The 57671-nt window shown below is 58.1% G+C and carries 50 protein-coding genes and 2 tRNA genes (2 of these 52 cut by a window edge); 25 read left to right on the forward strand and 27 right to left on the reverse strand.

All coding sequences use genetic code 11. The features are described 5' to 3' along the window. The 6 genes from ACTQZK_RS04155 to ACTQZK_RS04180 all read right to left on the reverse strand — a co-directional run. A protein-coding gene (locus ACTQZK_RS04155; RefSeq protein WP_216529138.1) for a diaminopimelate decarboxylase family protein crosses the window boundary here: on the reverse strand, window positions 1–539 show its beginning. The gene continues 691 nt to the left of window position 1, outside the view; the window shows 539 of its 1230 coding nt (coding positions 1–539); the start codon lies at window positions 537–539; its stop codon lies off the left edge, out of view. After that, entirely contained in the window at window positions 536–2077 is a 1542-nt protein-coding gene (locus ACTQZK_RS04160) for an amino acid adenylation domain-containing protein (RefSeq protein ID WP_441898587.1), read from the reverse strand. Before ACTQZK_RS04160 ends, ACTQZK_RS04155 begins: the two co-directional genes overlap by 4 nt. Before the next feature lie 91 nt (window positions 2078–2168). Beyond that, window positions 2169–3074, reverse strand: coding sequence for an SGNH/GDSL hydrolase family protein (locus ACTQZK_RS04165; protein ID WP_441898589.1), 906 nt, complete (start codon window positions 3072–3074; stop codon window positions 2169–2171). 94 nt (window positions 3075–3168) lie between these two features. Beyond that, window positions 3169–4728: a sensor histidine kinase gene (locus ACTQZK_RS04170; RefSeq protein WP_231088173.1), complete on the reverse strand. Its 1560-nt coding sequence runs from the start codon at window positions 4726–4728 to the stop codon at window positions 3169–3171. Window positions 4729–4750: 22 nt separating this feature from the next. After that, window positions 4751–5455 carry a response regulator transcription factor gene (locus tag ACTQZK_RS04175; RefSeq protein ID WP_216529327.1) on the reverse strand — a complete coding sequence of 235 codons (705 nt, stop codon included), beginning with the start codon at window positions 5453–5455 and terminating at the stop codon, window positions 4751–4753. Between the two features lie 336 nt (window positions 5456–5791). Then, window positions 5792–5878: transfer RNA gene (locus ACTQZK_RS04180), tRNA-Leu, on the reverse strand. Window positions 5879–6195: 317 nt separating this feature from the next. Here ACTQZK_RS04180 and ACTQZK_RS04185 point away from each other — a divergent pair. After that, window positions 6196–7887, forward strand: coding sequence for a sensor domain-containing diguanylate cyclase (locus tag ACTQZK_RS04185; protein ID WP_441898592.1), 1692 nt, complete (start codon window positions 6196–6198; stop codon window positions 7885–7887). 13 nt (window positions 7888–7900) lie between these two features. Here the strand turns inward: ACTQZK_RS04185 and ACTQZK_RS04190 are convergent, their stop codons facing one another. Continuing rightward, on the reverse strand, window positions 7901–8677 hold the full coding sequence (locus tag ACTQZK_RS04190; protein ID WP_441898594.1) for a CPBP family intramembrane glutamic endopeptidase: 777 nt from the start codon (window positions 8675–8677) through the stop codon (window positions 7901–7903). A 172-nt stretch (window positions 8678–8849) separates the two neighbouring features. Here ACTQZK_RS04190 and ACTQZK_RS04195 point away from each other — a divergent pair, with 172 nt between their 5' ends. Then, the gene (locus ACTQZK_RS04195) at window positions 8850–9599 is read left to right on the forward strand and encodes a TraX family protein (RefSeq protein WP_418830745.1); all 750 of its coding nucleotides are present in this window, start codon (window positions 8850–8852) and stop codon (window positions 9597–9599) included. Between the two features lies 1 nt (window position 9600). On the opposite strand, the gene ACTQZK_RS04200 is transcribed toward ACTQZK_RS04195, so the two are convergent. Both ACTQZK_RS04200 and ACTQZK_RS04205 read right to left on the reverse strand, forming a co-directional pair. Further along, window positions 9601–11154, reverse strand: coding sequence for an LCP family glycopolymer transferase (locus ACTQZK_RS04200; RefSeq protein ID WP_441898596.1), 1554 nt, complete (start codon window positions 11152–11154; stop codon window positions 9601–9603). Window positions 11155–11265: 111 nt separating this feature from the next. After that, the gene (locus ACTQZK_RS04205) at window positions 11266–13518 is read right to left on the reverse strand and encodes a MurT ligase domain-containing protein (protein ID WP_441898598.1); all 2253 of its coding nucleotides are present in this window, start codon (window positions 13516–13518) and stop codon (window positions 11266–11268) included. A 323-nt stretch (window positions 13519–13841) separates the two neighbouring features. Here ACTQZK_RS04205 and ACTQZK_RS04210 point away from each other — a divergent pair, with 323 nt between their 5' ends. After that, a complete protein-coding gene (locus ACTQZK_RS04210; protein WP_418830741.1) occupies window positions 13842–15116 on the forward strand; it encodes an ArsB/NhaD family transporter in 1275 nt (424 codons plus the stop codon). Between the two features lie 79 nt (window positions 15117–15195). On the opposite strand, the gene ACTQZK_RS04215 is transcribed toward ACTQZK_RS04210, so the two are convergent. The 6 genes from ACTQZK_RS04215 to ACTQZK_RS04240 all read right to left on the reverse strand — a co-directional run bounded on the left by ACTQZK_RS04215 (window position 15196) and on the right by ACTQZK_RS04240 (window position 20841). Further along, entirely contained in the window at window positions 15196–15717 is a 522-nt protein-coding gene (locus ACTQZK_RS04215; RefSeq protein ID WP_216529322.1) for a GNAT family N-acetyltransferase, read from the reverse strand. Between the two features lie 86 nt (window positions 15718–15803). Beyond that, window positions 15804–16256, reverse strand: coding sequence for a bifunctional autolysin (locus ACTQZK_RS04220; protein WP_216529321.1), 453 nt, complete (start codon window positions 16254–16256; stop codon window positions 15804–15806). Beyond that, the gene (locus ACTQZK_RS04225; RefSeq protein ID WP_225749623.1) at window positions 16249–17826 is read right to left on the reverse strand and encodes a chemotaxis protein CheA; all 1578 of its coding nucleotides are present in this window, start codon (window positions 17824–17826) and stop codon (window positions 16249–16251) included. The genes ACTQZK_RS04220 and ACTQZK_RS04225 overlap by 8 nt, the downstream gene beginning before the upstream one ends. Beyond that, window positions 17823–18452, reverse strand: coding sequence for a GGDEF domain-containing protein (locus tag ACTQZK_RS04230; RefSeq protein ID WP_225749624.1), 630 nt, complete (start codon window positions 18450–18452; stop codon window positions 17823–17825). Before ACTQZK_RS04230 ends, ACTQZK_RS04225 begins: the two co-directional genes overlap by 4 nt. Continuing rightward, the gene (locus ACTQZK_RS04235) at window positions 18449–20026 is read right to left on the reverse strand and encodes a methyl-accepting chemotaxis protein (protein ID WP_225749625.1); all 1578 of its coding nucleotides are present in this window, start codon (window positions 20024–20026) and stop codon (window positions 18449–18451) included. Before ACTQZK_RS04235 ends, ACTQZK_RS04230 begins: the two co-directional genes overlap by 4 nt. Continuing rightward, complete coding sequence (locus tag ACTQZK_RS04240; protein WP_216529318.1) at window positions 20023–20841, reverse strand: CheR family methyltransferase; 819 nt, start codon at window positions 20839–20841, stop codon at window positions 20023–20025. Before ACTQZK_RS04240 ends, ACTQZK_RS04235 begins: the two co-directional genes overlap by 4 nt. A gap of 347 nt (window positions 20842–21188) precedes the next feature. Between ACTQZK_RS04240 and ACTQZK_RS04245 the strand changes: the two genes are divergently transcribed. Beyond that, window positions 21189–21950, forward strand: coding sequence for a class I SAM-dependent methyltransferase (locus tag ACTQZK_RS04245; protein ID WP_418830737.1), 762 nt, complete (start codon window positions 21189–21191; stop codon window positions 21948–21950). A 148-nt stretch (window positions 21951–22098) separates the two neighbouring features. Here the strand turns inward: ACTQZK_RS04245 and ACTQZK_RS04250 are convergent, their stop codons facing one another. Both ACTQZK_RS04250 and ACTQZK_RS04255 read right to left on the reverse strand, forming a co-directional pair. Next, window positions 22099–22497, reverse strand: coding sequence for a hypothetical protein (locus ACTQZK_RS04250; protein ID WP_216529316.1), 399 nt, complete (start codon window positions 22495–22497; stop codon window positions 22099–22101). Window positions 22498–22606: 109 nt separating this feature from the next. Next, window positions 22607–22682 (reverse strand) — tRNA-Thr (locus ACTQZK_RS04255). A gap of 227 nt (window positions 22683–22909) precedes the next feature. Between ACTQZK_RS04255 and ACTQZK_RS04260 the strand changes: the two genes are divergently transcribed. The 6 genes from ACTQZK_RS04260 to ACTQZK_RS04285 all read left to right on the forward strand — a co-directional run bounded on the left by ACTQZK_RS04260 (window position 22910) and on the right by ACTQZK_RS04285 (window position 28153). After that, window positions 22910–23377 carry a universal stress protein gene (locus ACTQZK_RS04260; RefSeq protein ID WP_114566716.1) on the forward strand — a complete coding sequence of 156 codons (468 nt, stop codon included), beginning with the start codon at window positions 22910–22912 and terminating at the stop codon, window positions 23375–23377. A 90-nt stretch (window positions 23378–23467) separates the two neighbouring features. Further along, a complete protein-coding gene (locus ACTQZK_RS04265; RefSeq protein WP_418830734.1) occupies window positions 23468–24169 on the forward strand; it encodes a response regulator transcription factor in 702 nt (233 codons plus the stop codon). Beyond that, window positions 24157–25809, forward strand: coding sequence for a sensor histidine kinase (locus ACTQZK_RS04270; RefSeq protein WP_418830733.1), 1653 nt, complete (start codon window positions 24157–24159; stop codon window positions 25807–25809). The genes ACTQZK_RS04265 and ACTQZK_RS04270 overlap by 13 nt, the downstream gene beginning before the upstream one ends. 94 nt (window positions 25810–25903) lie before the next feature. Then, entirely contained in the window at window positions 25904–26689 is a 786-nt protein-coding gene (locus ACTQZK_RS04275; protein WP_441898604.1) for a TVP38/TMEM64 family protein, read from the forward strand. A 163-nt stretch (window positions 26690–26852) separates the two neighbouring features. Next, complete coding sequence (locus ACTQZK_RS04280) at window positions 26853–27224, forward strand: demethoxyubiquinone hydroxylase family protein (RefSeq protein WP_114566720.1); 372 nt, start codon at window positions 26853–26855, stop codon at window positions 27222–27224. A gap of 116 nt (window positions 27225–27340) precedes the next feature. After that, the gene (locus ACTQZK_RS04285) at window positions 27341–28153 is read left to right on the forward strand and encodes a family 1 encapsulin nanocompartment shell protein (protein WP_225749631.1); all 813 of its coding nucleotides are present in this window, start codon (window positions 27341–27343) and stop codon (window positions 28151–28153) included. A 121-nt stretch (window positions 28154–28274) separates the two neighbouring features. Here ACTQZK_RS04285 and ACTQZK_RS04290 read toward each other — a convergent pair whose 3' ends face one another. Then, window positions 28275–29924 (reverse strand): FAD-dependent oxidoreductase, encoded by a 1650-nt coding sequence (locus tag ACTQZK_RS04290; protein ID WP_114566722.1) that lies wholly within the window; start codon window positions 29922–29924, stop codon window positions 28275–28277. 388 nt (window positions 29925–30312) lie between these two features. Here ACTQZK_RS04290 and ACTQZK_RS04295 point away from each other — a divergent pair, with 388 nt between their 5' ends. From ACTQZK_RS04295 to ACTQZK_RS04315, 5 genes are all read left to right on the forward strand, one after another. After that, window positions 30313–31770, forward strand: a complete 1458-nt coding sequence (locus ACTQZK_RS04295; RefSeq protein ID WP_114566723.1) for a helix-turn-helix transcriptional regulator — start codon at window positions 30313–30315, stop codon at window positions 31768–31770. Between the two features lie 389 nt (window positions 31771–32159). Beyond that, a complete protein-coding gene (locus tag ACTQZK_RS04300) occupies window positions 32160–33095 on the forward strand; it encodes a DMT family transporter (protein WP_441898607.1) in 936 nt (311 codons plus the stop codon). 426 nt (window positions 33096–33521) lie between these two features. After that, complete coding sequence (locus ACTQZK_RS04305) at window positions 33522–34376, forward strand: SpoVA/SpoVAEb family sporulation membrane protein (RefSeq protein ID WP_225749633.1); 855 nt, start codon at window positions 33522–33524, stop codon at window positions 34374–34376. A gap of 39 nt (window positions 34377–34415) precedes the next feature. Beyond that, window positions 34416–34745 (forward strand): hypothetical protein, encoded by a 330-nt coding sequence (locus ACTQZK_RS04310; protein ID WP_114566726.1) that lies wholly within the window; start codon window positions 34416–34418, stop codon window positions 34743–34745. Window positions 34746–35418: 673 nt separating this feature from the next. Further along, window positions 35419–36195, forward strand: a complete 777-nt coding sequence (locus ACTQZK_RS04315) for a hypothetical protein (RefSeq protein ID WP_114566727.1) — start codon at window positions 35419–35421, stop codon at window positions 36193–36195. Window positions 36196–36344: 149 nt separating this feature from the next. On the opposite strand, the gene ACTQZK_RS04320 is transcribed toward ACTQZK_RS04315, so the two are convergent. Together ACTQZK_RS04320 and tig are read right to left on the reverse strand one after the other, a co-directional pair. Beyond that, window positions 36345–36863 (reverse strand): FKBP-type peptidyl-prolyl cis-trans isomerase, encoded by a 519-nt coding sequence (locus ACTQZK_RS04320; RefSeq protein WP_114566728.1) that lies wholly within the window; start codon window positions 36861–36863, stop codon window positions 36345–36347. A 65-nt stretch (window positions 36864–36928) separates the two neighbouring features. Beyond that, complete coding sequence (tig, locus tag ACTQZK_RS04325) at window positions 36929–38338, reverse strand: trigger factor (protein WP_441898611.1); 1410 nt, start codon at window positions 38336–38338, stop codon at window positions 36929–36931. Between the two features lie 150 nt (window positions 38339–38488). Here tig and ACTQZK_RS04330 point away from each other — a divergent pair, with 150 nt between their 5' ends. Further along, window positions 38489–38905, forward strand: a complete 417-nt coding sequence (locus ACTQZK_RS04330) for a hypothetical protein (RefSeq protein WP_114566730.1) — start codon at window positions 38489–38491, stop codon at window positions 38903–38905. Between the two features lie 6 nt (window positions 38906–38911). Here the strand turns inward: ACTQZK_RS04330 and ACTQZK_RS04335 are convergent, their stop codons facing one another. Continuing rightward, window positions 38912–39187, reverse strand: coding sequence for a hypothetical protein (locus ACTQZK_RS04335; RefSeq protein WP_216529306.1), 276 nt, complete (start codon window positions 39185–39187; stop codon window positions 38912–38914). A 179-nt stretch (window positions 39188–39366) separates the two neighbouring features. Between ACTQZK_RS04335 and ACTQZK_RS04340 the strand changes: the two genes are divergently transcribed. Beyond that, window positions 39367–40647 (forward strand): radical SAM protein, encoded by a 1281-nt coding sequence (locus tag ACTQZK_RS04340; protein WP_225749635.1) that lies wholly within the window; start codon window positions 39367–39369, stop codon window positions 40645–40647. Window positions 40648–40746: 99 nt separating this feature from the next. Here the strand turns inward: ACTQZK_RS04340 and ACTQZK_RS04345 are convergent, their stop codons facing one another. From ACTQZK_RS04345 to ACTQZK_RS04365, 5 genes are all read right to left on the reverse strand, one after another. Next, complete coding sequence (locus ACTQZK_RS04345) at window positions 40747–41082, reverse strand: hypothetical protein (RefSeq protein ID WP_114566733.1); 336 nt, start codon at window positions 41080–41082, stop codon at window positions 40747–40749. 196 nt (window positions 41083–41278) lie between these two features. Continuing rightward, window positions 41279–41548, reverse strand: a complete 270-nt coding sequence (locus ACTQZK_RS04350; RefSeq protein ID WP_114566734.1) for a hypothetical protein — start codon at window positions 41546–41548, stop codon at window positions 41279–41281. 87 nt (window positions 41549–41635) lie between these two features. Continuing rightward, complete coding sequence (locus tag ACTQZK_RS04355; RefSeq protein WP_114566735.1) at window positions 41636–41995, reverse strand: oxidoreductase; 360 nt, start codon at window positions 41993–41995, stop codon at window positions 41636–41638. A 20-nt stretch (window positions 41996–42015) separates the two neighbouring features. Next, window positions 42016–44328, reverse strand: a complete 2313-nt coding sequence (locus tag ACTQZK_RS04360) for a molybdopterin-dependent oxidoreductase (RefSeq protein WP_216529304.1) — start codon at window positions 44326–44328, stop codon at window positions 42016–42018. 161 nt (window positions 44329–44489) lie between these two features. Further along, window positions 44490–44753 carry a hypothetical protein gene (locus ACTQZK_RS04365; RefSeq protein ID WP_114566737.1) on the reverse strand — a complete coding sequence of 88 codons (264 nt, stop codon included), beginning with the start codon at window positions 44751–44753 and terminating at the stop codon, window positions 44490–44492. 389 nt (window positions 44754–45142) lie between these two features. On the opposite strand from ACTQZK_RS04365, the gene ACTQZK_RS04370 reads away from it, so the two are divergent. Continuing rightward, entirely contained in the window at window positions 45143–45766 is a 624-nt protein-coding gene (locus ACTQZK_RS04370) for a hypothetical protein (protein WP_216529303.1), read from the forward strand. Window positions 45767–45966: 200 nt separating this feature from the next. Here ACTQZK_RS04370 and ACTQZK_RS04375 read toward each other — a convergent pair whose 3' ends face one another. Further along, a complete protein-coding gene (locus ACTQZK_RS04375) occupies window positions 45967–47652 on the reverse strand; it encodes an MFS transporter (RefSeq protein WP_216529302.1) in 1686 nt (561 codons plus the stop codon). Window positions 47653–48314: 662 nt separating this feature from the next. Here ACTQZK_RS04375 and ACTQZK_RS04380 point away from each other — a divergent pair. From ACTQZK_RS04380 to pknB, 7 genes are all read left to right on the forward strand, one after another. After that, window positions 48315–49826 carry a LuxR family transcriptional regulator gene (locus tag ACTQZK_RS04380; RefSeq protein ID WP_441898615.1) on the forward strand — a complete coding sequence of 504 codons (1512 nt, stop codon included), beginning with the start codon at window positions 48315–48317 and terminating at the stop codon, window positions 49824–49826. Further along, window positions 49766–50032, forward strand: a complete 267-nt coding sequence (locus ACTQZK_RS04385) for a response regulator transcription factor (RefSeq protein ID WP_441898617.1) — start codon at window positions 49766–49768, stop codon at window positions 50030–50032. Before ACTQZK_RS04380 ends, ACTQZK_RS04385 begins: the two co-directional genes overlap by 61 nt. A 326-nt stretch (window positions 50033–50358) precedes the next feature. Continuing rightward, window positions 50359–51546, forward strand: a complete 1188-nt coding sequence (locus ACTQZK_RS04390; protein WP_441898619.1) for an FhaA domain-containing protein — start codon at window positions 50359–50361, stop codon at window positions 51544–51546. Window positions 51547–51567: 21 nt separating this feature from the next. After that, window positions 51568–51981 carry an FHA domain-containing protein gene (locus ACTQZK_RS04395; protein WP_123193062.1) on the forward strand — a complete coding sequence of 138 codons (414 nt, stop codon included), beginning with the start codon at window positions 51568–51570 and terminating at the stop codon, window positions 51979–51981. Next, window positions 51981–53186: a Stp1/IreP family PP2C-type Ser/Thr phosphatase gene (locus ACTQZK_RS04400; RefSeq protein WP_216529300.1), complete on the forward strand. Its 1206-nt coding sequence runs from the start codon at window positions 51981–51983 to the stop codon at window positions 53184–53186. The genes ACTQZK_RS04395 and ACTQZK_RS04400 overlap by 1 nt, the downstream gene beginning before the upstream one ends. Next, entirely contained in the window at window positions 53183–55942 is a 2760-nt protein-coding gene (locus ACTQZK_RS04405; protein WP_441898621.1) for an FtsW/RodA/SpoVE family cell cycle protein, read from the forward strand. The genes ACTQZK_RS04400 and ACTQZK_RS04405 overlap by 4 nt, the downstream gene beginning before the upstream one ends. Window positions 55943–56029: 87 nt before the next feature. Beyond that, window positions 56030–57671, forward strand: partial view of a Stk1 family PASTA domain-containing Ser/Thr kinase gene (gene pknB / locus ACTQZK_RS04410; RefSeq protein ID WP_114567968.1) — the 5' portion only. 350 nt of this gene lie beyond the right edge of the window; 1642 of the gene's 1992 nt are visible here — the first part of the coding sequence; it begins with the start codon at window positions 56030–56032; its stop codon lies beyond the right edge, outside the window.

Here is a 57671-nt window from a genome sequence, read left to right on the forward strand (position 1 = left end):
AGCGACGTTTTCTGCGTGCCCGAGTAGTACTGAATACCCTGAATGCTAACGAACGGATCGTCTTTGCAGCTGTCAACCAGCTTTTTCAGCATGGTGGAATCTACGCCGAATTGGTTTCCACTACTCAACCTGAAAAGCACGTCCGTCTGCCTGCCGTATTCGTTGGCAAGTTCGACCAGGTCTTTCAACTGTTGGGGAGACTCGATCGTGAATCTATGGGGAATGCGGCCCGCTTGGAACAATTCGTCTAAGCAGCAACGATCCTTCCACAAGCCTGAAAGCACTACTTTTTCGAACGGCACGCCCGCACTTGCGCAAATGCGCAACTCGCCTGGCGAGCACGCTTCTATGCAATCCACCAGAAACGATGCTTCCCGAACGATGAAGGGGTTTGCTTTCATCGCATAGCAGATCTTGGCGTGGGAAGGAAGCAATGCTCGCAAATGGGCGATCCGGTCGTTAAGGGCCCGCTGGTCAAAGAGGTATACGGGCGTTGGACATACGTCGAGCGCCTCTCGCAACGTCGCGTCGTCGATCATCGGACAGCCCTCGCTCGCTTCGTTGGCTCGCCGTGCAATTCCAGGAGCATTGCACGGTCGACCTTTCCATTCTTGTTCAGAGGCATGTTCTCCACCTTCGCGACGCTTGCCGGTCTCATGAAAACGGGAAGCTTTGACAAGGCGCGCTTGGGAAGCTCCTTCTCGCAAGCCGACCCCTCGTAGAACACGCACAGCCGATTCTTCTTGGAATCGAAGGCGCATCGACACCTATCGACGTCGAAGAATCCCTCGAACACCTTGTCGATCTCTTCCAGTTCTATTCGATGCCCTTGGTATTTGACCTGATTGTCCTTACGCCCGCAAAAGACCAAGTCGCCCTCATTCGTGAGCATTGCATTATCTCCCGTGCGGTACACGCGCTCGCCATAGAGGGAATTGAGGGGGTTGGGCACGAACGCCTTTTCCGTCGCTTCGCGATTACCGATATAGCCCAATGCCAGCGAAGGGCCTCGCACGATGAGCTCGCCCTTCCGGCCCGATTCGACAATACGATGGCCTGCCTCGTCGACCACCATGACTTCGCAATGCCCAAACGCCTTCCCGAGGGGAAGCTCAGCGGTGTCGACGCGTGCGCGATCAACACGGCAGTACAAACAATTGCACGTAATTTCGGTCGGACCGTACAGGTTGACGAATTCGGCATTCGACAAGGACTCAAGCAGGGATTTTAAGTGCGCCCGCGGCATAACCTCGCCGCTGAACAGCACCTTTCGAACCGTCGAAAGCGAATTGCCGGCAATTGCCCGAAACGAGCTGACCATGCACAAAGCCGCAACCGCCCAAATCATCACGGTCACGCGTTGCTCGTCCAGAAACTCAACCAAAGCTTGCGGCCGCATGAACAAACGGCGCGGCACGATGACGAGCGTTGCACCCACCGCCAAGCTTCCGAAAATATCTTTAACGGACACGTCGAAGTCAAACGGCGCTTGGTTGGCGAACCGATCGCCGTTTTCAAATTTGAATTCCGATACGAATTCGTCAATGAAGCTGATAATGGCTCCGTGACTGACAACCACGCCCTTAGGGACGCCCGTCGACCCAGAGGTGAACAGAACGTATGCCGGATCGATCGAAAGCGACATCGGCTCAACCGCGTCACGTCGCTGCATCCCGGCGCGCAAGCTGTGCAGCGCCTCCAAAGAAACGGTTTCGCACGCATTCTCAAGCTGAAGGCCGCACAACGTTTCTTCGGTGGTTACCAGAAGCGGATTGCCCAATGCCCCGACAATGTGCGCAAGCCGCGCAGGGGGAACCGACGGATCAACCGGCACGTAATACCCGGATGCAAACAACGTCCCCAGCATGATGGCAAGCGTGTCGTAGCTTTTTTCAACCATGATGACCACGCCACGATTTGCCACGTCGTATTTGGCCAGCGCCGCGCCGTATGCTGCGCTATCGTCTTGCAGCTGCTTATAGGTATAGCTGCCGAACTCGTCGACAACCGCCGTACCGCCCGGTGTCCGCTGCGCGGCCTCGGCCAAATATTCCAGCACATTGCTCTTGAGTTTCATAAGAAACCTCTCTTACCGTATTTGCTTCATGTTCTACAGTAAGAGAGCAACCTTTTCGTTTTCTAAACACTTCCTAAAGGTTTCTTTGGATTTACCAATAACCCAGTTGAACACCTCGTTGGTACACCGCTTGCGCTTTCGCGTAGTATCCGTAGGAATTCAAATGGGTCCAGTCAGATCGCAGCTGCATGGATATGCAGCCAGCCGCAGCATCTTCCGCGTCTTCGTCGGTCGGCACAAGCCCCGCAGTCTCCAAACCATCTTCGATAAAAAATTGGCGCATGTTTATAAAATGGTCCCCGAATTCCGCAGCCAGCGCGGTTTCCCAGTCGGTTTGACGACCGCCCTCGCCCGGTTCAAAAGCCTCTTGCTTCCAATCGCCATACGAAGTCCCCGGATCGTCGGTATCGCCAATAATAATGAAATTCTCGCATCCAGAGTTTTTGATAATCGCACGATACTGCTCTATGAGCGTAGCATAATCGCCACCCCAACCGCCGTTGCTTCCAATTTCCAGCACCAAGATGGTTCCTGGATGCCGCTTTGCCAGCTCGACAACTTCTTCATCGACTACGATGCTCGCATCTTTGCGGTTTGCCTTAATGCCTCCCTGCATGATGCCAATCTCCTCAGACGTTGCACCTGACACGCCAAAATTGCAGGTGGTTATACCCGTCAGCTTTTGAAGCACCTCGGGATACGACAGATAGCTCGCATCAAAAACCCCACCGCCGGTTGTGATTACAGCCGAATCACGACCAGCACCCTCGGTCATGCTATCGCCCCAACAAACTATCTCTCTCGAGTCTTTTTCGTCGCTGCCTCCGGCCGCAACCAAAACGCGTTCTTTCGGGGCGTCGTATCGTACGTCTGCAAATTCGCTATCAACCGAATCGTTTTCAGCGTGATCCTCTTGGCTTGCGACACATCCCGACAACCCGACGCCAGCACAGAGCAAGGTGGTTAACGCAACGCAACATATCAGGGGTTTCTTCATAGCGCTCCTTAAAACAAAGACATGCAGCCTCCACTATGAGAAGCTATCCTTTGCCCAGGCTGAAGAGAGCCTTAAGATTTCTTAACGAAACATGCTATGCCAACGGAAGAGTTACGACTATCTCGGTTTTAAAACCAGTTTCCGGTTGGGGCGAAACGCCAATCGTTCCGCCCTGCAAATCGACGAAGCGCTTGGCGATAGAAAGCCCCAATCCCGTCCCCTTGCCCGATTCACGCGCATCATTGCTGGTAACGAACGGCTCAAATACCTGATCGCGCAAGGATTCGGGGATCCCTGTTCCGTCATCCGCCACAGCAATCACCGCCTCGCTTTCAGTGTGGTCGCACGTCAGCCGTACGGTAACCCCATCAGGATTGTGCACGCATGCGTTGTTTATCAGATTGCCAAACACGCGCGCCAAGAGCGAACTATCAGCATTCACCCAAATAGGATTGTCGGGAATCGACACATCAAGGCGACAGGAGCTCTGCTCAATAGTCGACAGCATTTCTATCGCTATGCGACGAACCACTTCGCAGACGTCCACCCGCGAAAGCTGGGGGTTGTACGAAGGATGGTTCGTTTTGGCATAAAGAAACAGCGAGTCAATCAGTCCGGCAGCCTCGTCTGACTTCTCCTTTATGGCCCTCAGGTACTCTTCCGCCTTTTCTGGAGGCACGCGCCCATCCTCAAAGGCCTGCGCATATCCCCTTATCACCGTCAAAGGCGTTTTCAAATCATGCGAAATATCTGCAACAATCCGCTGCTTGTCGTTCTGCGCGGCTTCAAGTTCGTCCATCAGCTCTATAAAGTTGTCGTACGTGGGCACTAACTCGGTCGGAACGCGATGCGCGCGGTCAGGGTTTTCGCCCCCTTCCTTGCAGGCGGTAATGGCAGCGTCCAGCGGCTTTGCCGCCCTGCGAATGATCCTTACCAGAACCGCAGCCGAAATGGCCGTAAGAACGATTGCAACAGGAATAGAAGAGAGCCAGATGATTCCATTTTGACCGATAAGCTCTTCGTACGTCGATTCGCTCACGTTCGAAGAAATAAAAACAAGGGTTCGCGGCTGATTATCGGCAGTGACGTACTCGTATTTTTCGATAGACTTATTAGCGCTGAATTCCCCGTTTATAAGGGACAGATCACGCGCGCTCAGCGATTCCCGGCCAGCAAACAAGTCGCCTTCGATGATCGTTCCGTCCAGCTTGCAGACACAAGAAGACAGCACTATCTTCGAAGTGCCGGTTCCGCTCATGCTGCACAAGTTTATTTCGTACACGGTACCGTGCTGAGCATCGGAACGCTGCAGAACCTCGTAGAAAACGCGGTCTTCTTCGCTTCCGTTAATGATTGCCAAATCGCTCGCATCGATTGATTTGGCAATATCGTCGTCACTGGCGTACAGGCGGTTCCCATCCTGGTCGAAAATCGCCATTTGAGCAGACGCAGGAACCGAACTCCTCAATTCGCTGAAAGAATCGTTTTCCAAAGCATCTCCGCTTCCCTCCAAGGCATCAATGGAAGGAAATGCGCTGCTAAGGCGAAAATCTGCGAAGTAGCCGACGGCCGAAAACAGACCCATAATCAGGATTGCGTAAATAAGCACAACCGCCATGCAGCGAAACGCCAGGCTGGAAAACAGCGACCTCATACCTCGCCCCACCGATGTCGCGTCAGCCTTCAAAACGATATCCCAATCCACGAACCGTAACGATATGCGTCGGGCTGTTAGGGTCATCTTCTATCTTCGATCGAATATTGGAAACGTGAACCATGATGCTGTCCTCGCCTCCGCCATACGATGAAGAACTGATCTGCTCGTATAATTGCGCCTTCGTATACACGCGACCAGGAGATGAAAACAGTTTGCTGAATATTTTTAATTCCGAAGCCGTGAAAGGAACCACGTTGCCGTTTTTTCGAACAATCAAAGACTCCTTATCAAACTCTATATTGCCAATGCGCACGACGGCATGGTTCAAGGAAGCATCGCCTGCGTCAGCCGCCGACAATACGTTGCAGCGTCTAAGAACCGCGCGAACATAAGCCAGTACCTCAATCGGGTCGAACGGTTTCGTGATATATCCATCAGCCCCTAAATCCAGGCCGAGCATTTTGTCGGTGGGCTGGCTGCGAGCCGAAATGATGACGATGGGAGCATCCGAAACCAAACGAGCTTCCTTTATAAAGTCGAACCCGTTCATTTCGGGCATCATCAAATCCACGAGGACAACCGACGGAAACGCGCTCTTCAGCAACTCGAGCCCCAACCTTCCATTGGCGGCAGTTTCAACCTGATAGTCGCTACCGCACAAGTAAAGGCTCAAGATTTCGACAATATCCGAATCGTCTTCAACTATGAGAACCGTTTCATTCATAACGAATCCTTTAGAAGAGTAGTGGAATACGCTGGTTCTTGCAGAGGGGGAACGACTTGCATTCATGCATCCGGAGCGTCATCCACCACTATCGCCTGGACAAAGAGACGCCACAACCAATACCATTGTGACCCTACAGATATTGAAAGAGCAAGAAATCTCGGAATTTTGCCATAATCTGCAGATTGCGCTTTGGAAAACCCTTGGAAACTAGTTAGAAAGCAATCAATCGGTGGCTTAGGGGATAGGGTGGTGCTAATGAGAAGCAGAAACTTCCCAGCAAGATCCGTGTTCACAACTAAAAGGCCCCTGGAACCAGGGGCCTTGCAATTCAAATGGTGCGGGCGAGAGGACTTGAACCTCCATGGGGTTGCCCCCATACGGACCTGAACCGTACGCGTCTGCCAATTCCGCCACGCCCGCACAAATCGTGCTTCTTCCGAAGCGGTTGAATATGTTACCGGATTCGCTTTGCAAACGCAAGAACAAATTTCCGCTATTTTCTACGCACTCTCAAACGCAGCTTTCACGCTCGCAGCAAGCCGAACCCGCCGGTCGCCCAGCACGCGCAAACGCCCACGGCAAGCCGTCAAAACCCACTTCCGAACAACGGGCTCGTCAGCTTCGCCTCGCACTCGCTATGCTACACTCGAAAACAAAACGATGCCTTCACCACCCATACCACGTGGCCCTCGCCTCGCAAGAAGCGAGGGCCTGCCGGCCGAAGGGGAACGACCGTCATGCACACCGTCCTAATCGCAAGTACGCTCGAAAGCGACCGTGAAGAGCTGGGGAGCCTGCTGACGCAAACATGCACCGTGCTGAAAGCATCTGACATCCTGGAAGCGTTCTCCCTTGTCAGAGGATCGAAACAGGGCATATCGGCCATCATTGCAGACAACGATTTCCCCCATCTTGCAAGCATGACCGGACCAAACGTTTTCGAAGGGCCCAGCGTAACCGACGGCATTCCGTTCTTCTTGATTGTAGACGACCACAACGAAGCGCCCTCCACCGAACGTATGCCGAACGCGTTGGACATCATCGTTCGACCCTTCAGCCCTTATGCATCTCGACGCATCATGAACGCCATCGAAATGAACCAAGCGCAGCGCAAGCTGCGATCGGCCTTGGCAAACGAGCGAAAAATCAAAGAAGAATACCACCACTTCCTGAAACGCATGCCGGGAGGGCTGTTCCGCTACCACGCCGACGGTGGCGAAGAATTCAGCTCGATCAGCGCCGGACTGCTTGAAATGACCGGTTACGAAACCGAGCAGGCATTTCGAGAGGCAACCGGAAATTCGTTCAGGGGATTCGTCCATCCCGAAGACCTCGAAGCCGTGGAAAAGTCCATAGCCGAACAGATGAAGTACGGCGACACCGATGTCGTCACCTACCGCATCAAGAAAAAAGACGGCAGCGTTCGCTGGATTGAGGATTGGGGACGCTTGGTGGTTGACGAGGACGGCGTTCGCTGGTTTTACGTGGCAACGCTCGACATCACCGACAAGATCACCTACCAAGAAGAACTCGAGAAAAGCAACGAGCGGCTCACCATCTTGGCAGAGCTCAACAACGATGTGCTCTTCGACGCGAACTGCCGCCTTAAGAAAACGGAGGTGTTCGGGGATTTCGAAAAACGGTTCGGGCGTCCCATGGCGTCGAGCGACTTCGACAAACTGGGCCCGCAGGGGCCGTCGTGCCAGGCCAACCACGGAGATTTCGAAATCTACCAGCACGCGTGCACGAACCACGCAGCAGCGCGCGTCGACGTTGATGTTGCCTTGCCCGACGCGCAAGGCAACCCCCTGTGGTGCCGATACCAATCCGTCGTCTTGCGAGACGAAAACGGAAAACCGTATCGCCATGTGGGAAGGCTTCTGGACACGCACGCCATGATGGTGCAGCAGCAGACGTACAGAGCGCTTGCGGAGCACGATGACCTAACCGGGGCAATTGCACGGCGCACGGCCATCGAGCGCATTCGAAAACACTGCGAGCAGCACAGCGAGACGTGCGCGCTCCTGTTCATCGACGTGGACGATTTCAAGGAAGTGAACGATCGATACGGACACCCCACGGGCGATCGCGTCCTGACGCACGTTGCCGCATTCCTAAAGGACGTCGCAGGCCCTAGCGCCGTCGTCGCGCGGTTCGGCGGCGACGAGTTCGCCGTGTTCGTACCGCATGCGCAAAACACGGCCGACCTCGATCGCCTGGTGGAGCGCATCAAAAGCGAAGCATTCGAAGGTTTTCACGACGAAGCCATAGAAAACCCGCTCGCATCGTTGTCGCTAGCTGTTGGCGTAGCTCGCAGCAACTGCTCGCAAACATGCGGCAACCCGATGTTCGAAGATCTGTACCGGCAAGCCGACAACGACTTGTACCGTGCGAAGCGCAACAAATGCTCGTGCGCCAGCCAAGACTGAGGGCGGGAAACCGCTACGAATCCGAGGCCGCCTTCGACGGCGCGCGAAAAGCCGACCACGCCGCTCGCGCCGGCGCGAGCAAAAGGATCGTGGTAGCCGCAAGCACGATCAGATCGTCAAAGCCGCCGGTCACGTAGACCGGCTGCATCCCCGTAGCAAGCATGATCGGGCCCAGATAAACCAGATCGAATGCAGCGTGAACCCAGGCTAGAAACCACAGGCTGCAGCCCTTCAGGTACAAAACGGCCATGAAGAAGCCGAACAGCCCCGCCTGCACCGGCTTGAGCACGGCCTGCGTCCACGCAACCGCGTCCCCAACGGCCAGCGCCTGTCCGAACGACACATGCAGCAGCCCGAACAAAACCGCCGAAACCACCGCAGCACGCAGCGGGGCCAAGCGCGTCAAGAACGCATCCAGGGCAAGAACCCTGAAAACACCCTCTTCGAACAAGCCGGTCATCAGGCATATCGGAAGAATGAAGGCAACGCGCACCGCGGCACCCGAATCAAAGAAACCAACCGGTTCGGAAAGCAGGCACAGCGCGATACCCGCGGCAAACCCTACCGCAAGCACGAAAACCACCCAACGGCCAAGGGAGCTGATCGTCTTGCAAGAACGCTGCAACGCCTTGGGACGACCAATCCTCACAAGCGCAAGCACCATGATCGACAGCGCAATCCCCTGCACAAGCGAAGACCCCAGCGTATCGCCCGGGAAGACTTGGAAGCACGTCACCGACAGCACGATTGCCGCAACAAACAAACCGGGAGCCCGAAACAAAGCGAGCACGGCCGAGGAACCCTCCCTCGGAGCCGAAGCCGAGGCCGAGGCCGAAACGGGCCGGTTCGCTTTCCCAGCCTCGTTTGACCCGCTTGAACCGTTTGAGCCGTCCTTTGCCTGCATCACGCAATTTCGCCCTTCATCCCGCAATCCCCCAGCCGTCCCAGTATACTGGAATCCTATGAACGAATCGCTCAATACAACCGATGAAGACACGCGTAGGGGCGTCTCGTCCTTCGCTTTGAAAATCGTAGCCATAGTCGGCATGACGGCCAACCACGCGTCCTACATGTTCTACCCCTACCTACCTGCCGAAGCGTTCTGCCTGCTGTTCGGTCTTGGTGGACTCGCCTTTCCCATCATGGCGTTTTTGCTGGTAGAAGGGTACCGACGCACATCGAGCGTACCTAAATACGCCCGGCGCCTGCTCGTGTTCGCCCTTATATCCCAAGTGCCTTACAACTTGTTTCTTGCAGGAAACCTCAACGTGCTGTTCACGCTGCTCATCGGGCTAGCCATGCTGCACCTTTACGACCGCCTGGAAAACCGAGCGGGTTTTTGGGCGATCGCGGCGGCGCTGACGGCGGCAAGCTCCCTATGTGACTGGGGCATTCTGGGGCCCGTCATGATCCTTATGATGAAGGTCCTTGAGGATCGGCGCCAGCGCGTCGTCTACCCGCTTTTGGTGCCCATACTGACAGAAGGAATCCCCGCGCTGGCGCGATACCTGGCAAGCGGCAACCTGGCCCTGCTGCCCTTCGCGCTGTATCCCCTGGTCGGATGCACGGCCACCATTCCGCTGCTGCTCTCATACAACGGAAAGCGCGGCTTGCCGATGAAGTGGTTCTTCTACGCGTACTACCCGCTGCACATCCTTGCGCTCGGCCTAGCGAAGGGACTGCTGCTCAACGACTGGACCTGGGGCCTGTAGGCTACTTCCAGTCGGCGCCCAGAACCACCAGGAAGTCAGCGTTGATAACGTACGACCCATCGTTGACCATGGCTTTGCCCACGCCAAGGGCATCGACGATCTCCTGGGCGCGATCCGCTTTCCCGCCCTGCTCGTACACGACGAGCGTTTGCGGATAATCGAAGCTGTCCGCGTTGCCCGACTCCACCTTGTAGCCCAGCGACTGAACGCGCTCGGCAGCCTGGGATCCCGCACCGGTTATGCCGTTCCCGTTGCGCACCGCAACGGTTCCCGAGCGCTTCTGCGAAGCGCCGCCGACGCTCAGATCGCCGCTCTCGTTCACAAGCTGCCCGCTGCCCGTGCTGGCCAAGATAGTGCCCGACGCCTCGTCGACAACGTCGCCCTCCGTAGGCGGAAGCCCCTGGTCAACGCGGGCCATCATAGCCTTCCACTGCTCGACGTTGTTGATTTCGTACCACACCCCGTCGATATAGCTGGACGTGGTCGGCTCCATGCCGGAATATATGTCGGTCGCCGGGTCAAGCCCCTGCATGGTTTGCGCTATGCCGATGATGTCCGTGATCTCAAGATCGGTGGTCACGTACTGGGAAAGGGCCTGCACGGTGCTTGCCATGGTGGCCACGTCGGCCGAGAGAATCTTCTTCGCAATAGCCCCCAGGACCAATCGCTGGTTCGCCGCGCGATACGAATCGCCGTCGCCGAACTCGTCGTACGCATGCCGCGAACGGCACAGGATCAGGGCTTGATCGCCGCTGAGCGTCTGCACGCCGGCATCCAAATGACCGCCGGCATCCTCGTCATCGATCTCCATGGGAACGTCCACCTCGACGCCGCCCAAAGCATCCACCACGTCCTTGAAGCCGTCGAAGTTGATTTCCGCGTAATGGGAAATGGGCACGCCCGCCAACTTGGACACGGTTTCCACCGCGAGCGCCGCGCCACCGATGGCGTGAGCGGCATTCAGTTTGTTCTTGCCGTATTCGCCCATGTCAACCAGGGTGTCTCGATGAATTGAAACCATGGTGACCTTTTTGTCGATCGGGTCGATCCGCGCAAGAATAATGCTGTCGCTGCGGAACTGGTCACCCGCGTATTCCTGGGAAGCCTGGCGATCGTTCGACCCGTCCGTGCCCATGAGCAGCACGTAGAACGGCTCGTTGGCCAAATCCGTGTCCACGAGCGCCGCGCGCAGCTTGGCATCCACCCCGGCGTGCAGGTTCCCCGACAAAATGCCGTAGTACGCAAACGCTGCGCCGGCTCCGCCCAGCACGAGCACGCCCACCACCGCAAGCGCGATCACCAGCTTGCTGGGCCGCTTCCGCTTCGGAGAGCGCGCGGCATCGGCCTCGTTGCGCGACAATCGAGCACGAGGCGTAGGGGAGGACGCGGCCTGAACGCTCGGCCGCCTTCGTGCGCCGTCGCTCGCACCGCGCGCGGGCGCAGGTCGAGACGTCCGCGTAGAGCCGGGCCGCGAAGAGCGGTTTTCGTACGGGGAGCGAGGTGATTCCTCATGCGCGCGCGAAGGGCGCCTTTGATTGCTTTGTTGAGAGTCCATGGACGTATTGTGCCGACGAACGCGCGACCGCGCAAGCGCGCACAAACCTTTACTAGGAAAAGCCCATAGCGAAGCGAGGGCGGCTCCCAGGGAAGCCGCCCTCGCCATTCGTTAAGCGCGCACGTTCAACCGCTTGCACAGGTATTCGTTCGCAGCCTTTTCCGCCGTATCGTCAAGCGCCGCAAGGGAGGGAGCGGGAACTTGCGCTCGTGCGGCGCGCCGTTCGAGCGCCCGGGTCAGCAAAGCGTCCGCCACCTGCGGATTCTTCGCCAACAAGGGGCCGTGCAGGTACGTTCCCACCACGTTTTTGTACAGCACGCCGTCCTGCTTGTCGTCGTCGTTGTTGCCATGGCCCACCGAAGAAACCACGCGCCCGAAAGCCTGAACGCCAGCGCCAAGGCGCGTGCGACCGGCGTGGTTTTCGTACCCCACCACCGGCATCTGCGCCAAAGGCGAGTCCAGCACGATGTTGTCGATCAGCCGGTCGGCGGACCCCGCCGCGCGCTCGGTGGTCATGTCGACGATGCCCAAACCCTCGACCACCTCGTCGCCCAACAGCCATTCCTTGCCAAGAATCTGATAACCGCCGCAAATAGCCAGCAACACGCCGTCGTCCTCGACGAAGGCGCGCAGCTCATCGCGCATGCGCATGAGCTCGGTGGAAGCCAAGCGCTGCTCGCGATCGGGCCCGCCGCCCAAGAACACCAAGTCGACGTCCGCCAGATCGACGGACTGCCCGTGGTTCACGCGCTTGACCTCCACGGCAACGCCTCGGTCGCGAAGGCGGCGTTCCAGAATGCGCACGTTGCCGCCGTCGCCGTACAGGTTGAGCAGGTCGGGGAACAGGTGCGCGATAACAAGCGGGGCCTCGGAACCCGACGGGTCGGCGGCAGGGGGCACCTGCGAAGCCGAGGGCGCGCTCGCAGCAGCAACAGGCGCCTGCGAAGCGTCGGATGCGTCCGCAGCAGCGAGCGTGCCCGAAGCGCCCGGCGCGCCTGCCGACGGCGCGGTTTCAGCAGCGGCCAGCGCGTCCATGTCGGCATGAACGGGAGGAAGCGCCGTGTAGTTTGCAATAAGGTACGCCTTGACCTCGGCAGGCACGTTGGACAAACGCCCGAACAGGTCGTGAGCGTCATCGATCAGCTGCGCGTCAAGCCCGGCATACTTCAAGCGAACCTGCAGGTCGTTGCGGCGAATGCCGCCCGCGAACACCAGCAAGTCGCGCTCGGCGGCAAGCTCCTCGAAATCGATGTCCCACAGCCATGAGATGTCGCGACCGTCGCCTTCTTTATCGTTGACGAAGAACGCCACGGCCTTGGGTCCTTCGTCCTGCAAGATGATCTTGAGGTTCTGGTTGAACCCGGTCGGGTTCTTTGCCAGGTTGAGCAGCGCCGACCGACCGGCAATCTCGTACGATTGCAAACGCCCGTTCTGCGGGTCGAACGCATCGATAGCCTGCTGAAGCGCGTCGTTCGAGCAGCCGAGCAGGCTTGCGGCAACGCCCACCGCCGCCAGGTTGTACACCATGTACGCGCCGCTGAACGGAGCGCGCACCGAAAACGCGCCCGCGTTTGCGGCAACACCCTGCTGGGGCTTTCCCAGCTGAAATGACAAGCCGTCCGTGCTCAAGCGCACGTCCTCGGCGGCAAAATCAAGGCTTGCACGAGAGAAACCGCAGGTCGGACAATGAAAATCTCCCAGCTGGCCATACTGGCGAAACGCATATTCAAACATCGACGAGCAACGCTGGCACATAGTGGCGTCGGCCACCGTGTTCTGAGGCAAGCCCATATCCTGAGCAACGCCGAACGCGATGGACCGGTTTTCCGCACGCTCGGCAATCATCGCGCACAACGGATCGTCGGCGTTGTAGACCAGCACCGTGTCGGGCGACGAAGCCAGCGCGCCCACGATGCTGTCCTGGATGCGGTCGATCTCCCCCACACGATCCAGCTGATCGCGGAACAGGTTGAGCAGAACAACGTAGTTCGCCTTCAGATGCGGCAGGATCTTCGCCAGCCACAGCTCGTCGGTTTCGAACACGCCCCAATCGGACGGGCCCGCATGCAGCAGCGCCGTGGCCACGCCCGAATCCAGGTTCGCTCCGGTCCGGTTGCACACCACGCGCTGGCCCGCCTGCTCCAGCACATCGGCAAGCAGGTTCGTGACCGTGGTCTTCCCGTTCGTACCGACCACCGCAACCGAGCCCTTGGCCAGCTTCGGCGTCAGATCGGCGATGATGCGCGGATCGACGTACAGCGCGATCTTCCCGGGAAAGTTGGCGGCAGGGCGATGAAACACGTTCTTCAGTCCCCACGTGGAGACGGCGCTCACGGCGCGTGCGGCGGCGAACTGCAAACCCATAAAGTGTCCTTCGTCTTGTAGTACGTGTAGTACGGCTTCAATGCGATCAGTATACCCGTTCGGTTGTCGCGCACGAACGCGCCCCGTGCCCGCAAGGCACGCCCCTCCATACAATCATCAGGTTGCGCCCGCGCGCCAACCGAAGCGCAGCATCCTCAGACAGCCTAAGAGGGAACGTGCGCCGCGCGGAAGGAAAACCAACGACAGACGTCGGGCGGATGCCGGCGTCATGCAGCCCGCTGCCCGCCATTCGACGCATATTGACGGACAGGACGCTGGAAAAGTGCAGCCTCGATTGCCGCTTCGGGCGTACAATAATCCGCATGGACACAAATCAGATCATAGCCATCGTCATATTCGTGGTTGTCATGCTGGCGATCATGACCGAAAAGCTGCATCGGTCGCTCGCGGCCATCGTGGGCGCCATGGTGGTGCTCGCGCTGCACGTAATGCCGTTCGACGCAGCCATGGAGCACATCGACTTCAACACGCTGGGCGTGCTGTTGGGCATGATGCTGTTCGTGTCGGTGATGAAACTGTCGGGCGTGTTCGAGTACCTGGCCATCAAGAGCGCGCGCATCGCACGAGGCGACCCCTGGAAGATCATGCTTTTGTTCGTGCTGCTCACCGCCGTTTTATCTGCGTTTTTGGACAACGTGACCACCGTGCTGCTCATCGGGCCCATGACCTTGACCGTATGCCGCCTGCTCGACATCAACCCCATCCCGTTCTTCATGACCGAGATCATGGCGTCGAACATCGGCGGAACCGCCACGCTCATCGGCGATCCCCCGAACATCATGATCGGATCGGCCGCAGGATTCACGTTCCTCGACTTCATCATGATGGACGCCCCCGCCGTCGTGGTCATCCTGGCCGCGATTTTGATAGTGTTCTACTTCATGTACGGACGATCCATGAAAGTCAACGACGAAGAACGCGCCCGCGTCATGGAGCTTGACGAGCGCACGTACATCAAAGACGCGCGCCTGCTCAAGTTGAGCGTTGTCATGACCGGCGTCGTAGTCGTCGGATTCATGGGGCACGGAGCGCTAGGGCTGGAATCGAGCATCATCGCGCTCGGCGTGGCCGGCATCACCATCCTGCTATCGGGCACGAGCATCGAAGACGCGCTCTCGCAGGTGGAATGGACCACGCTTTCGTTCTTCGCCGGACTGTTCGTCATTGTTGGAGCGCTGGCGGAAACCGGCGTCATCGGCATGCTGGCGAACGGGCTGGTGGACATGACCGGGGGCAACGTGTTCGTAACCATGCTGGTGCTGCTGATAGGATCGGCGGTCATCTCCAGCTTCCTGGACAACATACCCTTCGTAGCCACCATGATCCCCATCTTGCTGACCATGGAAGCGTCGGGCATGGACGTAACGCCTTTGTGGTGGGCCGTCTCCCTGGGTGCGTGCCTGGGTGGCAACGGCACCCTTATCGGAGCCAGCGCGAACGTAGTGCTGTCCGACATCAGCAAGAAGTTCGGCTACGAGATCACGTTCATGGGCTTCTTCAAAACGGCCTTCCCCATCATGCTGCTCACGGTGCTGATGGCGGGCGTGTACCTGGTGCTGAGGTTCCCGGCCGCGTAGGCGAAGCGGTCGCGCATGCTGCGTGAGCCGACGACGGCATGCGGCGACGCGCGCGTTCCGATGCGACGCGAGCCTACGATCAGGCCAGTTCCTTCTCGAACGCAATGCGCAGGTCGCCCTGTTCGGCGCCTTCGGCCAAACGAATCTCGCCGCAATACCGAAAGCCCGCCTTCTCAAGCGCACGCCGCATCGGAACGTTTTCGGGGTGCGTGTCGATGCGCACGGAAGCCATGTTGGCGCGGCAGGCAAGGTCGAACGCATACTGGAACATCGCGCCCGCCACGCCCTTTCCCTTGCTTTCGTCCGCCACGCACACGCGATGCAGCGCCACGTAGCGCGCATCGTCGCCGGTCAACCACGCGCCGTCGATGACGGCATACGAAGGATCGGGGCCCTCTTTGTAGGCAAAGATCCCCTGCACCGAACCGTCTTCCATGGCAAGATACGTGCAGCCGTCCGCTATGTCCTGCACCCACGTTTCGCGACAGGGGTACCCGTTTTGCCACTGATTCACGTCCAAACCCCGAAGCTGACGCTTCGCCTGGTCGGTTATGTCGCACATGCGATCAAGGTGCTCAGCTGTTGCAATGACGAATTCCACGAACAACCTCCTGCGAGTTCGTAAGCCAAAACGAGCGATCAACGCTGCCCAGTATACCGCCTCGCAAGCGCCGACAATCCGCGCGATCAGCCAACAGCAAGCAGCGAGGAAACCATGGCGTCGACGTCCAGCAGCGACAAGGGAGCGCGGGCGGCATCTTGCAAGGATTCCGTCTTCAACGGCGCATGATCCAGCTCGTTCAAGTCGATCACGTAGGGATCGCCCGAAAAGCGCAGCCCCAACAAGCAATCATTGCTGCGCACGATCACGATTTGAGACGATGACTCGCTGACGCATGCCTCAACATCGAGCACCGGCACAAGTTCGTAGCCTTGCGAGAGCACGCCGCTAAACTCCTTAGGAAGAAACGCCAACGACTTCATCTTGCCCGACGACACCACTTCCTCAATAGAGGAGAACGCAATGGCGATGTTGCCGTTTGCGACGGGAACGACAAGCGCGTTCGAGCGATGCGCCTCCCGCTGGCCGCCGCCTATCAGTTCCTCTATCCACCGTAAGCGCTGCTCAACGTCACGCATGGGAACCCTCTTCCTTGAACGCTGCGTTCAACAGATGACGGATGCTCACGACCGCGCAAGGATCCCCGTTCTTCAGAAGCGCATAGCCGAAGCACCCGGCCTTGCGCAAGGACCCCCGATCGAGCAACTGCGGCAGCCGGCTTACGGAAATCCGCTCGTAGCCAACTACGGCGTCCACCACAAGGCAACGCCGCTCTCCCAGCTCTTCCAAAAACAGAACGAGCAGAGGATCCTCCGCCTTCAAAGGCGAGCCCGAACTCGCTCCGTTTATGAGCTTCGAGCGATTCCCGTCCTCTCCCACGTAAAACGCGGCGCGAACCCGCTGGGGCGTTGCCGCCTGAGGCTCTTGTGCGCTTTGGCTATCAGGCTCGATCCAGTTTGCATGATACGCTTCAAAGCGATCGATGCGTTGCGCGGGAAGCGCGAACGTCATTGAACCCGTGCGCAAAAGCGCTGCTTCCATAATGGTGAACGGCACGGGAATGTGCAGCACGATCTCAAGCGTGCTGCGATCGGTATTGCGCACCTCGCCGCGACCGCCCACGTGCTGCAAAAGCGATGCAACTTCGTTGAATTGGGAAAACATGCCTGCAACAGGAGTTTTGGAAGCAGCGGCAAACCCAGGGACCAAAAGGAGGGCGCCCAGTTCTTCTTCGGTATACGCCTCAAGCGGGCGCGTTAGCAGCCCGTGTTTCGCAGCATGTTGCCCAACGTCGTGCGAATTGAACGGCATGCCGTCGTGCTCGATGCGGCACACCACGTCCGATCCATCGGCCTCCAATCGCAAGCGCAGCAGAGCGCGCGCAGGCTTTCCCGCGGCAATGCGATGTTCGGGCTGCTCGATCCCGTCGCGAAGACACAACCGCACCAGACGCTTGATTATCTCCTCCATTGAAGCGAGCACCGACCGATCGAGAACCATGTGGCCGTCGGCAATGTCCAGGTCGACAAGCACGCCAAAACGCCGGCTGCAATCGGCAACAAGCGCACGCAGCGATGGCGCTATGCGATCGAACCGTTCGATACGCGACCGCGCAACGGCCGTGCGCAGCTCGTCCACCACCTTCGTATGCGAGAGCACGATGCTGTTCAGCTCATGGTCTTGCGGCATGCTCTCGGCATGCTCGCGCAACTTGCGATGCACCTCTTCGAACTGCGCCAACACGTTGACAAGCTGGCTCCCGCGCCCGTTCAGGTGATTTTCGTCCGCAAACGAATACGGCAGCGCAGACGCGGTTCCCCCCAAGTCTCCAGACGCAATGCTTTCCTTCTTGTATGCAGGAATAGCGCTTTCATCAGCAACGATGGTGCATCTATCTACAAAGAACGACCCTTTGATGGTCAGCAAAACCTGTTCGGGAACAGAAGAGGTGAAGCGAATGAACAGCCCGTGGTCACGCAGGTACGTAATGGTGGATCGATCGCTTTTAACTGCGCGGGGATGGCACGACGCCGTTTCGCACAGCGGCACGATACGGCGCATCACAAGCGACGCGCGCGTGTTCTCGAGTCCGCAATTAGGCTTGAAGATAACCTGAACGATGAATTCCTCGCGCTTCGCCTGCTTCATGCCTGTTCACCCGCCACTTCAGACTGAGCGAACGTGCAGCAGTTCTTTCCGGTTTCCTTGCCACGATACAACGCGCGGTCTGCACGCGCGAAGTTCTCGGCAAGCGTAAAACCGGAATCGTACGAGCACAGCCCGAACGTAAGCGTGCAGGAGAACTCGCCCATCCCATCGTCGATGCGATACGCGGCAACTTCTTCGCGCATGCGATTGCACAGGCGCAGCGCGTCATGGTCGGACGTTGCAAGCATGACGATAAGCAGTTCTTCGCCGCCCCAGCGAACAACGGGGTGGCTCCCAGCCAAATCATCCAGAATGTCGGCGATGCACACAATGGCGATGTCGCCCGACTGGTGGCCGCGCACGTCGTTGATTGCCTTGAAGTCATCTATATCGCAAAGCGCCAGCACCGTGTTCGAATCATGGCTGGACTCCTGCATTTTCTGCTCTAGGTAATCCGTAAGGTAGTGTCGGCTGAACAGGCCCGTAAGCTGATCGCGAAAGGCCAAGCTTCGCATGGCATCGAGCTTGTCCTGCAATACGGCGTTCGCTTCACGCAGCTGAAGGCACTCGGCACGATCCGATTCCGACGTCGAATCCGACGAAGGCGCAGCAGTCCGCCCGGTCACTTGCCATCACCGTTTGAGCGCCGCGCGGGCTTCTCAAGCGTAAAGCGATCGATCAGGCGCTTGAGGCCGCGAGCCTGGTCAGCCAGCTCCTCGCCAATCACCGCGCTCTCTTCCGAAGCCGCCGAGTTTTCCTGGATCACGTCGGACAGGCTGTTCATGCTTTCCTGAATCTGCGACAAAGAATCCAGCTGCTGCGCTGACGCCAATGCGATGGCGGACATCATCTCCTTCACGCCCTCTGTAGCAGACACAGCGTTATCCATGCTGGCCGATGTCGTCTTAATGAGCGCGCTGCCGTTTTCCACGTTGAGGGTGGCATGGGCGGCGAACTCATCAGCCGCGCGCGACGCCTCGCTCACCTGCGACGCTAAACGCCGAATCTCTTCGGCAACAATGGCGAATCCGTGGCCGGCCTCACCTGCGCGCGCCGCTTCAACGGAAGCGTTGAGCGCAAGAATGTTCGTCTGGAACGAAATATCCTCGATGGTGTTCGCAAGCTGCGAGATATTGCTCGTGCTCACCCTGATGTCTTCGATGATCTTCACGGCCTGGGATATCTGACGATTGCTCTGCTCGACGGCATGCAGCACCATGGCGGTGTTTTCGTTGGCCGTAACCACGCTCTTGTTGTTTTCCTCCACCACCTGGTTAATGCCCTGCACGCTGGTTGCCAGCTCCTCGATGGCCATGGCTTGTTCGGCGGAACCCTGCGCAACGGTCTGCGAGCCGTCGGCCATTTGCGACGAAGAGCGCTCCACCTGATCGGCCGTCTCCTTTAGCCGCTCCACCGTCAGGCGCAGCGTTTCCACCGTCTTGTTCATGGACGCAGCAAGGGAACCCAGCTCATTACTCGAATCGGCAACGGCACGCACCGTAAGATCGCCTTCCGCCACATGCCGCGCTATGTCTTCGATCTCGACCACCGGTACCGCAATGGCACGAGTAATGCGACGCCAAAGCACCATCACCAGCGCGATGGCGCAAAGTCCCAGCAGCACGATGATGACCGAAGTTGCGATTTCCACGTAGGTTGTATCCTGCGAGTACTCAAGAGCTTCCTTTTCGGCGATATCGACGATGCTGTTCGCCAGCGCCACCATGATGTCCTTTTGCGGCGTGTAGCTCTGATCGTACATCTCGTGCGCCCGCTCGATGTCGCCCGCGCGTATCGCTTCGATAACCTGATCGCGAACAACGATAAGGCTTTCGCTTGTCAGGGCGAACTGCGTCAGAACATCCACGTCGGTTTTGAAATTGCTGGCAACAACGTTGTACTCGGCTTCGCGCACGATTGCCAGCTGCTCGATGTCGGAGACAAGCTGCGTTCTTTCGGCGGGGTCATCCGTCAGAATGCACTGCCTCAGCGAAGCAGACGTTTGCTCGATGGTGTTGCGCAGCAAGATGGCGCTTTTCGACACCTGATACGGACGCTCGTAAAACTCCGTGGTCATCACTGAATTCTGATGAACGCCGAAGATAGCCACGCAAATAGAAACCACGAACAGCACGATGATCGTGAGGTAGGAAACCATGAGACTGCGGCTAATGCTCGCGTTTTTAAATGACAGGTTCATAAGGCGGTCGCTTCCGGTCGCTTTTGATATACCGAATCTTTCCTGTAGTCGAATCTTGCTCGGTCACGGAGTATTTCCGCGTGGCCGAGAATAAGGTAACCCGAAACGGCTAAATGGCGATACAAGTTGTCAAGCACCTGCTCACGAGTGCGTTCGTCAAAATAAATAATAACATTACGGCATATAATAAGGTCGTAGCGGCGACGCAGCGCCTCAGGATTGCAAAGATTCGCCTGCGCGAACGCTACGCGGCGGCGAATCGGGGCGGTTACCGTATAGGTTTCCCCGGTGCGCGTGAAGTAGTCCGAAAGCCAGTGCGGCGGAACCTTTTCCACATGCATAGGGTGATACACCGCTTGGCGGGCTTTCGCGATGGCCGCGCTTGAAACGTCGATGCCCGTAATGCGCACTGGGGGAATAGCGTGATCGCGGCTATAGTCCTCTACGATCATAGACGCGGTATAGCACTCTTCGCCCGTGGAACAGCCGGCGCATAGTATGTTCCAGGTACGACGCGGCCGAGAACGTTCCAGTTCAGGAAGCGCGACGGTACGCAAAAAATCGAACTGCTCCCGCCCGCGCAGAAAATACGTGTAGTGCGTCGTGGCAAGATCGATGAAGCGATTCGTTATCTCGGGATCGGCGCCCCGCTCCACCATATCGAAGTAGGACGAAAACGAGGCGCACCCCAGACGTTCCCGTTCGTGCGAGAGCCGACATTCAAGCAGCACGCGTTTGGACTGCATATTCAGCCCGAGCGTGCGGGATAAATACGTGCAGATTCTATCGAACTCTCTGTCGGTTAAGTGATCCAAACCTGTATTCCATTAATTACATAGGCACTCGAGTTTATACAGCTTAGCATGCTACGCACCTTGTTGCCAGAAGGAACCAACCCCTCGGGAAATCGAAGTCGCCAAGGCCGTCGTTTCCGTTGCACGAAAAGCATCCAAGAGCTCGCGAGCGCCCTGCCGCGCGCGCAGCACCTAGCAACCATGCGCGCCCGTTCGCCCTGCCGAGCGCTCGCCCGCGGACACCGCGCCCTGCCGCGCGCGGCAACGAATCGAGCATGGGAGTCGGGGAGTGCGCCCGCCCATCGGGTATGATGAAATGAACTCCGGCGGATGACGTCCCGGGCGCCCCAAGAAAAAGGACTCCGAACATGGAAACCAACCAGCCATCCATAATCGACCTGCTTATCGAGGCTCACGTGCACCTGGAAAGGCAAGGGCCGGGCAGCGACGACACGACGCGCCGAGCCTTGAGCTTCCTAGGCGAGCTTGACGGCTTCTCGAACGTAGCGGATCTGGGCTGCGGAAGCGGGCCGCAAACGCTCGAGCTTGCGCAGCACCTGACGGGAACCGTGGTCGGCCTCGACCTGTTCCCCCAGTTTATCGACGTACTGAACGAACGCGCCGATCAGCTGGGGCTAAAGGATCGGGTGCAAGGCGTGGTCGGCTCGATGGACAACCTGCCCTTCGAGCAGGAGTCGCTCGATCTTATATGGTCGGAAGGCGCGGTCGACAACATCGGTTTGGAGAAGGGGCTTGCCCATTGGCACCGCTTCCTCAAAAAGGACGGCTACGTTGCCGTAACGTGCCCCTCGTGGCTTACGAACCAGCACCCTGCCGTCATCGAGAAGTTCTGGACCGATGCTGGAAGCGGGCTGGATTCGATCAGCCACAACATCGCAGTCCTGCAGAACTGCGGGTATCGGCTCATCGCTTGCTTCACGCTACCGGAAAGCTGCTGGACCGACGAGTACTTCGCACCGCGCGAAACGGCGCTCGAAAAGCTGCTGGAAACGTACCCCGGCAATGAAACCGTGGCGGCGTTCGTGGCGGAAAACCGACGCGAAGTCGAGCTGTACGCAACGTACGGACGCCATTACGGATACGTCTTCTACATCGGAAGGAAAGCCTAGGAGAGTGCGCGGAACCGCCCGCATCCCGCCTTCCCGCACCTCATTCCGGGTGAGGTTGTTGACCAGTCTTTGTATAACAAAAGAAAGCGCCGGAGGAAGTGAAATGCTCACCATTCGGGCGCTTTGCTAATACGTACTCTAACAGGTATCACTTGATGATGCAAACTTCCCCGCTACGATTCACATAAATCAAATGCTTGATGGTTCTCAACTCGCAGCACCATTTCCGCACCTCGCGCTCAATGACCATATCGGGTAGTTTCTTCATCCTTCGAGCATCGAGGATGACGTTCTTCGACTGATGCAGCGCTTTTCGCAAGTTCTTCTCAATAACTTTCGCCTTGTCGGATTCGGGGGCTTTAATTTCCCAGATCAGCCCATTCACGATCACGTCGGCGGACGTGGTTCGGTACTCCTCGCTGCGACGGATAAACTCCACGGTCATGCCCGCCATCGCGAGCGCCTTGGCCGTTTCGTATTCGTGCGGCCAGACGTTGAGGTCTGGCGAGATGATGATCTTTCCCCTAGATTGCTTCATGGGTGCCATTATACAGGCTGCAGAAGTCGCATTGCTTTCGAAAGAAAGGGCATCCCTACCCGTGGATCTTGATAAAAAACAGGCCGCCAGGTTCTACCCTGACGGCCTGCATCTTTCGTGGAGCCAACGAGCGGATTCGAACCGCTGACCTACGCATTACGAGTGCGTTGCTCTACCAGCTGAGCCACGTTGGCATACGGCCTCTTGCGAAGCGCGAACATGAAGTATACAGAAAGCCCGCTCACCTCGCAAGAGGGCTTTCGTGGATTTCTCGCAGGAATTTCCACAACCCGGCCTGCGCGCAGGCGTGAAAGCAACAGCTTCCCCGCCAACCGGGAGCGCACCAGGCAGGCTGCTATACTGGAAACACCTTCGCGGGTCCATCGCAACGATGCGCCCCGTGCGAAAGAGAGGAGTCCTCATGCTGTACGACAACGTCATGGTCCCCTACGACGGATCGGCCTCGGCCGACGCCGCGCTGGCCGAGGCCGTGCGCTTCGCCAAGGAAGACCCCGGCCTTACGCTGCACATCGTGCAGATCATAGACACGAACAAGCTGGTCATCAACAGGTTGGAAGCGCAGAGCATAGTGGACGCAGCCGTGCCCGAAGGCATGCGCAAGGCGTTCGAGGAAGTAACGGCCGAAGCGAACGATCGTCTGCATAGCCAGATCGATGGGATCATCGACGGCTTGATGAATCGCATCCGCATCGAGATCCTCGAAGAAACGCACCCCGGAACCCAAATCGTCTCGTACGCCGACGAATGCAACTGCGACCTCATCGTCATGGGATCGCGCGGGCTGGGCGCGCTGCGCGGCATTCTGGGCAGCGTGAGCAGCTACGTTCTTCGCGAGGCCCCCATCCCCGTGCTGGTGGTCAAGGAATAGCGAAGCGCACAGCGGCCGCGCGTTGATCGTTTGTTGGGATTCCCGTGCTATGCTTCGCCGCGTGCATGCCCATTAAAGCGAAAGAACCATATGAGAGCAGGACAGAAACCTACCGACGTCACCACCGTGCTTGTCGTGGACGACGAGCCCGATATCGTCGAACTATTGGAAGAATATTTGAGCGACCAGGGCTTTCATGTTCTTACCGCCAAAGACGGAGCAACGGCGCTCAAGCGGGCTCAGCAAAAGCCCGACCTCATCGTGCTTGACGTCGGCATGCCGGAAATGGATGGTTACACGGTATGCCGACGCATTCGCGAACACCTAAGCTGCCCTATCCTGTTCCTGACGGCTCGCGTGGAAGATATCGACGCCCTTGAGGGGTTCGAGGCGGGTGCCGACGACTACGTGCTGAAACCTTTCTCGCTAGCGGTACTGGGCGCCCGCATCCGCGCGCACCTCAATCGAGAGCAACGACGCCAAACGAAAGCCGAAGTGCGCTTCGACGGCAACATCGTCATCGACTACAGCGCGCGCACCGTCAGCGTTGCGGGCAGCGCGGTCGAGCTGACGCGACGCGAGTTCGACATTGTTTCATTCCTCTCCAAACACCCTGGTCAAGTGTTTGAGCGCGATCGAATTCACGAACGCGTCGGCGGTTGGGAGAACGAGAGCGACCCATCGGTCGTCACCGAGCACATCCGACGCATCCGCAAGAAACTGGCGAAGGCTGGAGCGGAAAACGACCCCGTCGAAACCGTGTGGGGAATGGGGTACCGATGGCGCGCGTAGGTCGGGCCGGCGGCGCCGACGGCAGGCCCGCAGGCACGAGCAACGGCGACAACGGCGCGTCCGTAGGTGCGGCCCGCCTCGCGCAGCTGAGGGAACGCTGGCGCAACGCATCGCTCAAGACCTCGTTCATGGCGTACATGCTGCTGTTCCTGATTGCGGCGCTCGTGCTGTCCCTAACAACGTCAGCGCTGTTCGGCAGCCTGCAAAACGAAGCGACCGCCGATGCCTATGAAATATCGGGTCTCTACCTCTACGACAAGGAAACCGACTCCCTAGTGGCGGCGCGGTCGATCGAAGTCACGTCCGACAGCCGCCTGGCGTTCGTGCAAAGCGCACGCGACGGCATGCAGTCGATCGCGCGGGCTGAGCTGCCCGAAAGCACCGCCGTAGCGGACGCGAGCGACTACTCGTTCGTCTACGACTTCAACTACGAATCCAGCGGCGAGCAGGAAACGCCCGAGCTCACCTTCGGAACCGAAGCGACGCTCGCGAACCTGCCCGCCTACGACGCATGGGCGCGCGAGCGATTCGACGCATGGCTGGCCGAGAACCCCGACAGCCCCTATGCCCCGCTCTTCTCCCTGAACACGGCCGAAGGTTCCGCGGCGGAAGGACCCATGACGTCGCCCGTCGGCTACTACCTCAGCACGCCGGCATCACCAAGCGCATTGGCTCTTTCCTCCCTGTTCGGGTTCTTGTCGTTTCTCATGTTTCCCTTGTGGTTCGGCGTGTGCATATTCGCCGCCGCACGCCGCTTTTTCCGCATGCGGCTTGCTCCGGGCCTTGCCGTGCTCGACAACGCCACCGAAAAAATAGCCAAGCAAGACCTCGATTTCACGGTGGCGCGCGGCCGCGACGATGAACTGGGAAGACTGGCTCAGTCGTTTGAAACCATGCGTGCTTCTCTGGCGGAATCGCAAAAAGCGCTGTGGCGCACGGTCGAGGAAAGAAAGCGCCTCAACGCTGCCTTCGCGCACGACTTGCGCACGCCGCTCACCATACTGAAAGGCAAGATCGAGCTTCTGGATACGCGCATCAAAGCGGGGACGGCGTCTCCCGAGCAGCTGGAAGCCTCGACGGCGGCGCTTTCGGCCCAGGTCGAACGGCTCGAACGCTACGTCGCGGCCATGAGCAGCCTCCAGAAGCTGGAGGATCGCGAACCCGAACGGTCCGACATCGCGTTCAGCCGCATAGCCGAACTGATCGAAGATGCCGGCAACGGCCTGGCTCGCTCGAACGAGGCGCGCTTCGCCCTGTTCGCCAGTCAGCGATGCGCATGCGAGCAGCCTTCGATGCGCGTTGACGGCTCGCTCGTAAGCGAAGTGGCAGAGAATCTTCTAGCGAACGCCTTCCGTTACGCATCGAAAACCGTGTCCACGCGCCTGGACGTCCGGCCGACAGAACACGAAGGCTGTGAAGAACTCGTGCTCATCGTGGACGACGACGGGCCGGGCTTCTCATGCGCGGCCCTGAAGAACGGCTGCGCGCCGTTCTTCAGCGAGACTCCGTCGAAAGAGCGATTTGGCCTGGGGCTCAACATCAGCAGCTTGCTGTGCGACAAGCACGGCGGATCGCTCACGCTCGAAAATCGCCCCGAAGGAGGCGCGCGCGTGACGGCGCGGTTCGCATGCCGACCTTGAACTCGACCTATAGTTTACGCGACGTTGACCGGGAATAGATATTTGGCTCGTAGCATCTGATGCAAGCTAATCGCACCAGAGAATCGAGACACCCATGGACGACATCACCGCACTGCATCGAACCATCGCGCCAGGCGCCTCGTCGCAGTTCCCTCCCTGCGCCGCAAGCGCCGCTGCAGCTGCCGCTCGCGCGCGGCAGCTGCAAATAGCGAAGCGCGCGGCGTTCATCGTTGCCCTGCTGGCCTGCTCCGCAGGCTTGATTGCGCTCTGCGTTCGCTTCGGCCCCGAAGCTTTGGCGTTCGTATCGGATACCGAGCGCTTCCGCGCATGGGTGGAAGGCATGGGGATCGGGGGGCGCATCGCGTTCGTCGCAGCGAACGCCGCTCAAGTGGTGCTAGCCTTCCTTCCCGGCGAACCGCTTGAACTCGCGGCCGGATACGCGTTCGGCACGGTCGAAGGCACCCTGTGGTGTCTGGTGGCAAGCGCGATCGGAACCGGCCTTGCCCTGCTGCTCACCCGCACCTTCGGCATGCGCGTCGTGAGGCTGTTCTTCCCTCCCGAGAAAATTTCGGAAGTCAAATGGCTGCAGGACGCGCGGCGGTTCGAGCTGGTGCTGTTTCTGGTGTTCCTTGTTCCCGGAACGCCGAAAGACCTGCTCACATACGTTGCCGGATTGGGAACGAGCCCGGCGTGGCGCATCGTGGCACTCACGACCGTAGGACGCATTCCGTCTATCGTTTCGTCTACGTTCGTAGCCGGGGCGGTGGGCAGCGGCAACTACGCCGCAGCGGCCATCGTGGCTGCCATCACCGTTGGCCTGGCGGGAATCGGCGTGCTCGCCTATCGGCACGTCACGCGAACTAAAACCGAAACCGTGTAGTTATTGAGAATAGTTACTGATAACTACCGATTCGTAACCTCTCTTCTCGAACGAAGAGCGTATGATGACGACAAGAAGTTCACTGAAGTCGCCACCAACGAGCGCTATGGCCACAGCGCAACCGGCCAGCTCATCGGAGCGACACAAGGAGAGAGAGGCCCCTATGCCCAGTTTCGCTAATCCGTTTGCCGGCAACGTCGACCGCAAAATGACCAACGCCGAGCTCATGCAGGCACTGCGCCTTGACATCGCAGGAGAGCTTGAGGCTATTTACCTGTACGAATCCCACTACCTGGCCACCGACGATCCCGCGGCTAAGGCCGTGCTGGCCGACATCCGCGACGAGGAGAAGGCCCACATGGGCGAGCTCATCACGCTGATGCGCCATCTGGATCCGAAGGAAACCGAGTTCTTCCTGGACGGCGAAGGCGAAGTTCAGGAGATGCTGGAAGACCTGGGCATCAAGACGGACGGTCAGATTGCGCCGGCGCCCGCCGAACCCGCAGCAGCTCCTACGGTGGGCGATCTTTCCTAACCTTGCCACCTGTGCGGAAGGGGCCCGCCCTTCCGCCGACGACCCAGCAAGACAGTCGGCTTTGCTTTCTGCCTTGCGCGTGGCCGCACGCTTTCCCAAATCGAAAGGAGTTCGATATGGATTACCTCGCTCGTGAATCGGCCGATCTTTCGGCTGAGCTTTGGAACCGAATCGACGACGCCGTCATAAGCACGGCGCGCCAGCAATTGACCGCACGGCGCTTCCTGAAAACCTACGGACCGCTCGGCCCCGGAGCAACCACCGTCGCCGTAGACGGCGTGGCCAAAGAAGAGGTGCTCGAAGACGGCATCGGCCGCATTGTCGGGCGCACGCAACTTGAACTGCCCATGCTGTACGAAGACTTCACCCTGCTCGGGCGCGATCTTGAGCTGGCCACCCAAACGGGCATGCCGCTTGATCTGGCTCCGGCCGTTACCGCAGCCAAGAAGGCTGCGCGCCGCGAGGACAGCCTGGTGCTGAACGGCAGCCAGCTGCTGGGGACCGAAGGCCTGCTCACCGCCAAGGGCGCGAACAAGATGAAGCGCACCGACTGGAACAAGGGCGAGAACGGGTTTTCCGACGTAGCAGCCGCCGTTTCCCAGCTTGCCAAGACCGGGTACCTGGGCCGTTACGCGCTTGCCGTGGCACCGGATCTGTTCCTGGCCTTGCAGCGCCTCCAGCCCAACACCGGTATGCTGGAGATCGACCGCATCAAGAAGCTGATCGGCGACAACGTCTACATGACCAGCGCAATCGACCAAGGCAAGGCCGTGTTGGTGTGCGCGGAGCCCGAGTACCTCGACTTGGCGCTCGGCCTTGATCTTTCGGTCGGGTACGCAGAGCTGGTGGACTTCAACCACCACTTCCGCATCATGGAAACAGCCGCGTTGCGCATCAAAGACCCCGCAGCAATCGTCGTGTTCGAGTAAACGCGAAACGGCCCGCACGCTTCACAAGGTGCGGGCCGTTTCTTTTCGAGCGGCGCAGGCCGCCGAAGCTACGGAACAGGGCGCGTAAGGGAGGGGTCTGCGCGCCCTGGGAACCGAAAGGCTACGCGTCGATCGCCGCAGCGGCGTACTGGCCGGCCAGGCGGCCGCCGCAGTACGCGCACATGAGGGAATAGCCCTCGTAGTCGGTGTACGGCGCGCTCATGAGCGTACCGTTGTCGGCGCCCGCCACGTACAGACCGGGGATGGCCACGCCCTCGGCGTCGATAGCCTGCAAGCGGTCGTTCGTGCGGATGCCGCCGATGGTCACCCAAGCGCTGGGCTCGTACTGCATGGCGTAGAACGGACCGGCGGCCACCGGCTGCAGGAAGCAAGCCGGCTTGTAGAACTGGTCGTCCTTGCCCGCAGCGCACGCAGCGTTGTAGGTTTCAACGGTCTTCGCCAAATCAGGGGCGTCAATGGCCTCTGCCAGCGCCTCGATCGAATCCGCCTTGAAGGCCCAGCCCTCTTCGACGGCGGCGTCGAAGTTCGCCTGAACGTTCTCGAGCGCCTTGCCCTTGAGGGTCATCATGCCGGTGCGCCAGTTCTCGGCGTCGGAGCCGCACAGCGTCCACGCATCGGTGCCCGCGTTCAAGCCGTCGACGTACGTCTGGTCGACCACCGCGTAGTACTTCCCGCCCACCAGTGAGATGGCTCCGCCCAGCGCCAGCGGAAGGTTCGCGAACTTGCCTTCGTTACTGAAGCGACGGCCCTGGTTGTTCACCAGCAACGTGCCGTAAATGCCCACCGTGAACGCCGCGTTCTTGCGATCGTACAGGCCGTCGGCCTTCTGATTGGAGCCGGCGAACTCGTTGCCCGCGATGCCCCACTGCGTGGACACCTGGCCGCCCGCAGCCTGCACCATGTCGATGCCCTCGCCCACGGACAGGATGTTGCCCAGCGGGTTCACGAACGTGCCGAACTTCTCCAGCATCATGTCGGCGCTGCCCAAGAAGCCGCCGGTAGCCACGATGACCTGCTTGGCCTTCACGTCGATGACGCCTTCGCCTTCGCACTGCACGCCGACGCATGCGCCGTTTTCCATGATAAGGCGCTTGCCAGCGGTGTTGAACAGGAACTCGCCACCTTCGGACTCAACGAATTCCTGAAGCGGCTTCATGCGCGCCTCGCCCTTGGCCTGCGTCTTCGAGTCCTTGGGATCGGCCTGGAAGTTGGCGCGCACCGAAGCATGGCCGGCGCCGTAGTTGTCGGGACGCAGGCCGGTGGGCACGCCGAAATCGCTGGTGAACTGGTCGATGGTTTCGCCGGAAATCTCCACGGCGGCCTTGATGGCGGCAGCGTTCGTGGACCAGTGGCCGTACTCCATAATATGGTTGAACGCTTCCTCAACCGTAAAGTCGATGCCAGCTTCCTGCTGCAGCTTCGAGCCGACGATGAACGGGCCGCCCGCCAGCGAGCCGTTCGCCACGCCCACGTTCGCGCCCTTTTCGATGACGACGACGCTCTTGCCGGCGCGCACGGCCTCGACCGCAGCCCACATGCCAGCGCCGCCCGCGCCAACTACGGCGATGTCGCACTCTTTCGTCTGGTCGGCCGTTTTCATAGCGGCGTCGTCGCCCTTTGCGGACTCCGACTTCGATTCGCTCGACGCCTGCGGGGCGCAACCGGCCAGCGCGGCGGCTCCGCCCAGCGCGGCCACGCCTCCCAACGTCAGAAAGCTGCGGCGCGACAGGCCCTTGGTGATCTCGCTCATAAGAACTCCCTCCGAAGAATTCACGTGTCCGTCAGCTTGAGCGCGGCGTCGGTGCCGCATGCCAAGCTGATCGGCTGCCCTCCCTGGGCTCTTGGGCCATCATGCGTTCAACCTTGGGGTTTGTCGCGGGTGAACCGCCCAACAAGGGGGGTGAATCCAAGCTCACCCCTGCATTCACCCCTCCCGAAGCACGGCATGCATGCAGGCAGGCGACTGCCGCAAAGACGCGCTCGACGCATGGTTTGACCAAGCGCTCAGCAAAAGCCCTTGCCAGATACCCAGCATTTGCGGCAGCGCGCAGCGCGCCCGCATCCTCACGATGCAGGCGCGTCTCTTCGTAACGCCACGCACCCGACCTGGTACAATATGGCAACCACAAGGAGGCGCCGTGAAACCAAGTGATGTCGTACGAGCCATCGTTCCCGAAGATCAGGCAGAAGAGGAAGATTCTTTTGCTGCGCTGCTGTTCCCCCTGCGATTTTTGGGCATGGGGCTGCTTGTCGCATGGCTATGCTGCACGCACGTAACCTTCATTTTTCCTGGCTTCGGATTTCCCGACGCGTCACTTGCGGCCATCAATTACGGGATGCGCGTAGGCGACGTTGGCACGTTTTTGGTGCTCGCCCTTTTTTCAAACCGCATCGGTCGCCTCGGCAGTCATAAAAAAGCAAGCGCAGCATTCGTAATCATCACGGCAGCAGGGACAGCGCTTCTGGGACTGGTCTTGTTCCCCGCAGGAAGCGCAGCGGCAATTCTGTTTGCCGTATCGGCCGTAACGGCTATCGGCGGGGCCTTTCTCTTTTGCCTTTGGGCGGAAGCGTACAGCCAGATGGGAACCACGCGCACGCTCATGTACGGCGCAGGTTCGTGCATCACCGCCGCCGTAGTTTCGTTCGCAGTCAGCACCATGCAGGAACCGTACGCTATCGCCGCAACGGCGCTGCTTCCCTTGGCGTCGTTGGCATGCGCCCTGCTGAGCTTGCGCATCCTTCCAACGGAACCTGCCCGCTCGGCGAACACACGCTACCCCCTTCCCTGGAAGCTGCTGGGCATCATGACGGCCGCCGGACTTCTTTCCGGCACCGCAGGATCGGTCATCCCCGATGCCACCTGGATGGGAGCCATCCACCGCGTGGTGGCGACCGGACTCGCGGGTATCGTGATCATCGTGATGGCGCTCACGCTGAAAGATCGTATCGACGTGCGGTTCCTTGCAAAGGTTGGCCTGCCCCTTTCCATCATCGCGCTGGCAGCGATTCCCTTCGCTGATCCGCAATGGGGATTCGCCGTCTCGTTTTCCCTCAAGCTGGCATACGTGTGGTTCACCATGTTCGTACTGCTCATGCTGGCAAACATCGCGTTTCGCTTCGAGGTTCCCACCCTGCGGCTCTTCGCCCTTGCCCGCGCGTTGAGCGAGTTGGGAATTTTCGCGGGAATCGGCATCCGCCAATGCCTGCTGCAGAACAGCCTGTTTTTCAACGAGGCGTTCCTTGTTGGATTGGCGCTGGGCGGCATCGTGCTGGTTTTAGTATGCGCACTGGTCTGGACCAGCGAAAAGTCCGTGAACGGAGACTGGGGCGCATCGGGAATAACCCTTGACGGACAGCTGCATGTGCCCGGTCCGCGCGAACGGTTCATGGCGCGATGCGAGTCGCTAGCGGAACGATACGGCCTCACGGCCCGGGAAACCGAGATCATGGGGCTCATCGCCCAGCGAAAAAGCCGCGCCGAAATCGAGCAGCAGCTGTTCCTTTCCGAGAACACGGTGAAGACCCATGTTCGTCATCTGTACGCCAAGCTCGGCGCGCACTCAAAAGCCGACGTCATAGCCTTGTTCGAGGAGTGACGCCCGTGCAGCGTGGGCACACGCGTCACGTGGCGCGCAGCACGTGGCACGCGTCACGTGGCGCGCAGCACGTGGCACGCGGCACGCTGCACTCGGCACGTGGCACGTGGCACGCGGCACGTGGCACGTGGCACGCTACACCGAAACCCATGGGCCCGCTGTCAAAACGGACGAGTTTTGCGGGACTTTGGCCGGAAATTTCGCCCCTCGGAAGCAAGGTTTGCGAGTAGCTTTCGCATAATGCCAGGTCAGAAGCGTGCGCATTTTGTTTATTCTCACTCGAGGACCAGCAAAACTCGTTCGTTTTGACAGAACGCACGGTCCACGCCAGCCATCGTCGATCCGCCGCCCGCTCCTGCCGCAAGCGCTTCGTGCTATGATGCTCTACCGTGACCGAAATCATCCAACATAGCGCGCGCCCTTTGTGGACCTACAAGGTATTCCTCTTGCTGGCAGCCGCCATTTGGGGCTTAGGCACCGTCGTCATCAAGTCGACCGTCGACGCCTTCCCTCCTGCGTGGCTGGTGGGAGTGCGCTTTACGGCCGCCGGCATCATCCTGGGCGTCATCATGCTGCCGCGCTTCCGCAAGAATCTAGATGCGGATCACCTGAAAAAAGGCGGGATTTTGGGAGCATGGCTGTTCTTTGCGTACTGGGCAAACTCCACGGGGCTCACGGATACCACAGCTTCCAACAGCGCTTTCTTGACGTCGCTGTATTGCGTGATCATCCCGTTTTTAGGCTGGGCGTTGCGCGGATCCAAACCCACGCGATTCAATGTAGCGGCAGCCATCGTGTGCGTCGCAGGCGTCGGATGCGTTTCGTTTGCAGGCGCATCGGGACTGTCGCTGCGATTCGGCGATCTGGCCACCCTGCTTTCCGCCCTGTTCCTGAGCTTTCATGTGCTGTTCACGGCGAAATACGCGCGAGGGCGCGACATGACGCTGCTCACCGTGGTGCAGTTCATCGTAGCAGGCACGCTTGGTTTCGCCGCAGGCATCGCGTTCGAGCCGACGCCTAATTTCTCCGCGTTGGGCCTGGATACCTGGACCAGCTTGGCCTACCTGGCCGTCTTCGCTTCGTGCATAGCGCTGCTGCTGCAAAACGTCGCAGTCGCGCACGTTGACCCGGCTCCGGCATCGTTGTTCTTGGCTACGGAATCGGTTTTCGGGGTAACGTTTTCCATTATGTTTCTGGGCGAAGCCCTCACCGCACCGCTGTTCGCCGGGTTCGCTCTTATCTTCGCCGGCATTGTGGTGAGCGAATACCTACCTTTACGAGCGGAAAAGAAGCGCGCGGCCCGAAAGGCAAAGCCACGTGATTAAACGGTTGCGCGGGCGCGTGACGCCAACCGATAACCGCCCGACAAGCCGATCCGCGCCCAAAAGCAGAACGATAAATGTCACTTGCCTATTAGTAGACTATGTCATATAATAGTACTCGTCTGAAGCACCCTGAACCGGAAAGTCCTCCAACGCTTTCCGGTTCTCCTTTTTCTGGGGCACATCGCGCATCGATCGCTCTTGACACCCTTTGCATGTACCGCGATCGAGCGCACCAGGCAACGCACCGTCAGAACCTTCAATTCATCCCTCTGAAGAAAGAAATACCGAAGACCTAGTACGCTTGGAAGGATGCTGAAACCCGTCTTCTTACTACAATTGAAAAGGCTTATCTCCACGCAAGACGAGGGGTCAAAGCGTGAAGGCCTGCACAAGAAACAACTTACGCACGGGTAGAGGAGATGGTTGATGAAAGCGTACAAAACAGTGGTATACAGCTTTTTTATCGGAGGGTTATTTGCGCTCATTGCCCAAGCCTTGGTGACGGTATGGACCCAGCTTCTTGCCAACACTCCCATGGAATTCTTCATCGGCGGCTCCACCCTTATCAGCATGGGCGTCATCGGATGCGTGCTGGGAGGATTTGCAAACTATCAGATCGTAGAGAAATGGGGGACTTTCGGAGCCCTTCTTCCGTTTTCAGGTTTCGCCATGGCCGTCGGCATGAAGATGATCGGACCTTGGACAAAAGACAATGCTAGCGTCGGAAAAGCCATCATCCCTGGTCTTTGGTTGGTGATTTGGTTCAACCTTGTGGCGGCAGCCATCAGCATCCTGTTTGGCTACATCTACGGCATGGCAGGCATAGAGCCCTTGATCAGCCTCGAAAAAAACACCACCTCCACAGTGTTTCCTCTTTCCTTCTTGATAGGCGGCGCGCTCTGCATGCTGTTCCAAGTTGTCTACTTGATAGTTAAAAAAATAACTCCCAAGTGCAAGCCGCTTTGGATTCTGCTTACGGCATGGTTTTGCGGATCCGTTTTCGCGCCACTGGGCATCTCTGGCGCACTTGCAAGCTTGGCGGGACAAGGCTTCAGCGTACTTATCCCCGTTGGTGGTTACAACATGTACAACGTGGGAATGTCGTTCGCTATGGGAGCTTTCGACGACGGCTTGCTCCATCTAGGCTCGTTCTTCCTCGCCGTCGCAGGACTGTTCTTTACGGGACTTGCAACCTTTTTGATCTATAAGGTAAAGTTTGGCCGAATGCCGCTTGAAGAAGTTCATCGCATGAAAGGCCAGGAGTTCATCGACGGAATATAATGAACCTACGTGCAAACAAAGCGCGGCAAGGAGACCGGCATGTCAAAGAAAGCAAGCAAGCAATTCTCTAAGGCCTTCGAAACCATCGAGACTTTGAAGGCAAGCAACCGCAAGGCGTTTATTAAGATCCTTGCGGCCATGGCAGTCGTCCTATTGCTCGGCCTCGGACGCACTGCCCTCGACGTGTACGGCCTCATTCCATCCGAGTCGGTTGGCACAATAGCCAGCGGCGCTGTTTATCTGATAGCTATATTTATGGCTTTCATTGCAGGGCAATCGGGCATCAGCATTGCCAAAAATCGACGCGAGATCGACAGCATCTGTGATCGTACGGGAATTACGAAAGACCGCATCAAGACACACCGGTAGAAGCGCCACCCGTAAAGCAGCTCACCTCTACCGACCTAAAAGCGCTGCCCCTTATAAAAAGGGGCAGCGCAAAACCATGGCATCATTTCCAAAATGAGAAGCCTATCTCATTTTGACATGCGCAACGGTTCGTTCACACGCGTCAGACATGGACGAATATCTTCGGTCAGTTGATCCGTTCTTCCCTTCTTACACGAGTTGTAGCACACTTCACCGCAAATCGTACACACCACAGGCTCGGGAACAGCCATGTCCGTCAAATCAAACCCGCATTTCGTACATGGGTTTGGTTCAGAGAAATGCTCCAGATCCACCGCATTGAACATACCGCACTCCGGACACTTGACCGGGCGTTTGCGCGGCGGTCTGCAACCGCCGCAAATCGGATTACACGACCAACACACGTTCTCTCGCTCCCTTCAACCGATCTAGACGCACGAACACCTTGTCGTCGCTCTTTGCGATCAATGGTAGCAAGAGATAGTCCCTCATCCATCATCCCCAGAGTCCCATATTTAACTAAGGACACACAGGTTCGACCAATCATCCTTCTCAACGCATTCGCTTGCTATATAATATATGACGTAGTCTAGTATGATCGCATGTCACATGCGCGCGACACGCGGAAACTCACGGGGAACAGCGCGCATACTCAACCCATGGAGGCTATCATATGGCAAGCCATCACTTCACTCTCACCTCGTACGACCCGGTTTACGTAGTCGCCGAGGAAATCCGAATTCCCGAAGACGCCATCAAAGACCAGGCAATCCGCTGGTTGAAAAACATGATTTGCAAGGCCGGTGAAGAGCCTAAACTTACCGACAGCTGGATCAGCACCCGCACCGAAGACTTCAAGAGTGTAGATGACCTGTTGATCTTCATTCGATACAACATGTATAAAGACAGCAGGGAGCTTCAAGAACTGGCAGACCAAGACGTTATCTGCAAAGAACTCGCGACGCGTTTGGTTGAAGAGCTCCCCGAAGATCTCGTTGAAGGTGCGCTCAACGACGCGAATGTACGCCTTGAGGAAATGATCGCCCGGAACGGTATGACCCTGGAGAGTTTCAGCCAACAGCGCGGCATCACGGTTGAGCAAGTGTACGCCGACGTCAAAGAGCGCACGCTTCAAAGCCTCCGAGAAGACTCCGCGCTCGAAGCCTACGCAACCCATCAGGGAATAATCGTTGAGCCTGAAGATTATTACGATATCATTCCCGGAGACAGCATCCAGGACAAGGCGCGGAAGAGGCGCCAGATCGAGATGCAGGGCCGCCTCGCCCAAATGGAAGAGTACGCCCGAAAGACCAAGGCCCTAAAAGAAGTCATGGAAAACGCGAGGATCAAACGCAAGGCTACCGACACGGAATGGCTGCGCTACGGAGACACGAGCAACGACGTGCTCAACGCGAACAAGCAGTTCCCTGACAGCTTCGTAGGATTGTAAGACGTAAAGCGCGAAGCATCTAAAAGGATTCTTTTCGATGCTTCGCGCAAAAGAGAAAATCGAAGCCCCGCGCCGCAACGCGAATGCAAAAGAACCCCCGCCATACTTGAAACCAGGCGGGGGTTCTTTTGCACTATCGGCGAAAAAGCTTAGCGATAGTCTTCGCCCTGGTCGCCACCAAGCAGCTTCGACTGCTCTTTGAAATGTTTGCTCTTTTCGGCAGCAGAAACAAAATTCTCAGGCGCATCTTCGATTTCGAGAATCTCCACTTCGAAATTGAGATTCTGGCCAGCCAAAGGATGGTTCAAGTCAAACACCACCACGCCCTTGCCAACCTCCAAAACCGTCGCAGGCATAGGCGATCCGTCTTCGCCGCTTGCTAGCATAATGCGCTTTCCCACTTTGACGTCGGAAACGGGAATCTGCTCCAAGGGAATGCGCGCCGTATAATCCTCTAAGTACTCACCGTATCCACCGTATTCATCAACGATAAACGTAGCACGCTCGCCCACTTCGTTCATCTCCAGAATAGCCTTCTCGAATCCGTCGATCGCCATATCCATACCCGTTTGAAACTTCATCGGATTCTCCGGCGTAGCGAACCCAAAAACCGTGCCATCATCGAGCTTACCCGTGTAGGTAAGAGTTACCGTAGAGCCAAGTTCCATCTTCGATCTCCTTTTCGAATCGATTGTCCACCACAACGCGACAGACAATCCAGCGGGCAGTTCGCTTATTCAACCGGTTCTTCTACCACCGTGACCACAGCCGTCTCAACCAGCCATTCCGTCGATTTCGACTGACGACACATCTTTCGGACGGACGCCATGCGACCGCTCTTTTCCCAATCTTCACGCGTGCCCTCAAGGCCGCGCTCGCTCGAAAACATTCCATCGATGTCCTCTTCGGAAAGCTCCCAGCCCTTTTGCGCGAACAGGGATTCAAGAGCGCAGTCGATAGCTGCGCGGCGTTCTGCTTCGATCGAGATTTTTTCTTTCATCTTGTCGCCATCAATGCTGTTCTGCAGCATCCATTGCTGCAGGCTGGTTCCCTGCTGCTTGAGCGACTGAATCATCTCGCGTCCGACATCTTGACGAATAAAATCAATGTAATAAGCAGGGACGGCCCCTTCTAGGCGATTGACCAATTGATCAATCGCTCGATCTACCATCAGACCGGGGAGGTCTTTCCCCTTCTGCATATTGATGGCCAATTTCAACTGCTTCCGCAGATCATCAACATTTTCGCAACCAACTTTAACCGCAAATGCGTCATCCACTTCAGGCACGATGCATCTTCGCAAACCCTTGACTTCGACGATCGCGCTCAACTCGCCGTCGCCGTATTCCGATTCGCCTTCGGCATCTTTTGCCTCGAAGTCGAATTCGAGCCTGTCGCCGACTTTCGAACCAATTACCTGAGCATCAAACGATTCGGGCATGGTTCCCTCGCCCAGACCTATCATGCGGTCGGCCGCTCCAAGACCAGACACCATCCTGCCGTGGTTCGTCACGGTCAAGGTCATTTCAACATAGTCACCCCATTCGGCTTTATGCTCAGCATCGTCGATCGTTTCAAAAGAATGGTAATAGCTTTGCAGTTCGCGAATCTGAGCTTTAATATCCTGCTCGGTTGCCTCCTCGGGCGGCATCACGATAGAAACCGGTTCATAACTTGCCAGATGCATGCTCGGCGCAACGGGTCCGGACACATCGAACGAGAACGGCTTCCCTTCTTCCAGCATCTCGGCAACGTTGAATTGAGGATCCCCGATAAAAAGAACTCCCTCATCATCGATAGCTTTGAAGGCAAATTCATTGATAAGCGTCTCGGCAACTCCGCCCATAGCGTTCGCATGACCGCCTACGCTTTGCTCCAAGATATTGCGAGGGGCTTTGCCTTTCCGAAAGCCCGGAATATCTTTTTGAGAGATCTGGCGAAAAAACTCTTTCGCTGATTCTTCGACTTCCTGCACCGTTGCGACCATGGTGAAAGAGAGCTCTTGAACCTCGCCATCATCCACGCGCGTTTTGTCTTTGATTAGCACGATTTCCCCCGAGTAGTTCGAAGATGTTTGGCTTTTTTGAACCCTGTTCAACTTGCATTCAAGCCCGCTGACTGCATGGTAGTAATTGTACCACAATCGCCCTGCTATAATTCTTGTTATATGGCCTTTAATCAGGCTAAACTATCAAAAGCAAGGTGTTTGTAACTTAGCAGAAAACGCCCGAAAACTACGATGAAAACACCGAAACGAATAGGCTTATTTTCCTTTGTTTGCAGGGAGGAAATCATGGGGACCTACGAGCGCGAGCAGCAGCACATCAAACAGGGAATTGCCCAGCGAGGCCAAGCAGCACTCGACTATTTTGCGGAGCTGGATGCCGAGCTTTCTGAAGAGGCATCCTGCCTTACGCATCGCCCGGATTACAGCAAAACGCTCTTCGCACCTGAGCACGATGACATCTACCGGGAATTCTGTTCTTACCTCGACCTACCCAAGCCTCGCTTCTTCGACAAAGTTGAAAGCCCTCTCGTGATCGAAGGGCTCACGGCAGCCGATGTCTACTTTGCTATGAAGTCGAAGAATCCGCGAATTGTTTCGATAGACGGAGCGGCTGTATACAACATGCTCGTCAAGCTTCGTACGCAACCCGAAATCACCAAGCGGGTGCTGAGTTTCACTCCCACGTGCTACAAATGCGGATAGCAGGCTCTACGCAGGATCAGCCGTATTCAAACGAATAGCGCATTTTTGCAGCTCGTCAACCATGTGCATGTCTACCGCTCCATCGCACGCGAGCCCCTGATCAATCTGCGCGTCAATCAAAAAGCAGGCTCGAACGAAATCTTCGTTCTGCTGGCTAAGCATCCCCAAGCGACGCGCGACCTCGAATCCCTTTTCAAGATCGGTCGATTTCGCAACTCGCCAAAGATGCAGCGTCACCAAGCGCACCGACCCTTGAAAACGTCTTTCAACAGGAACTTCCACCGCGCGACCTCCTTGTATTGCCCTCAGCAATGATGCGTCTCGTCATACAAGTCGCCTATACCGACTATAATGGAGCAAGCAAAAAGTCCAACCCCGATCGAACAAATAACCCCAGACCAGCATGCAAAAACCGCATCTTCAACAACCCATTGTCGAACAGATACGAACGGAGCGCCCGCATGTCCGATGAAGCACTCGATGCAGCCCTCGCCGAATACGCCGACGTCGAAAAACGCTACGTGCAAACCCTTGAGAAAAAGGGGTTGATATTCGCTCCAAAATACGCTGACGCCGATCTTTGCGCCCAACTTCGCACACGCCTGATTGCACGAGGAGTTGCTTCGCGCAATAGCGGGGCAAGTCTCAGCGTGGGGCATCTTTCGTCGGCCTGCGTGGAATGCACCGGCAACCGCGGATCGGAAACGTTTTCCACTACGTTCAAGTGCCACCGAGATTGCTATTTTTGCTTCAACCACAACCAACCCGAATACGAAACGTTCTTTCGCGAAGGCTGTCCCTGGAAGGAAACCCTCGAACGATCGGCAAGCGAGAACCAAACTCTTGCTTGCGTGGGTCTAACCGGAGGCGAGCCTCTACTCGATCTGGAAAACGCGATCGACTTTTTACAACATGCAGAAAGAACGTGGCCAAACGCACACAAACGCATGTACACCTCAGGGGATCTGCTGACCGAAGAGAGCGCTGCGAGATTGTGCGCGGCCGGATTGGATGAAATCCGATTCAGCGTAAAGGACGACGATACTCCCGATCAGCAAAAGCAAGTTATTGCAGCTATGCGCGTCGCCAAGCGCCACATTCCCTCGGTCATGGTGGAAATGCCGGTGATTCCCGGTTCCGAGCAACATATGCACAAGTTGTTCCGCGCATTCCAAGAGGTCGGCATCGATGGCATCAACCTTTTGGAATTCTGCTTCCCCTTCTGCAACTGGGACGAATTCAGCAAGCGAGGATTCATGCTGAAGAACCCTCCATTCGAGGTCATGTACGACTACGATTATTCGGGCGGCTTGGCCGTCGCCGGTAGTGAAGCACTTGCCCTTTCGCTTATGGAGTGGGCACTTGACGAGGGAATATCGTTTGGAATGCACTACTGCTCCCTTGAAAACAAGCACCGCAGCGAGCTTCGACAAAAAAACGAACGAGCTGCCAACGCTCATCCGTGCGTAGTATTCGACAACGACGATTTCTTTTTGAAAACGGCAAAAGTGTTTGGAAAGGATGTGCCTCCGGTACGCGCAGCGCTTCAAGAAGCAGGCTGCACCGACTTCATGGAAGACCCGGCCGAACAATCCCTTGCATTCCCTCCGCGCTTTCTCGATACAGCGCGCAGCATCATGGCAAATAACGGGAAGTCCGTCCGCATCATGACATGTTACTTGGTGTGCGAGAGCAATGACTCGGAAAGCTACCTGATTGACGTGGCTTTGCGCGAAGCATAGTGCCACAAAGCTTGCACGGCATCCAAGCGAACTTCAAAGAAACGCCCCGGACGTCCGGGGCGTTTCTTATTCACGCATGCGCGGTCAGGCGTACAGAAACTACGCAACCTTCCAAGGAGCGCCCGCCGGATTCAATTTGCGACGAAGAGAAAGTTCTTCAGCAAAAAGAATGCAGTAGCGCATACCCTTAAGTGTCACGTACAAGCACGCGATCTCATGCTTGCCACCATGGTTGAACACGTCGTACGTCAGGTACTTACGATCAAGCATATCCTGGTATATAGGATTGCCTTTAAGCTTGCTCAAAAGCATGTTCGTAGACTCGCGCCCCAGTTCGTCCTGCTTCAGGCAGATGTTGTACAGGATGTTCTCCTGCTCCTCCGTCAGTCGACCCAGTTCTTCGACTTCTCGCTTGATCTCGTCTTCAGTTGCCATAAGAGCCTTGCCTCCTTGCGCGGTCCGGTGTTCGCTTTTTCGGCGCTTCCCATAGTTTTCAATACGATGCCCGTAAAGCTCTTTCCCCCTGAAAAGCGCTACGGACAACGTAGTGCTCCCCATTTCAAGAAAGGACTCGCCCCGAGAAACAAGCGAGCCCTTTCTCTTCACTTCAGCAAAAGCACATCGCTTAAGCTTATTCCGCCGGCTTGATGTCCTTGAAGCTGCCGCCAAGACCAAGTTCGCCAGCACCTTCGTTACCAGTAGCCTTCGTGGAGGTGTAACCGCCCCAAGCGCGGGCAATGTACTTGCCCTTCACGAAGAAGATCTGCGCCTTCATCAGCTCGGCCTTGGTAATGCCGCACTCAGCCATAGCTTCATCTTGGCTCTTGCCCTCAGCCAGCAGAGCGTTCAGCTTCTCTGCGCCCTCGGGTGCGTCAAGTGCCAAAAATTCGTCACGAGTCATTTCGCCCTCCTTGTCAGTCTTCAACACGATACCGTGGTCACCGGCTACGCAACCGATGGCCACGGTAATCCTACCTAGAGCGCAAGCTTAGAGCTGGAACAGCACCATCGGGCGGTCGAACTCAGCCATCTTGGCCTGCATCTCCTCAAGCGTACCGTAGTACATGGAAGCAGACTCTTCTACCTGCACAGCCATCGGGCGCTGGCCGGCCTTATCGCCGCCCGTTCCCCAATGCTCGGAGAAGATGGACGTCGGGCACGGGATGTAGAACCATTCCCAAGCGTCGCCGTCATTGCCCTCGCCCTTCTTGAACGGACCAACTTCGACTTCCTTGATGCCGAACTGATCGAGAGGAAGGCCGAGCTCTTCCTTGCAGGCAATCTCAGCGGCATGATTGCCAGAGAAATAGGTGTAATCAACGAGCAAAGCGTATTTCTGATCTGCCATTGGTGTCACTTCCTTTCTTGTTAGTCCTGGTCAAGGCTACGGACGCGACGAACGTTGCACATGACGCCCTTGTAAGGAGCACCGAAGCCAAGCTTACCAACATTGAAGTGCGGAACCAGACTGTTGAAGTTGGACTTCCAAACGCCGAACAGGTTGGGCTCTTCGCCATCCTGCTCGGGGAACCACCAGCCATGAGCGCAGTTCAGGATACCGGGCTTGATGACCGGAGTAACCTCGGCCTTGAAGCGAGCCTCGCCGAACATGTTGTAAACCTCGCACCAGTCGCCATCGGTGATGCCGTATTCCTCGGCGGTCTGCGGGTTGAGCTGCACCCACGGCCACGGATCGATCTGACGCAAAGACGGCACGTGACGATGCTCGGAGTGGAACGAGCTGTAACGACGAGAGCCAGACGTAGAAATCAGCGGATACTGACCGGCAAACTCAGGCTTGCTGATCGGGCTGTAGTTCGGCTCTTCGTAGTACGGCAGCGGGTCCTCGCCCCAGGATTCGTACAGAATCGAGTAGGCTTCGATCTGGCCGGTAATGGTGTTGAAGCCGGGCTCGCCGTCGAAGCGGAGCAGACCCTTCTCGTACTTCTCGTACTCGAAGCCATGAGCGCCGGGCTGATACAGGCCAAGCTCCTGGAAGGTCTTCCAGTCGAAGCCAAGCTCCTTCAGCTGATCGCTGTAGAAGTCCTCGACAGCCGTTGCCAGAGCATCGAGGTCGAGGGACTTGCCGTCAGCAGGCTTGTACCACGGCCACCAGCTCGGGTTGAGGCGCTGACCAAACATGAGGCAGATCTCGACGTCGGACTTGCACTCGCCAACCTGCAGAGCCTTGTTCATGGGGCCCATGAACACGGTGTTGCGGCCATAGTGCGTCAGAACGATGCCGTTGTGCTCGGCCCACGTTGCCATCGGCAAGAAGTAGTCGCCCACGGCCATAGCCGTCGGGGTCATGGTGAGGTCCTGAACGACCACGAACTCGAGCTTTTGCAGAGCCTTATGCCAACGCTTCGGCTGAGCGGAGCAGGTCGGAGTCAGGAAATTGGAGCTGTTGAACCAACCCATCTTCAGAGCATAGGGCTCGTCGGATTCCATGGTGTTCAGCGTCTCGTCGGGCTGCGTGGTAGCCATGCCGGTGGACAGACCCGGCCATGCAGCAGCACCGATGCGCTTCTCCCACACAGAGTCTTCCATAGCGCCACGCTGCTCCATACGCCACTTGCCAAGCAGAGCAGACGGAGGACCAAGCGTCAGGCCACCGGGGCGGTCGATCGAGCCAGCCAGAGCGGCAAGAATGATGAACGCCTGGGACAGCTGCACGCCGTTCTTGTTCTGATCGAACGCCAGACCCCATGCCCAACCGACAGGACGCTCGGTACCGATAATGTGCGCAACGCGCTTGATATCCTCGGCGGGAACCGTGGTGATCTCGGCAACCTTGTCGACGGGGTACTCAGCAGCACGCTCTTTGATCTCGTCCAAGCCGTAGATCCACTTCTCAGCGAACTCGTGATCGTACTCGTCGTTCTCGAACATGAGGTTCATGATGGCCAAAGCAAGAGCGGTGTCCGTCTGAGGACGAACCTGCAGGTTGATGTTGCCGTCATGAGCGCCCACCCACGTGATACGGGGGTCGATGGAGATAATCTTGGTGCCAAGCTTCATGAGGTCGACCAGGCAGTGGCCGAAGAAGCCGTCGCCGTTGGACGGAAGAGGTTCTTTACCCCAAACAACAATGTACTTCGGCACTTCGTAACGCGGATCCTGGTAGCTGCCAGGCAGATGGCCGGCATAGTCGAGCTCGGGATAGCCAGCACCCAAAACGTAGTCGGAAATGGAGCAGCGCGGACCGTAGCAGGACCAACCGGACTGCGTGTAGCAGCAGTTGGGCGACTGCAGAACGGAGAAGGTCAGCGCATAGTAGAAGATGCAGGCCTCGCGACCAGTACCGCCGAAGCACACGATCGACTCGGGACCATACGTCTCCTGGAAATAACGAACCTTCTCGCAAATGGTATCCAGAGCCTCGTCCCACGTGGTCTGAACCCACTTGTCCTTGCCGCGATCGGCATAATCGCGCTTCATCGGGTGGATGATACGCGACGGAGCGTACGTGTACTCGCGAAGAGCAAGGTTCATTGCGTTCACGCGACCGGTGGTGATGGGGTTGTCGTCATCGCCCTCGATGCGGATCAGCTCGCCGTCCTTGGTAACAACCTTGACGCCGTACCCTACGGGATGGCTTCCCGGAGGCGACCACGTATTGCTACGGGTTACAACCGTCCCATCCTCCATTACGGTTTGCCACTGTTTACCGTATGCCATGTTTTCCTTCTTTCTGAGCTCGTCACTCGCATACTGAAGAAACTTTTTCCGCCTTGCGGCGAGAAAACCAAAACATAAGCTACTCGGCGATCACCCCCTCCCCGGGCTTTCAAATCTGAAGGATGCCCATCCCCAACGGGCATCGCCAAGTACTGTTCGCCTTAAGCGGTGGGAGGCTTGGGGGCACCGGGAGCCGCGGGAGGCTTGGGGGCACCGGGAGCCTTGGGGGCACCAGGGGCTGCAGGGGCTGCAGGGGCGCCTGCACCGGGAAGCGGCTTTTCGCCATTGATGTACGGCGTGAAATCGCACTTGCAGAACGGGCACTTTTTCAAAGTAACGCCCGCCATCATCTGGATGGTCTTACCGCACTCGGGGCACTTGTTCATCCCGTCGCCGCCGGACGCATCTGCTGGTCTAAAACACATAAGGGAAGCCTCCGTTCCTCATTTGATCGGCAACCGCAGCAACGTGCCGTCGCCGACCACTCCAACGTATGTCATGCACGATGCAAAACGGGGATTTCGCCACCGTGCCAATGACTTGCCAATACCGGCTTCGGCCATTGCAAGCACCAACGTATCCGGTGATTTCAGAATAGGTAGTTCCGCAAATTGCATATCGAATCACAAGGACAATTTTGGTGTGAATACCATCGGTCCGAGAGGTTGATTTTCGTTTGAGACAAGTACGATATGACTCTGTTTCACCTGATAATAAGCCATTTTTTACATTTCTTGCTTTTGGTGGTCGACGCGCGAACGGGCTTAGGTACGCTATAATCGCGGCAGACCCAAACACCCCTGAGGAGGCCCTGGTGAAAAAGAACAATCGAGTCTATCTGCCCGCGGACGCACTGGCCCGTCACGAGGATTTCGACGTCTGGTACGAAGACGGGGACACGTTTCTCAGCTTCAAGGGAGATTGGTCCAGCGAACGCGACAAAGTGACCATATTTGGACGAATGGGCGGCGAGATGGGGCGTATCAAGCCGGACGCGCAAACGCTTACGTACTATTTGCAACTTGAGCGATGGGAGTATGCGTTCCATACCTTGCGAGTGTTCAAGGACTATTACATAGAGGGCCTGCGCTGGCTGGTCAAAGGAAGCCTATCCAACCCCCCTTTCCACTTCACCAACGAAGACACCTCGAAGCAGGAAGGCCACGTCCGCCTAGTCGACTTCAAAAACCGTGGGGCATGCTACGAAATCAAAACGAGCGACGTCGCCAAGCTGCGCATAGCGACGGCAGCCATCGTGGCCATGGGCATCAAGGAAGAATACAAAGGAAAGAGCGAAAGCTTGAAAGACCCCAATGCGTCGAAAGCCCAGAAGCTCAAGCGATGGATGTTTGAAGGGCGAGGCCTTACCTACGAACAGCTACAAGAGCTCGAGAAGGCCCCTGAGGAAGCTAAGAGCCTCGCTGAAGACGCCAAGTAGGCACACAAGACCACCAACGCCAAGCAAACCGGGAGAGACCCGGACAGCTGTCCGGAAGCACTGATCAAGCCGAGCAAAAAAGAAGCCCTCGCTCCTTCATCGAAGGGCGAGGGCTTCTTGCGTAACAAAACACGTTGCGAAGCCACACGTCGGACGGCTAAGCCGTCAAGGGGAGACGGTCGCGTCGCGAAAGATCCATGCTACTTCTTCTTGTTCTTAGCCAGCTGAGCGCCACCGAACACGAAGAAGTACAGGAAGGGAAGAAGCAGGCCGACAGCCATGAGAGGCAGTGCGTACGGCTGCTTGGACCATCCGGGAACCACCAGGGGGCAAACGATGCACAGCACAGCCAAAATAGCAACGATTACCAGCATAACGCCGAAGCGCATCATACCGTCGCTCTCGGAGTTGCCAAGCTTGTCTTCCTCTTCCGCCAACGCATCCATAGACTTGCCAGCTGTTTCCTTAACGAACAAAACCGTGCAGATGAAGCCCAGGGCAAACGGGACAATAAGCACGAGAACCACCGTCGACCAGTTTGTATTGCCGGCAGCAGTCTGGAACATGGCCATACCGGCAATACCGCCGAGAACGATGGAGGACGCCGAACCGCCGAAGCGGGCGAATGCCTGGCACCAAGAAGTACCAGTATTGCGGATGGCGGTGGGATAGCTCTCGGGCATCAACGGCTGAACAGCGGTGATGGCATAGTTGAGCGCAAAACCGAACAGCAGCATAAGCGCGATGCACAAACCCATATTGTTCGGAGCAACGAAGATGGAGCACAAAATGATAGCGACGATGCAGAACAGCCACGACCCAGCGAGGTTGCGCTTACGGCCAACCTTGTCAGAAACGAAACCAACGGCGATGTTCGAAGCAATAGCCGCCACGTTGTTCCACGTCTGAAGGGCAACGCTGTCGGCCTGCGAATAGCCAAGACCCACGAACCAAGTGGGAATCCAGGCGTTCATGCCGTACACGCAGAACTGGCCGACGAAGTAAGCAGACCAGATAGCGCAGGTTGCCACGATGAACTTGCTCGAGAACAGAACCGAAGGGCCAGTCTTGGCAGGCTTCGGAGGAACGATCAGCAAAGCGGGATCGTAAGTGTGAGAAGAGTGACGCGTTGCCTGCTCGATCTGGGTCAGGCGCTCGCATGCCTTCTCCTTGTTACCCGAGTTAGCGTACCAGTGCGGAGTCTCGTGCATGGTAAAGATGAGAATGATGCCGTAGATCAGAGGGATGCCGCCGATCAGGTAGCAGATACGCCAGTTGGCGTACATGGTAGCCGTACCGCCATCAGCCAGAGCATAGGTCACCTGGTTGGTGAATTCGCCCAAAAGCGGCGTAGCTGCGTTGCAGATAGGATTGGCAATCAAACCAGCCAAAACCCAGCCGACGACCATGAAGGCCATACCGAACGTAACAAAGATACCGCGTTGCTTGGACGGCATGCTCTCGGAGAACACCGTGGTCACAACGGGAATGCAGGAACCAACGCCAAATCCGGCGATCAGGCGGAACGCGGCGAAGAACGCCAGATCATTCGCAAATGCCTGAGGCAAGGTGAACAGCCCGTAAAACATAACGGCGGCAATCAACGTCTTCTTGCGACCAATCTTATCGGACATAATACCGCCGACAGCGCCGCCGATAACCATGCCGAGCAAGCCCCACGTGGTTAGAGACCCCATAAGTGCTCCGGGAGCCGCATCTTCCGGCCAGAATGTATGAGCAACGAACAGGTTGGTCGAATTGACGATCATGAAGTCATAACCATCGAAGATCATAGCAAAGGCGAGCAGCACGAACACGACCCACGTGTGCAAACTGATGCCGATGGAGTCTATGACTTCTGAGATGGTAAATTCTTTTTTATCCATCAAAACCCCCTCTGAAGGAAAGTAAACACTGTTGCAATTCGGCCATATCGGCCAAATTGCAAAAATTAAGTTCACCCTCTACGCGATAGCAAGACGGCAGCAGCGCATTGATGGGAAACTACAGACGCTTCAGTATTCGCAAATTATTGAGGCTTCCGCAGTTTTGAGTTCCGCCCCGTATCGGCCCTCGAATCACCCATAAGAATACGCAGCAGCCGGAAGAAACGACCGCGCACGTCCCCCTTTCCACGATTCTCCTTCGGATAGCCAAGCTGAAAGAGCGCAGCCTGGCCAACCCCCTATCAATCCTTGTCAAAAGAAACCGACGCCGCAAATACTAGGCATCGAAGGATGCAGAGCATCGAATCATGGGGGCAATTTTCAAATGGACCCTATCGTTCCGAGAGGTTGATTTTTATCATTCTTCAATCTCACCACCCCATATAACCCCAGATGGCGCTTGTAGACCTAATATTCTGCATTTGAACGACGATCTGTTTTCGTTTATATTGAACCCACCGATGATTGAGCCGCGAAACATCTGAGGGCGTGACCCGTTTCCCCTATCCAACGCATCGGGAAACACCGCATGCGCCTACGCGCAAATGGAGAAGGAAACGAGCCGATTCAAAAACAACTCTGGGGGATACGGGGAGAGTCTCATGGCTTTGTCTTTTCCGCGCGTCAGCATTACGGTTAACGACGACCGAGGCCTAGGTACTCAAGGCGAGCTAAGCGGCTTATCGCTAGGATTAGGCATCCACCAAGCATGGGTGTATTCCGCCATGTTTGGGACTACTACGATTTTTCAAACAGGGGGAGGCACCGCCCAAAACGGCGACTCCATCCCCTCGGTTACGTTTGTGTTCCTGATATCCATCATCGTGTTTGCCGCAACGCTTTTCACCGCTGCGGCAACGGACCAAAAATTCCTTCGCACATACACGCGAAAGCAGACCATGATCGTTGCAGCGGCGCTTACCTTTATCGGAACGCTCTCCGTGTTCGCAGCTTTCGCTCCCGGAATAATCGGCATAGCGGCAACAGCGTTCGCTGGAGTTGCAACCGGGATCGGATCCGCGTTCATGCTCATCTTTTGGGGTGTCGCCTACTCGCGCGACAGCTCGGCGTCTATCGTCGTGAACACGGCGGTGTCCACCGTTATCGCCGTTGCCATATACTCTCTCGTCCTGCACATCGTTCCCGCACCGTACTCCGGAGCGCTTACCGCCTGCCTGCCTTTATTGGAGCTCCCGCTGCTCTGGCAACTTACACCCGAAAGCTATGCCATCCGGCATGCCGTTCCAATATTCAACCCACTACCCGTCAAGAAGGTTCCGTTTTCCCTGCGCCTCAGTTTTCCTGTACTCCTGTTTGGATTCGCGCTGGGCGCCTTGCGATCCGTTTCCACGCAAATCATCTTGCCATCATCCGATCTCACAACGCAGTTGTTAGCGCTATTCGCCGGAGGGGCGGCTACGATTCTGCTTCTTATAACCGTATTCTCGATTGATAAAAGAAGTCATTGGGATTTCCTTTTCAGGCCCATCGTTCCCTTCATTGCCGTCACTCTGTTCTTTTTACCATCGCTCGCTCTGGATAACAGCATGGTGCCCCCGCTTGTCCTGCTGACAGGCTACATGTGCTTCGAATCGCTCATGTGGGTGTTTTTCGGAGAGTTGGCTCAGGAGTTTCGCTTGTCCCCTATTTTCGTGTTCGGAGTCGGACGCGGATGCCTAGCTTTGGGATCTCTTGTAGGATCTCTTCTAGTCGCAGACCCTCACCTCCTAGACGCGCTCACGCCGTTTGGAGAAAACAGCGGCGCCGTCGTCGTCATGTTCACCATGGTGCTAGCGTACGCGTTGCTCCCGCGCGTACGCGATATCAAGCATGCCATTGGCCCCACGAACGCCTCTTTCAGCAAAGCCATCGCATCCATGAATCTTCAGAACGAACAAGCGCACATCGAAAACCAGAGCGAGAAAACAAGCAACGAGGCCGCTGAAACCAGCCCAATCCTCGACAGCGCAAAGAGCAAATCAGAGAACCCCCTTCCATCGCTTCTGGAGATCCCCGGAGAAAAGCCGGATCGCAAAAAGCGGCAGCCGACGTATTGCCGCTTGACGAAGGGTCTCGCAAAAGCGGCTGGTTCCGCGGTCAGTGCGAGGAGATAGCCAATCGCTACCTGCTCTCTCGACGCGAAACGGAAGTCATGTTCATGCTGGCAAAAGGATACAACGCTGCCTATATCCAGGATCAGCTGTACATCTCCAAGAGCACGGCGAAAACGCACATCTCGCATATCTACCGAAAGCTGAACATCCACAACCAGCAGGAGCTGCTCGCCATGATCGGGGAAGGCCGGGAGCCGCGCGAGTAGGCGTTACTTCGCGCATTATCGCTAGAGGGCGCACGTCGAACTGCAACCCCAGCCGCCGTCCAGGCCGTCCCGCCGCGCCGCCCAAGCCGACGATTCTGCCGCCCTCCCGCATCGGGAATATAATGACGATTGCGTAAAACATAAGGCGGGCTTCCTGCGTTTATGGCAAGATGGAGCATTGCATAGTCGTATACAAAAACGCACGACAGCCAAGGTCGCTCAAACGCGAACCTCAACCATGCGAACGGTCGCGCACCGCACCGTACCGCACGAAATGCCGCGCGCGACCGCAGCGAAGAAGCAGCCGCGCATGCGATAAAGGAGACATGATGGGCTTTCTTTCGAGATTCGAAGGCAAGATGGAAGACACGTTCGAGGGCGCAGCCGACCGCATGGCGAACTCCCCCATCTCGCCGGTCCAGATTGCGAAAAAGGCCGAAAAGCAGATGAGGCGCGAAAAGATGGTAGGCGCCGGCAAGCAGTTCGCGCCAACCCTCTACACGGTGCTGGTCAACCCCGACGACGATCGTCGCCTGTTCGGATACTACCCCACTTTGGCAGGAGAAACGGAAACGTACTTGGCAGCCAAAGCGGCGGAGCAGGGGCTGGTCATGGACGGGCAGCCGCTTGTGCGCTTCATCGTGGACGACGGCCTCAAGCACGGCAAGTTCGACATCATCGCCGAGGCGGTGGCCGCGCCCATCATCGCGCAGCTGCGTCAAGAAGAGATGCAGCGCTACGGGCTTGCCGGAGCGCCGATGGGCTACGCTGCGCCGCAAGGCGGCTACGGTGCGCCCGGCTATCAGGGCGGCTATCAGCAGCCGTACGCGCAAGCTCCGGCGCCGGCCCCTGCGTACGCAGGATACGAAAACCCCAACGCGCCCATGGGCGGCTTCGACGCGCCCGGCCAGTACGACGCGTACAACCAGGGAGGTCAGCTTCCCTACGTTCCCGAAGACGAGATCGACCGATCCATCGATTACGGCGAGTACACCTTCGACAGCCGCGACTTCGACGAGTCCCGCGACGCTCCCGCCGCAAGCCCCGCGCCGCACGTGGTCGATCCCTTCGACGTGGCGAACGCCAGCATGGGCGGCGCCGTGGGAGCTGCCGCAGGTGCCGGCATGGCCGCAGCAGCAGCCGCAGCGCCGCACGGCGCCGTAGCCGCCGACACCGTCGTGTTCGCCGGTGGGCAGCAGGCAGCCAGCCCCGTCCCCGCGCGGGCCGCCGTGCGCGCGCGCTTGATCGACGAGGCCAACAACCGCGCGTACGACCTGGCATCCTCGCGTCTGCTCATCGGACGCGAATCGAAAAACGACATCTCCGTCCACGACATCAACGCCTCGCGCACGCACGCCGAGCTGCGCCTCGACCAGCAGGGCGTATGGGTGCTCACCGATCTGGGATCCACGAACGGAACCTTCGTCAACGGGCGCGAAATCGCCTCCCACCCGCTATCCGAAGGAGACCGCATCACCATCGGCATGACGAACTTCGTGTTCACCCAAGCCTGAACGCAACGGAAAGGTTAACCCGTGATCGACGTCGTACTGCTCATCATCCGTCTGCTGTTCGTCGCACTGCTGTATTTGTTCCTGTTCGCCATCATGAAGACGGGCATCGGAGTTGTACGCGGACAACGCAAAAAAGAACGCACGTGGAATCTCTCGGTTGAACGAGGGCCGAAAGAGCTGCGCGGCGTATCCATCGTCGTGCGCGGCCCGGTCATCGTGGGCCGCAGCCCTGGAGCCGATATCGTAGTAGGCGCCGGATACGTTTCCGGACGCCACGCACGGTTCAGCCTGATGGGGCAGAACCTGTTCGTTGAGGATCTGGGGTCCACGAACGGCACAGCCGTGAACGGGCAGCTCATAGCCGAGCCTGCCGCTCTTAAGAACAACGACGTGGTCAACGTGGGCGACGTCGCCATTCGCGTAAGGTTTGCCTAATGGCTGAAAAACGCTCGTATCGATCCACTCCGCGCACCCGTCGCGGCGCAGTCACGCCCTTCGGCAGCCGAACCGACATCGGCTGCTTGCGCGACCATAACGAAGACAGCCTGATCGTGGCACCGCCGCTGTTCGCCGTTGCCGACGGCATGGGCGGGCACGCCGCAGGCGAGATAGCCTCGGAAATTGCCGTGAACGTGCTGGCGGAACGCGCGCCGGAGCATCCGGACGGCGAAGCGCTCGCGCAGGCCGTCGTAGACGCGAACCGCGAGGTCATTCGCGCGTCGCACGACGGGCGAGGACGCGAGGGCATGGGAACCACCATGACGGCGGCTATGCTGGAAGGCGAGCGATTGGTCATCGCCCAGGTGGGCGACTCGCGCGCCTACCTGCTGCATCAAGGAAAGCTGCAGCAGCTCACGCGCGACCACAGCCTGATGGCCGACATGATAGAAGCGGGCCAGCTTACGCCCGAAGAAGCACGCTGCCACCCGCAGCGCTCCGTTATCACGCGCGCGCTGGGCAGCGACCCGAACCTGCACCCCGACATCTACGAGATCAACGTGGAAACCGGAGACCGACTGCTCGTGTGCTCCGACGGCCTGTCCGGCATGGTCCGCGACGAAGCCATAGAGCGCACGCTCTGTCGCGTGCAAGACCCCCAGCGATGCGCGTCGCAACTGGTCAACGAGGCCATAGCCGCCGGAGGCCACGACAACGTGACCGTTATCGTGGCAGACGTTACCGGCTTTGCGGAAGCACGGCGCAGGAAGATGGCGTTCAAGACGAAGCTTTCCATTGCCGTGATCCTCGTGCTGTTCGCAGCCATCATCGCAGGTACGGCCTGGGGAACCAGCACGTACCTGAACACGACCGCCTACCTGATGAACGACAATGGCAAGGTTGCCATCTATCGTGGCATTCCCGGCAGCGTGCTGGGATTCTCGTTCTCGCAACACGAACGAACCACTGACGTTCCCGTAAGCGACCTGCAACCGGGAACGGCGAACCGGCTCGACGCCGGCATACGCGTGGACTCCGTCGAGGCGGCGGAAGAACTGGTCAAGGAATACGAGGCCGAAGCCGCCGAGCGCAAGAACGCCGAAGAAGGCAAAAAGGAATCGCCTGCCGAAGGAGCCAACGCAGACGGCGCGCATGACGCGAATCCCCCGGCTCCCGCCAACTCGCAAGGCGGTACCGCATGACCAGGCGCAACCTAGAACTGATACTCCTATACGTGGCAGCACCGCTTGTGGTGCTGCTGTTCGCCATGATCGCGATCAACCAGGGGCTTGCGCTCGACATGACCACGCTGGGCGTCCCTGCTGGCATTTTCGTCGCCTTCGTGATCGCGCACATCGCCGTGCGCAAATTCGCGCCCGGCGCCGACCCAGCGCTTCTGCCCATTTCGTTCGCGCTTTCGGGCATCGGCATTGCGTTCGTCACGCGACTGGCGCCCGATCTTGCCGTCAACCAGGTTGTATGGCTGTTCGTGGGCGTAGCGGCCATGGTGCTGGTGCTGGCGTTTATCCGCAACCTCGACAAGGTTGTGAACTACAAATACACCCTGATGATCTTCGGCTTCCTGCTGCTTCTTTCGCCGCTGATCCCTGGCTTGGGGCAAGAAATCTACGGCAGCCGAATCTGGCTTCATATCGGCGGCTTCTCATTCCAGCCCGGCGAGATCGCCAAAATCGTCATCGTGTTGTTCTTGGCCGGATACCTGGCTCAAAACCGCGAGATGCTCAGCGTGTTCACCTGGCGCCTGGGCCCGTTCAACCTGCCCGACGTGCGCACGCTGCTGCCGCTTTTGCTCATGTGGGGCGTGTCGCTTCTGGTGGTCGTATTCGAGAAGGACCTGGGCAGCGCGCTCGTATTCTTCTTCCTGTTTCTGGTCATGTTGTACGTGGCCACGGGAAAGAAGTTCTACCTGTTCATAGGCTTGGGGCTGATCGCCATCGGCGGCGTTGGCGCCTATCTGGCATTCGGGCACGTGCAGGTGCGTGTGAACACGTGGCTCGACCCCTTCTCCGATGCGCAGAACACGGGTTACCAGCTGGTGCAATCCATCTACTCCATCGCTGACGGCGGATTGTTCGGAACAGGCTTGGGACGCGGCCTTGCCGACCAGATCCCCGTGGTGGAAAGCGACTTCATCTTCGCCGCCATCGCCGAGGAGATCGGCTTGCTGGGTGCGGCGGGCGTATTGTTGCTGTTCCTGTGCTTCGCAGTGCGCGGCTTTGTCACGGCAGCGCGCGCGAAGAGCGACGTCAGCTCGTTCGTGGCCGTGGGCCTTACCACCATGATCGTGCTGCAGGCATTCATCATCGTGGGCGGCGTGACAAGGCTCATTCCGCTTACGGGCCTCACGCTGCCCTTCATCAGCCAGGGCGGATCGTCACTGCTGGCAAGCTTCATCGCCGTAGGCTTCCTGCTGCGCTGCGGCGACGAAGGAACCGGCGTCGGCGCGGAAGTTGTCAGCGCCACGGGAACGCTCCACGCGAACAGCGTGCTGGGGCGCGTATCGCTAGGCAAGCGGCTGACGCACACCATGCTGCTGTGCTCGGCCTTGTTCGCGCTGCTGGTAGCCAACCTCACGCTTATCATGGTGGTGCAGGCAGACTATTACCAGAACATGCCGGGCAACAACCACACGCTGGCCAAGGAATCGCGAAGCGAGCGCGGCACCATTTCAACCTACGACGGCATCATCCTGGCGCAAAGCGCCATCAACCCCGACGGCACGTACAGCCGCTCGTACCCTGCGGGCGATTTAGCCAGCCACGTGGTGGGCTATTCGTCTTCGAGGTTCGGCAATTCCGGTATTGAAGCTGCGTACAACGACGCCCTCAAGGGCCAGCAGAACTTTGCCTCGTGGACCGACGTGCTGAATTCGCTGGCGGGCGTGGGGTCCGCGGGCAACGACGTCACGCTCACGCTGAACTCCAAGATTCAGCAAGCAGCCCAAGACGTTCTGGCGGGACGCAAGGGCGCCGTTGTGGTCATGGACCCGGAAACCGGGGCCGTACTGGCCATGGCCTCCGCCCCCACGTACAACGCCGCCGACGTGGAAACGCTTCTGGAAGCAGCCGGGTCGGGACAAGCAAGCGGCGACAGCTCCCTTGTCAACCGCGCTGCGCACGCGCTGTACGCACCGGGATCCACGTTCAAGATCGTAACGCTTGCCACTGCGCTGGAAGACGATGTCGCCAGCGAGGAAACCGTGTACTCCGCGCCGGGCACCATGACGGTGGAGGGAACCACGGGCACCATATCGAACTTCAACCACAACGACTACGGCAACATCACGTTGGCACGAGCCATGGAGCTGTCCTCGAACACGGCGTTCGGCCAGCTGGGCCTGCAAATCGGCGGAGAGCGCCTTGTAGCCGGCGCCGAGAAGTTCGGCTTCGGCAAAGACATCGACTTCGCCATCGGCCTTAAAACGTCCCTGATGCCTACGCCCGAAGAGCTGAACAACAACAAGTGGAACCTAGCCTGGGCCGCTGCCGGTGAGCCCATGGACTTTGCCGGCCCGAACGCCACCGTGCTCGAAATGGCGATGGTGGGTTCGGCCATCGCGAACGACGGGGGCATCATGCAGCCGTACCTAGTCGACGGCATCTACAACGCCAACGGCGAGCGCAGCTTCACCGCCAACCCTTCCAAGCTCATGCAGGCGGTCAGCAAGGAAACCGCCAACCGCGTGAAAGACGTGCTGATCGGCGTCGTGAACAACGGAACGGGCACCGCCGCCGCTATCAACGGCGTGCAGGTGGCGGGCAAAACGGGCACGGCGGAGAAGGCCAACAGCAACGACAGCTGGTTCGTCGGCATGGCGCCCGCCGATAATCCGCGCGTCGTGGTGTCCATCATCATCGAGGACGGCGAAGAGGGCATCGCAACCGAAAAAGCGCAGAATGTGTTGAAAACCGCTCTAGAAGTTCAGGGGCTTTTGTAGATAAGATATGCTGGTGCGCTGTATCATGACTTTGACATGGCGCATACCCAGCATGTGACCTAAAGGAGCTAAAACGTGACCGGAAACATGATTGGCAGGGTGTTCAACAACCGCTACCAAATAACCGAGCGCATCGGCATCGGCGGCATGGCCGAAGTGTACCGCGCGCAGGACAACGTGCTCGGCCGCTTGGTTGCCGTCAAGGTGATGCTCCCGCAGTACGCCGCGGATCCCAGCTTCACCCAACGATTCAAGCAAGAAGCCGCCGCTGCCGCCAACCTGCAAAGCCCCTACATCGTGAACGTGTACGACTGGGGCCACGACGAAGGCACCTACTATATCGTCATGGAATTCGTGCGCGGATCCGACTTGAAGACCGCTATCAACGAGCGCGGCGCCATCAACCAGCGCAAAGTGGCGGAAATCGGATCGCAGGTATGCCAAGCGCTTTCGGTTGCGCACGGGCTTGACATCATCCATCGCGACATCAAGCCGCAAAACATCATGGTCCAGCCCGACGGCAACGTGAAGGTGATGGACTTCGGCATCGCGCGTGCGAAGAACTCCGTGAAAACGCAGACGTCCAGCGTGCTGGGCACGGCTCACTACATCTCCCCCGAGCAGGCGCAAGGCAAAGACCTGACCGCCACCAGCGACATCTACTCCCTGGGCATCGTGCTGTACGAGTCGGCCACCGGGCGCTTGCCCTTCGACGGCCCCGACGCTGTAAGCGTGGCCATGAAGCAGGTCAACGATCTGCCCGCGCCGCCGCACGAGATCAACCCCGACATCGACCCGGCGCTCGAAGCCATCATCATGAAGGCTATGGCCAAGAACCCGGCCGACCGCTTCGCCACGTCCAAGGACATGCGCCTGGCGCTGAACGACTACCTGGCCGGACGTCCCGTCAATCTGGGCGAGGGCTTCACCAGCGCGCAGACGTCGGTCATGGGCGGCGTGGTGCCCCCCATCGGACCGGCTGCAGTTGACGGAACGGCCGTCATGCCTGCCATGGGCGGCGTCGGCGGCGTGAACCCGGCTGCACCGGTTTCGCCCGCGCGTTCTTATCGTTCGGACGATGGCAACGGCAAGAAGAGCAACAAGAAGACCATCGCCATCGTGATCGGCATCATCGCCGCACTTGCCATAGTGGGCGGCGTAGCATTTGCGCTCATGTCCGGCGGCGGCAGCAACGACAAGGACGCCATCCCGCTTCCCGACGTAGTGGGGCAGAGCGCCGACCAGGCAACGGCAACGTTGACGCAAGCCGGATTCACCAACATCGTCACGGAAGAGTCCTTCAACGAAAAGGTGGAAGCCGGTAAGGTGGTCAGCCAAGATCCGCGCGGCGGCACCAAGCAGAAAAAGGACACCAAGATCACTCTGGGCATATCCAAGGGAACCCAGGAAATCACCGTGCCCGACTTGACCGGAAAGACCGCTGATCAGGCGAAAAAGGAACTGACGGCAAACGGCCTGAAATACTCTGCCGGAACTGCCGAGTACTCCGACAAGGTCGAGAAGGACCACATTGTGCGCCAGGACGTTGCTCCGGGAACGCAGGTTGCAAAGGGAACCACCATCACCTACTACCTGTCTTTGGGCTCTGAAGGTATCGAGGTTCCCAATGTGGTGGGCATGATGCGCGGCGACGCGGTGGCCACGCTCAACAACTTGGGTCTGCTGGTCGACACGAACAACTACACGTATCAGGCCAGCGACAAGCCCG

The organism is Paraeggerthella sp. LCP19S3_G8 (assembly GCF_052119225.1).
Taxonomy (GTDB): domain Bacteria; phylum Actinomycetota; class Coriobacteriia; order Coriobacteriales; family Eggerthellaceae; genus Paraeggerthella; species Paraeggerthella hominis.

Excerpts from the sequence above, each read along its gene's own strand:
- ACTQZK_RS04160 (WP_441898587.1), bottom strand. The coding sequence starts at position 2,077 with ATGAAACTCAAGAGCAATGTGCTGGAATATTTGGCCGAGGCCGCGCAG.
- ACTQZK_RS04165 (WP_441898589.1), bottom strand. The coding sequence starts at position 3,074 with ATGAAGAAACCCCTGATATGTTGCGTTGCGTTAACCACCTTGCTCTGT.
- ACTQZK_RS04170 (WP_231088173.1), bottom strand. The coding sequence starts at position 4,728 with ATGAGGTCGCTGTTTTCCAGCCTGGCGTTTCGCTGCATGGCGGTTGTG.
- ACTQZK_RS04175 (WP_216529327.1), bottom strand. The coding sequence starts at position 5,455 with ATGAATGAAACGGTTCTCATAGTTGAAGACGATTCGGATATTGTCGAA.
- ACTQZK_RS04185 (WP_441898592.1), top strand. The coding sequence starts at position 6,196 with ATGCACACCGTCCTAATCGCAAGTACGCTCGAAAGCGACCGTGAAGAG.
- ACTQZK_RS04195 (WP_418830745.1), top strand. The coding sequence starts at position 8,850 with ATGAACGAATCGCTCAATACAACCGATGAAGACACGCGTAGGGGCGTC.
- ACTQZK_RS04200 (WP_441898596.1), bottom strand. The coding sequence starts at position 11,154 with ATGGACTCTCAACAAAGCAATCAAAGGCGCCCTTCGCGCGCGCATGAG.
- ACTQZK_RS04205 (WP_441898598.1), bottom strand. The coding sequence starts at position 13,518 with ATGGGTTTGCAGTTCGCCGCCGCACGCGCCGTGAGCGCCGTCTCCACG.
- ACTQZK_RS04210 (WP_418830741.1), top strand. The coding sequence starts at position 13,842 with ATGGACACAAATCAGATCATAGCCATCGTCATATTCGTGGTTGTCATG.
- ACTQZK_RS04220 (WP_216529321.1), bottom strand. The coding sequence starts at position 16,256 with ATGCGTGACGTTGAGCAGCGCTTACGGTGGATAGAGGAACTGATAGGC.
- ACTQZK_RS04225 (WP_225749623.1), bottom strand. The coding sequence starts at position 17,826 with ATGAAGCAGGCGAAGCGCGAGGAATTCATCGTTCAGGTTATCTTCAAG.
- ACTQZK_RS04235 (WP_225749625.1), bottom strand. The coding sequence starts at position 20,026 with ATGAACCTGTCATTTAAAAACGCGAGCATTAGCCGCAGTCTCATGGTT.
- ACTQZK_RS04245 (WP_418830737.1), top strand. The coding sequence starts at position 21,189 with ATGGAAACCAACCAGCCATCCATAATCGACCTGCTTATCGAGGCTCAC.
- ACTQZK_RS04250 (WP_216529316.1), bottom strand. The coding sequence starts at position 22,497 with ATGGCACCCATGAAGCAATCTAGGGGAAAGATCATCATCTCGCCAGAC.
- ACTQZK_RS04260 (WP_114566716.1), top strand. The coding sequence starts at position 22,910 with ATGCTGTACGACAACGTCATGGTCCCCTACGACGGATCGGCCTCGGCC.
- ACTQZK_RS04265 (WP_418830734.1), top strand. The coding sequence starts at position 23,468 with ATGAGAGCAGGACAGAAACCTACCGACGTCACCACCGTGCTTGTCGTG.
- ACTQZK_RS04270 (WP_418830733.1), top strand. The coding sequence starts at position 24,157 with ATGGCGCGCGTAGGTCGGGCCGGCGGCGCCGACGGCAGGCCCGCAGGC.
- ACTQZK_RS04275 (WP_441898604.1), top strand. The coding sequence starts at position 25,904 with ATGGACGACATCACCGCACTGCATCGAACCATCGCGCCAGGCGCCTCG.
- ACTQZK_RS04280 (WP_114566720.1), top strand. The coding sequence starts at position 26,853 with ATGCCCAGTTTCGCTAATCCGTTTGCCGGCAACGTCGACCGCAAAATG.
- ACTQZK_RS04285 (WP_225749631.1), top strand. The coding sequence starts at position 27,341 with ATGGATTACCTCGCTCGTGAATCGGCCGATCTTTCGGCTGAGCTTTGG.
- ACTQZK_RS04290 (WP_114566722.1), bottom strand. The coding sequence starts at position 29,924 with ATGAGCGAGATCACCAAGGGCCTGTCGCGCCGCAGCTTTCTGACGTTG.
- ACTQZK_RS04305 (WP_225749633.1), top strand. The coding sequence starts at position 33,522 with ATGAAAGCGTACAAAACAGTGGTATACAGCTTTTTTATCGGAGGGTTA.
- ACTQZK_RS04310 (WP_114566726.1), top strand. The coding sequence starts at position 34,416 with ATGTCAAAGAAAGCAAGCAAGCAATTCTCTAAGGCCTTCGAAACCATC.
- ACTQZK_RS04315 (WP_114566727.1), top strand. The coding sequence starts at position 35,419 with ATGGCAAGCCATCACTTCACTCTCACCTCGTACGACCCGGTTTACGTA.
- ACTQZK_RS04320 (WP_114566728.1), bottom strand. The coding sequence starts at position 36,863 with ATGGAACTTGGCTCTACGGTAACTCTTACCTACACGGGTAAGCTCGAT.
- ACTQZK_RS04330 (WP_114566730.1), top strand. The coding sequence starts at position 38,489 with ATGGGGACCTACGAGCGCGAGCAGCAGCACATCAAACAGGGAATTGCC.
- ACTQZK_RS04340 (WP_225749635.1), top strand. The coding sequence starts at position 39,367 with ATGTCCGATGAAGCACTCGATGCAGCCCTCGCCGAATACGCCGACGTC.
- ACTQZK_RS04345 (WP_114566733.1), bottom strand. The coding sequence starts at position 41,082 with ATGGCAACTGAAGACGAGATCAAGCGAGAAGTCGAAGAACTGGGTCGA.
- ACTQZK_RS04350 (WP_114566734.1), bottom strand. The coding sequence starts at position 41,548 with ATGACTCGTGACGAATTTTTGGCACTTGACGCACCCGAGGGCGCAGAG.
- ACTQZK_RS04355 (WP_114566735.1), bottom strand. The coding sequence starts at position 41,995 with ATGGCAGATCAGAAATACGCTTTGCTCGTTGATTACACCTATTTCTCT.
- ACTQZK_RS04360 (WP_216529304.1), bottom strand. The coding sequence starts at position 44,328 with ATGGCATACGGTAAACAGTGGCAAACCGTAATGGAGGATGGGACGGTT.
- ACTQZK_RS04365 (WP_114566737.1), bottom strand. The coding sequence starts at position 44,753 with ATGTGTTTTAGACCAGCAGATGCGTCCGGCGGCGACGGGATGAACAAG.
- ACTQZK_RS04375 (WP_216529302.1), bottom strand. The coding sequence starts at position 47,652 with ATGGATAAAAAAGAATTTACCATCTCAGAAGTCATAGACTCCATCGGC.
- ACTQZK_RS04380 (WP_441898615.1), top strand. The coding sequence starts at position 48,315 with ATGGCTTTGTCTTTTCCGCGCGTCAGCATTACGGTTAACGACGACCGA.
- ACTQZK_RS04390 (WP_441898619.1), top strand. The coding sequence starts at position 50,359 with ATGATGGGCTTTCTTTCGAGATTCGAAGGCAAGATGGAAGACACGTTC.
- ACTQZK_RS04400 (WP_216529300.1), top strand. The coding sequence starts at position 51,981 with ATGGCTGAAAAACGCTCGTATCGATCCACTCCGCGCACCCGTCGCGGC.
- ACTQZK_RS04405 (WP_441898621.1), top strand. The coding sequence starts at position 53,183 with ATGACCAGGCGCAACCTAGAACTGATACTCCTATACGTGGCAGCACCG.